Raw genomic sequence first — 55,388 nt, 5'->3', positions numbered from 1 at the left:
AACACGATCGCCGGCGGCGAGTGCGACACCGGGACGCCGGGCAGGAACTCCATGATGGCCTTGTTCAGGGCCTTGTACTTCTCCACCCGGGCCGCCTGGTCGGCGGTGGTGTCGGCGTCCTTGAACTGGTCGAACAGGGCCTTGTTGGTGAAGCCCCACTCGTCCTTCGGCCGGTCGAAGAAGGTGCCGATGAAGTTGTAGGCGTCGCCGTAGTCACCGGTCCAGCCAAGGAAGTGGATGTCGTGCTTGCTGCCGGAGGTGGTGGCGTTGAGGTAGTCCGGGCTCCACTTGAGCGGGATGGCCTGGACGTTGATGCCGACCGCCTTGAGGTCCGCCGAGAGCAGCTCGAAGATGTCCTTCGGGTTCGGCATGTAGGGGCGGGTGACCTCGGTCGGGTAGTGGAACTTCAGGGTCAGGTTCGTCGCGCCGGCCTCGGCCAGCAGCTGCTTGGCCTTCTCCGGGTTGTAGTCGTACTTGACGACGTCGCCGTTCCAGCCCTCGACCGTGTCCGGCATGAAGTTCTCGGCGACCTTGGCGCCCGGGGGCAGCTTCGAGTCGACCAGCGCCTGCCGGTTCAGGGCGTGCGCGATGGCCTGCCGGACCTTGATGTCGGCGAGCTTCGGGTTGCCCTTCTGGTTGATGGCCAGGTAGAGCACGTTGAACGCCGGGCGGGTCAGGACGTTGAAGCCCTCACCCTTCAGCGGCTCGACGTCGGCCGGGCCGACCAGGTCGTAGCCCTGGATGTCGCCGGAGCGCAGCGCCTGCTTGCGCGCGTTCTCATCCGAGATGGTCTTGAAGATGAGGGTCTTCAGCTTGGCCTTGCCGCCGGCGTAGTCCTCGTTGCGCTCCAGGGTCAGCGTCTTGTTGGCGACGTCCCAGGACTTGAACTTGAACGGACCGGTGCCGGTGGGGTGCTCCATCGCGTACGCCGGGTACTTGATGTCCTCGGCGGTGCCGCCCACGTTGCTGGCGTCGTACTTCTCCAGCGCGGTCGGGCTGTGGATGGAGAACGACGGCAGCATCAGCGCGGCCGGGATCTTGCTGGAGACCCGGGTGAAGGCCAGGTCCACGGTGGTGGCGTCCTTGACGGTGCAGGACTTGAAGAGGCTCGGCGGCAGCTCCGCGTCCTCGTTCTTGGCGAAGCCGCCCATGACGTCCTGCCAGTACGCCGTCACGTCGGGGCTCTGCATGAGGCCCTTGGCGTTGTACCAGCGGTCGAAGTTCTTGCAGACCGCCTCGGCGTTGAAGTCGGTGCCGTCGTGGAACTTCACGCCGGAACGCAGCTTGAAGGTCCACGTCGTGCCGGCGGCGTCCGGAGTCCAGGACTCGGCCAGACCGGGGGTGATCTTCGTGCCCCCCTCCTCCGGCGTGACCAGCGTCTCGAAGATGCTGCGTGCGACGCGCAGCGACTCACCGTCGCTGGCGAAGCTCGGGTCGAGCACCTTCGGGTCTCCGGCGACGCCGAAGACGAGGGTGTCCTTCTTGCTACCGCCGGAACTGTCACCGCGGTCGCTCTCGGCGCAGCCTGCTACCGCGAGGGCCGCGACCGCGACGGCCGCGATAGCGACCTTCGGCCTGGATGCACGCATGGTGCTTCTCCTTGGGGGTACGGACAACGTGGTGACAGGGGTCACCGATGGCCGTGACCTTAGCCTTCGTTCGGACCGCCGGGAAACCTTCGTCGAAGCGGTTGGTACCGGATCGTGTCTTAACCGATGCGCCCCGCCCCCGAGGCCGTGCCGGACCGCCATCATAGGGGCGAAATGTCCGGGTTTACCGATGCAAATTTGTTACATCGATCGACGGGCTACTTCGTCCACATGTCAGAACCCACAGTGGACGCGCGGACAGGTACGACCATGGCCGGCACCGGGATCCGGTGCCGGCCACGATCGGCGGATCAGACGGCGCGGCGCCCCTCGAAGGCCCGCCCGAGGGTGATCTCGTCGGCGTACTCCAGGTCGCCTCCGACCGGCAGGCCGCTCGCCAGCCGGGTCACCGCGATGCCCATCGGCTTGACCATCAACGCCAGGTAGGTGGCGGTGGCCTCGCCCTCGGTGTTCGGGTCCGTGGCCAGGATCAGCTCCCGCACCGCACCCCCGCCCAGGCGGGTCATCAGCTCGCGGATGCGCAGGTTGTCGGGCCCGATGCCCTCCAGCGGGTTGATCGCCCCGCCGAGCACGTGGTAGCGGCCCCGGAACTCACCGGTCCGCTCGATCGCGACCACGTCCTTCGGCTCCTCGACCACGCAGAGCACCTCGTCGGTGCGGCGCGGGTCGCGGCAGATCCGGCACTGGTCGGACTCGGCCACGTTGTAACAGCTGGTGCAGAACCGCACCAACTCCTTGACCTTGCGCAGCGCGCCGGCCAGCCGGTTGACGTCGGCCGGGTCGGCCGACAGGACGTGGAAGGCGATCCGCTGCGCGCTCTTCGGGCCGACGCCCGGCAGCCGCCCCAGCTCGTCGATCAGGTCCTGGATGGCACCCTCGTACATCTGCCGCTCAGAAACCGGGCAGGCCGAGGCCGCCCATGCCGCCGGTGACCGGGCCCATCTTCTTCTCGGTCAGCTCCCGGGCCGCCTCGGCGGCGTTGTGCATCGCCGCGACGACCAGGTCCTCCAGGGTCTCCACATCCTCCGGGTCGACCGCCTTGGGGTCGATCTTGATCGCCTTGAGCTCCCCGGTGCCGGCGACGGTCGCGGTCACCAGGCCGCCCCCGGCGGTGCCGGTCAGCTCGGCATCGGCGAGCTCGGCCTGGGCCTTGGCGATCTGCTGCTGCATCTTCTGCGCCTGCTTCAGCATCTGCTGCATGTTCGGCTGTCCACCTGGGCGCACGGATGGCTCCTTCTCGCACTCGTCTGCTCGGCCGCCGCTCAGCCTATCCGCTGTGAGCGGCCTCGCCCCGCCTGGTGCTTCCCCGTCCGGCGGGTCCCGGCGGAAGATCACGGGATCGACCGGAGGGAGACGCGGATGTCCCGGGAAGCCCACCGGGGTGCTCGGCGTTCCCTGCCCGGCCCGTGGCCCTACCGGGCGTCCACCTCGTCGATCTTCTCGGCGCCGAACGCCTCGCGCAGCAGCCGTACCGCCTGCTCCTCGCTGGACTCCCGCGCGGTCCGCTCGTCGAGCACCTCGTCCAGCGGCTCGTCGCCCGGGTCGAAGCCCTCGTAGGTCGGGCTCGCCGGCTGGGCGCCGCCGGGGCGTCCCCCGCCGCCGCGCACCGGCCCGTCGAAGTCCGGGTCGTACGGCGGCTCGCCGGCCCAGTCGGCGTCCGCGGTCTTCCGGGCCGCCTGGGCCGGACGCGGACCGCGTCCCGCCGCAGCCGCCCGCGCCGCCGCGATCGCGCTGCTCACCGGGGGACCGGCGGGCACGGCCTGCTGCGGCGCCGCCGAGGGACCGGCCGGCTTCGGTACGGCCGGCGCGGCGGTCACCAACGCGCTGCCCGTCGGTGCGGTGGTCGTCGCCGCGCCCGCCGCCGAGGTGGCCGTCGACGTGGTGGCCGACGTGCCGCCCGGCCGGGCCGGTTCCGGCCAGTCGTCGGCGCCCCCGGCCGCGCCACCCGGGCGGGCCGGTTCGGGCCAGTCCTCGGCTCCGCCGGCCGCGCCGCCGGGCCGGGCCGCCTCGGGCCAGTCCTCGGCGTCGTCGGCGGACGTGTTGCCGCCCCGCGCCGCACCCGCACCGGACGCCGGACGGGTCGCCCCGCCCTGGCCGCCCGCGCCACCACGAGGCCCACCGGCCACGCCATCGGGCCCGTCGGCCGCACCGCTCGGGCCGCTCGGTCCACTCGGTGCGCCGGACATGCCGCCGCCCGTGCCGTTGCCGGACGGGCCGGCGCCGCCCGGGGCCTGGTGGACGGGGGCAGCCGGCGGCGGGGAGGCCGGGCGGGCCGGAGCGGCGGGACGGGACGGGCCACCGAGCGACGCGCCACCCCGCTCGCCGGCCACCTCGCAGCGGATCTGCCAGCGGCTGCCGAACTCCTCGTACAGCGCCTCGGCCAGCACCGAGGTGTGGTTGCCCATCATCTGCGCGAGCACCGGCGACTTGACGGTCAGCACCAGGGTGTCGCCGTCCACGTCGCGGACCACTGCGTCGCGCATCAGCGCGGCGGCCGGCTTCTTGATCCGGTTGACCTTGGCGACGATGTCCGGCCAGACCCGGCGCACCGCGACGGCGTCCAGCGCGCCCGCCGGAGCCGCGCCGGGGCGGGGCGGCTCCGGGGTGGCCGGGTCGGGCATCACCGCCGAGGGCGGCACCGGACGGCGGGCGGGAGCATCGGCGGGCGGGCCACCGGCGGTCGCACCCACCGGGTCCGCGGCACCCGGGACCGCCTCCGCCGACCGGGAACCGGTGGCAGCCCCGGCTGCGGCGCGGGCGGCGGCAACACCGGACGGAGCGGCGGCAGCCGCCGGCGGGCCGGCGGGCCCCGGGTCGGGCGCGGCGGCAGCCGCGGTCGCGGCGGGAGTGTCGGGGCGTACCGGAGCCGGGGCGGCCGGCGCGGGGCCGGCGGCGGCCGGCGGCGCGTCGGTGCCGGCGAGGGTGAGCCGGCGCTCCACGCGTTCCAGGCGCTGGAGCAGGCCGCCGGTGGTGTCGTCGGCGCCGGGCAGCAGCATCCGGGCGCAGATCAGCTCCAGCAGCAGCCGGGGGGCGGTGGTGCCGCGCATCTCCACCAGGCCGTTGTGCACGATGTCGGCGCAGCGGGACAGGGTGCCCGGGCCGAGCCGCTGGGCCTGGGCGGTCATCCGCTCGATCTGGTCGGTCGGGCCGTCGATCAGGCCCTTGGCGGCGGCATCCGGCACCTGCTGGAGCACGATCAGGTCGCGCAGCCGCTCCAGCAGGTCGGAGGCGAACCGGCGCGGGTCGTGCCCGGCCTCCGCCACCCGGTCGACGGTCGCGTACGCGGCCGCCCCGTCGCCGGCGGCCAGCGCGTCGCACATCTCGTCGATCAGGGCGGCGTCGGTGACACCGAGCAGCGCGGCGGCGCGGGGGTAGGTGACCCCCTCCGGCCCGGCCCCGGCGATGAGCTGGTCGAGCACGGAGAGGCTGTCCCGGGCGCTGCCGCCGCCCGCGCGCACCACCAGCGGGAATACCGCCTGCTCGACCGCCACGCCCTCCGCCTCGCAGAGCTGCTCCAGGTAGGGCCGGAGCGTCTTCGGCGGGATCAGCCGGAACGGGTAGTGGTGGGTCCGCGACTTGATCGTGCCGAGGACCTTCTCCGGCTCGGTGGTCGCGAAGATGAACTTGACGTACTCCGGGGGCTCCTCGACCAGCTTGAGCAGGGCGTTGAAGCCGGCCGACGAGACCATGTGCGCCTCGTCGATGACGTAGATCTTGAAGCGGCTGCGGGCCGGCGCGAAGAACGCCTTCTCGCGCAGCTCGCGGGCGTCGTCGACGCCGCCGTGGCTGGCCGCGTCGATCTCGATGACGTCGATCGACCCGGCGCCGTCGGTGGCCAGCGAGCGGCACGACTCGCACTGCCCGCACGGCTCCGGGGTGGGACCCTGCTCACAGTTGAGGGAGCGGGCCAGGATCCGGGCGCTGGAGGTCTTGCCGCAGCCCCGGGGACCGGATAAGAGGTATGCGTGGTTGAGCCGCCCGCTGCGCAGCGCCTGCGACAGCGGCTCGGTGACGTGCTCCTGCCCGATGATCTCGGCGAAGGTGCGTGGCCGGTACTTGCGGTAGAGCGCCAGTGCCACCCGTCCCGCCTCCTCTCGACCGAGCCATTCTGCGCCGGTCAGCCGCGGGTGACCACCCACCCCGCCGGTGACCTGACCCGCAGGGACGTTACCGGCACCCGGAGACAGAAAGGCCCCCCGTGCACCCGTCAGAGCCCGCTTATCCTTGCTGCCTTCCGGCCCTGGGGAGGTTCACGAGATACACGCCGCACGGGGGGTACCACCAAGCCTACCCGACCGGCGGTCGATCTTCAGGGGGTGGTGGGGTGGCCGACCCGCCGGGGACCTGTATCCTCTTCTGCGGAGGATTCGCCTAGAGGCCTAGGGCGCACGCTTGGAAAGCGTGTTGGGTTCACACCCTCACGAGTTCGAATCTCGTATCCTCCGCTCGCTTGAGCAGCACGATCGCGAGGGCCGGCCCCATCAGGGACCGGCCCTCCGTCGTCTCTACGGTCGCTCTCGTCTCACTTGCCCTGTTCCGGCCCCTCTGGCTGTCCCTCGCCGGACTCCCCCGGCCGGCGCGGCAGGTCGCCCCAGAGCAGCCCGCCGAGCTGCTGCGCGATGTCGCGGCGAACCTGATCCGTCATGTGCTGGTACCGGACGGCCATTGCCGAGTTCGACCAGCCCATGATGCCCATCACGGCGCGGCCGGAGACGCCGAGGACCAGGAGGACGGTGGCGGCAGTGTGCCGGGCATCGTGCAGCCGGCCATCCCGCACTCCGGCGAGCTTAAGCAGCCGCTTCCATTCGTCGTAGTCCGTCGCCTGATGGATCGCCTCTCCGGTTGGCGAGGCGAACACCCACCCTTCATCGCGCCAGAGCTGCGCGGCGGTTTCGCGCTCGGCGTCCTGTTCCTTCCGGTGCTGCCGGAGTAGTTCGATCAGGGCATCCGGCAGGCCGATGGAGCGGCGGCCGGCGCGGGATCTGGGTCTGCTGCTATCGGCCGTTCGTTCACACGATCAGGGCATTGGCCGGGCAAATTCTGCTCGCATTTCCCGTCGCAGCCGTGCCGCCATTTCGGTCGGAGAAGCGTGCGGCGCACGGTGAGCGTTCCGTTGTTCAAATCCACGTCCGGCCATTTCAGGCCGAGCGCTTCGCCCTGGCGCAGCCCGAATGCGAGCGCTACGGCCCATCGGGCGCTGTTCCTCCGCGATGCCGCCGCGCGAAGGATCGCCTGCACCTCGGGGACGATGTACGGCTGCACCTCGGAATCTGGGAGGCGGGGCGGCTTGGCCAGCGCGGCGGGATTCCGGGCGAGGTGCCCACGGCGGACCGCCTCGCCGAGGGCCGTGCGGATGGTCCGGTGCGCCTGGTGGGCAGTGCCGGCCGCGCTGCCGTTGGCCATCATCCGGCCGTACAGCTTCTCCAGGTGCTCTGGCTCCAAGTGGCCGAGGCGGTGGGCGCCCACTCCGGGGATCAGGTGCCGGCGGACGGCGACCCGGTAGCCGTCGAGGGTGTTCGTACGGACCACCGGGCCGGCGATGTTCTCAACCCAATGCGTGAGCCACTTCTCGACGGTCCAGCGCTGCCCCGGCTTCCGTACCGTGCCGTTGTCGCGCTCGCGTTCCAACGCGCGGACTTTGCGGATCACCTCGGCCTCGGTCTTCGCTTGGACGTGCCGCCGGTCCGGCTTGCCGTTGTCCTTAACTCCGACCGTGACGCGGCCGTGCCAGTAGCCGTCACCTCCCTTATAGATACTCGATGCACCGTTTGGCTTTCGCCCCATTGGCCGGCTCCTTTCGTCAGGCGGCGTGGTCGACGGGCGTCGGGTCGGCGAGGAGGTTCCGCACGTACTCGTCAAGGCAGAAGGCGGGCACGCGGCGGAGACGGCCGATCGTGACGGTGCGGATCTGGCCGGCCTTGATGAGGGCGTACATGGTGGTGCGGCCGATGCCGAGACGCTCTGCGGCGTCTTCGATGGTCAGGACGATGCGGTTATCGGCGCTTGTCATGGCCGGGTGTCCTCCCTCGGGTGGCGTCGAGGTAGATGCGCTGGAACATCGGGGATCGGCGGTCGGGGTAGGGCCGGCTGACCTGCTGGATGTACAGCACTTGGGCGATGGCGGCGAGTGCTGCGGCTGTTTCAGCGGGTGTGCCGTGCAGCCTGATTCGCACGGTGAGGGCCTTTCGGTCGGCAGACGTCACTTGTGGAGGAACAGGAAGGCATCGCCATAGAACGGCGTAGAATGGCCCACTGAGAGCCGCGGAGAGCCAAGATTTCGGGCGTCCCGGTGTAGGGCGTAGGGGGCATCCGTCTCAGGGGCTCTCAGCGGGCCGTCTTTGAGTGCCGGTGAGTGAGCGGCGGCGGAGGGCGGCCGGGAAGGGCTGGGAGGCGTTGACACGTTGACAATCGGTCGCCCCGGCCAGGTTTCCGCAGGTAACGTCCGGTGTTGGCCTGTCAACGCCAGGCGTTGACAGGCGTTGACACCCGTTGACATCGAACGGGCCAGCGGCACGGCCTTGGCGGGCGATTGTTCGCCAGGTGAGGTCGTGCTTGGCTCATGACATGACGAAGCGCGGGGTGCTATTTGCTGTCGGCGGGGTGCTTGCTGCCGTCGGAGCGGCGGCAGGTATCGCGGCAGTCCAGGTCAGCGAGGGTGGCATTTACCTCCTCGGCTTCGTGGTCATGATGGCCGGTGGCCTCATAATCGCGAAGGCGAGAAGGCTCGGGCTCCCGGCGAGGCGTAAGTGATCGGTGGGCTGTCAGCGGCTGTCAACGCGGCCCGTTGACACTCTCGTAGGTGTCGTGAGCTGCGGGAACGTCGCTGACCGAGGGCGCTGTCAGCGTGTCAACGCTTCCGGGGTCCTCTGCGACGGCGCGGGGGTGTACTTCGTAGCGGCCGTCCGGCCCGTGGCGGACCCATCCGAGGGCGGCCAGTTCGGCGAGCACCGCCGACACCTCGTCGGACTTGGGTAGCCGCCGGGAGACGCGGCGGTGCAACTCTCGGCGGGTGAACGTAGCCATGCCCTTGGCAGTGAGTACGCCGAGCACGTAGCGGGCGTTCTCCAGTGCGGTGTCGGTGCCGATGGTGGTCAGCGCGGCCCGGTAGTGCGCGGCGAAGAACTCGGCCAGGCGTACGGCGTCGGCCATGCGGTCGGCGTCGATGGGGCGTCGCCAGGCGTCGGCGGGGTGGTGGGCGACGTGCCCTCGCAGCGCGCCGGCTCGCTGGATACATCTCACCCGTGGTAGGCCGCGCCTACGGCCAGCCAGACCGTATGAAGCCCGACCCGCAACCGATCCTGCAAGCTGTTCAAGCCCTCGGGAAGCCACCATCCGCCTGCGTCCTGATCGGCGACTCTCTAACCGATCTCGAGGGAGCGCGGTCGGCGAAAGTGCGAGTGATCGGTTATGCGAACAAGCCATCTGCCAGCCAGGCACTGCCAGGGCCATGTACGAACTTGAGTCGGCAGACTTGGAAAGCGTGTTGGGTTCACACCCTCGCGAGTTCGAATCTCGTATCCTCCGCTCATCTGAGCAGCACGAACGCGAGGGACGGCCCCACCAGGGGCCGTCCCTTCGTCGTACGTGCGGTCGCGGCCGAGAGGGTCGACGACATGCTCTCCTTCTCCGCGCTCGACGGCACCCGGCTGTTTCCGCACGCCTCGGTCGCCGTCCGGCCGGGAGCAGGCCATTTCCCGTGGCACGACGACGCGGACCTGTTCGTGCAGACCGTCTCGGCATTCCTGAGGTGACGGGTGACGCGCCTGACCCTGACTCGGGGCCGGTCGAGAGGTGATCTCCGACGCAGGTCGATCAACCGACAGGGGCCGGAACCATACGCTGGCAGCCGCACTCGACAGCGAGATATCCGGCGGCGGCGACCTGAGGGCGACGACCGGCCCGGGGAAGGCGCGGACACAGATGAACACGATGTTGAACGCCGCCGAGATGCTGGCGGTGCTGGCCGCCGGGGTCGCGGCCGGTGCCATCAACGCGGTGGTGGGCTCGGGCACGCTGGTGACCTTCCCGGTCCTGCTGTCCCTGGGCTATCCACCGGTGGTGGCGAACGTGTCGAACACGGTCGGGCTGGTGCCGGGGGCATTCTCCGGGGCGTACGCCTATCGCCGTGACCTTGCCGGGCACGGCCGGCTGCTGGCGCGGTTGGGCGTCGCGAGCGTGCTCGGGGGGATCACCGGGGGCGTGCTGCTGCTGCGGCTGCCGCCGGGGGCGTTCCGGGCCATCGTGCCGGCGCTGATCGGGCTGGCGCTGGTGCTGGTGGTGGTGCAGCCGCAACTGGCCCGGGCGCTGGCCCGCCGGCGGCAGGGCCCGGAGGGCTCTCCGCCGCCCGCCGACGGGGAGGTCCGGCGGGTCGGGCCGCTCCTGCTCCTCGGCGTGTTCGCCACCGGGGTGTACGGCGGCTATTTCGGCGCCGCCCAGGGTGTGCTGCTGCTGGGGCTGCTCGGGGTGCTGCTCTCCACCGACCTGCGCTGGGTCAACGGGGTCAAGAATGTGCTCGCCGGCCTGGTGAACGGGGTCGCGGCGGTCATCTTCATCGTCCTGGGCACGGTGGCCTGGCAGCCGGCCCTGCTGATCGCCGTGGGTTCCGTGGTGGGTGGCCTGGTCGGCGGCCGGTGGGGGCGCCGGCTGCCGCCGGCGGCGCTGCGCGCCGCGATCGTGGTCGTCGGGCTCGCCGCCCTGGTCAACCTGCTGGCCTGAGCCGGCGCCGCCGGGGTGACCTCGTGGCCACGACCACCGGATCGCCGGCTATCTCGACATCCAACTCCAGGGCCAAGTGGTTAGCGACCCCGCGGACATCGCGGCCATGATGGCTGCGTGGGAGAACGTGCGCGGCGAGGCGCTGACCCACTGGCAGTCTGTCGATCTCTCACGGAAGTGGCGGAGACATGGAGCTGAATGGCGCGCGGTGGCGCAAGAGCAGCCGCAGCAGCGGCAACGGCGGCAACTGCGTCGAGGTCGCCGACAACCTGCCCGGCGTCGTGGCCGTGCGCGACTCGAAGGACCCGGCCGGCCCGGCGCTCGCCTTCCCGCCGGCGGCGTGGCGCGCGTTCGTCAGCCGGATCGCCGAGCGCCCCTGACCGAGCGGCGGTGACCGAGCGGCGGTGACCGAGCGGCGGTGACCGAGCGGCGGTGACCGAGCGGCGGTGACCGAGCGGCGGTGACCCGGGGCGGCGGGAACTCCGCCGCCCCGGTCGACCTGGGGTCACTCCGCCGGCACCGTGGCGGCCTCCAGGGTCGCCAGCGCCCGCCGCAGCGCGCCGGCCCGCCCGGCCGGCGTACGCGCCTTGAGCAGCGGCAGGAAGATCCCGTACCGGTCGCTGCGGCTCAGGGCCTCGAACGCCACGCGGGCACGGTCGCTGCCCGCGAGCGCCGCGACGAGATCTTCGGGCACGGCGGCGCTGCGCTGCGGGGCGTACGCCCTCGCCCACCGGCCGTCGGCCTTCGCGGCGTCGACCTGCGCGCGGCCGGCGGGGCGCATCCGGCCGGCCGCCTCCAGGGCGGCCACGCGGTCGACGTTGACCCGCGACCACGGGCTGCCCGGCCGGCGCGGCGAGTAGCGCTGGAGGAAGTGCGTCGCGTCCAGGCGGCGGCGGTGGCTGTCGATCCAGCCGTGGCAGATGGCGACGTCGCCGGCCTGCGCCGCGCTGATGGCGACCGCGCCCGAGCCCTTGCGGGGAATCGCCAGCCAGGCTTCGGACCGGGTGCCGCCGTGCGCGGCGAGCCACCCGTCCCACTCGTCGGCGTCCGCGAATCGGATGATCTCGACCTCGTCCACGACTGTCAGCCCTGCCCGGCGAGGATCTCGACGTAATGCGGGTTGTACATGACGCCCAGCAGGTTGCCGAACGGGTCGACCACGGTGGCGGTCACGAAGCCGCTGCCACGGTCCTGCGGCGGCTCGTGGGCGGTGGCCCCCAGCGCGAGCAGCCGCGCGAACATGCCGTGCACGTCGTCGACGTGCCAGTACAGGACGACACCGCCCGGCCCGGACGCCGCGCCCGGCGGCCGGTAGCGGCTGTCGATGAGGCCCAGCTCGTCCTGGTGGTCGCCGAGGCGCCATTCCGCGTAGCCGTCGCGCAGAAAGTACGGCTCGAAGCCGATCAGTTCCGTGTACCAGCCCTTGGCCGCCTGCCAGTCCGCCGCCCAGTAGCTGACGTTGGCCATGCCGCGCAGTCTCGGTGTCTCCGTCATGACCTCACGCTAGGACGGGTTGAGGAACAGTAGCTTCCTCAACCTCGGGCAGAATCGGGAAATGCTGGAAACCTCGGTACGGCTCCTGCGGCTCCTCTCGCTCCTCCAGCAGCGGCGCGACTGGTCCGGCGCCGACCTGGCGGCCCGGCTGGCGGTCACCACCCGGACCGTCCGCAACGACGTCGACCGGCTCCGGCAGCTCGGCTACCAGGTGGACTCGACCACCGGCCCGGCCGGCGGCTACCGCCTCGGCGCCGGCACCGCGCTGCCGCCGCTGCTGCTCGACGACGACGAGGCGGTGGCGGTCGCGGTCGGCCTGCGGGCGGCTGCGGCGGGCTCGGTCACCGGCATCGAGGACGTGTCGCTGCGGGCGCTGACCAAGCTCGAACGGACCCTGCCGGCGCGGCTGCGCCCGCGCGTCGACGCCCTGCGCACCACCACGGTCTCGGCGGCCGGCGGCGGGCCGACCGTCGACGCCGACACGCTGACCACCGTCGCGGCGGCGGCACACCGGCACGAACGGCTGCGGTTCGAGTACGCCGGCCACGACGGGAGCGCCAGCGTGCGCGACGTCGAGCCGCACACCCTCGTCTACACGGGCCGCCGCTGGTACCTGCTGGCCTGGGACACGGACCGGCGGGACTGGCGCACGTTCCGCGCCGACCGGCTGCGTCCGCTGCCGCCGGCCGGGCCACGGTTCGTGCCGCGCGAGCCGCCGGGCGGCGACGCGGCGGCGCACGTGCTGCGCGGGGTCCGCTCGCTGGTCTGGCCGTACCAGGCGCGCATCCGCTTCCACGCGCCGGCCGCCGTGGTGGCCGAGCGGAGCACCCCCACCTCCGGCGAGATCATCCCGCTCGACGACGCGACGTGCGAGCTGGTCACCGGCACCGACTCGCTGCACGACCTGGCCACATACCTGAGCAAGTTCGACGTCCCGTTCACGGTCCTGGCTCCCCCCGAACTCCACGACCTCCTCCACACCCTCGCCACCCGCTACCTCGCCGCCCTCCCCTCACCACGGCGCTCGCGCCCGGGCGAAAGCCCGCATTCCACCTGAAACGGGGGCCGAAAGTGCAAGATCGCGGGGGTTGACGTCGCGTTCCCACGGCGGGGGTGGTGGGCGGTAGCGTGCGGGTGTTGGTGGCGGAGGCCTGGGTCCGTCGTACACATGTTCCATCCACAGGCTGTGGACGGCGGAGGGCTCCGATGGGTTACCAGCTCAGCGCGGTCGTCGCGGACGCCGAGCTGCTCCGCGCGCAGACCGCCGACCTCGACCACGCGGTCCTCGGCGAGCTGCGCCAGGACTTCGCGCTGCTGCCGGTCACCCCACAACTGGTCGAGGAGCTGACCGGGGCGCTGCCCGACTTCTCCGTGGCGGAACGGTCGCCGGCGGAGCCGTTCCACCTGGCGCTCTCGGCCGCCCTCGCCGGGGTCCTCGCGGGCTGGTCGCGGTCGGGTCCGGTGGCGTACCTGGAGGCGGAGTTCGCCGGCGGCGCCGGCTACCAGTCGGCGGTGGTGTGGTTCGGCGGCGGGGCGAGCTGGGGGCCGCGCGTCGACCGCCTCTTCGACGGGCCGCGGCCGGAGTGGCCGCTCAACGCCGCGCTCGCCCGGCTCGGCGCGGAGCCCGGCGCGTGGATCGACCTGTTCGCCGAGCTGGGCCTGCACGTCGAGCGGAGCACCGCCGGGTGGCTCGCGCACGGCCGCCGGCAGCTGAGCGCCGACTACTGGGATGAGCTGGCCGAGGAGTGGGAAAGCCGGCAATCTGGGGACGACCAGCAACCTGAGCGCCCCGGCCCCGTTGGGGACTGGGGGATTCTATGAAATTGCGACAATTCGTCTTCATCGCGACGCTGCTGACGGCTGCCTCGATCGCGGGCAGTGGCGCGCGCCCGCAACTGCCCGAAATGGACGGCCGGCCCGCCGGGGCCCTCGACGTGGTCGGCCTGAACGGGCTCCGCAACATCGAGTTCGGCGACACCGAGGACGAGCTGACCCGGCGGGGCATCCTGCGTACCGACGTCGACGCCTGCGGCCCGTCACTCGCCGGGCACGACACGACCAGCCCGATCTTCGTCGACGACCGGCTCGTGCTGCTCTGGCTCGGCGACGCGACGCGCACCCCGGAGGGCGTCACCGCCGGCAGCCCCGTCGACGAGGTCTGGAGCCGCTACCCGTCGGCGCGCGAGCTGGAGGCTCCACACGGGACGCACCGGTTCGCCGGGCTGCTCGCCCGGCGGGGCGACCGCGCGTACCTGTTCCTGCACGACGGGCGCACGGTCCGCAAGATCATCGTCGGGTACGCCGACTGGGCCCAGCGCCTCTTCGAGGAGGGCCACAGCCCCTGCTGAACCGGACGACAGGACGATTGCCCAGCGATCGACGGGCATGGAATCATCGTCCCGCCGCGCAGGACGCACGGCACTTCACGGGGGAGTCGAATTGAGACCATTCCTGCCCACACGCCCGAAGAGTCGTACCGGAAGAAGCCTCTCGCTCCTGACCGCGACGGTCGCCACCCTGGCTGCGACCGTCCTGATCGGACCGGGGAACGCGTGACGCGCGAGCGGGCCGGCCCTCTGGGGTCGGCCCGCTCGCGGCACGTCGACGAACGCGAAACGCCCGGCCGTCCTCGGGACCGGCCGGGCGCTTCCACGATGCGCCACCCGATTCGGGGGACCCTGGCCGCTCTGGCACTCGCCGCAAACGACCCTCTTCGTGCGGGCCTCCTGGGTGGGAACCGAAACCGCCCGCGATCCGCACGGATTGGGCGGTGGAGTGCCGGGTAACCGCCGGGCATGGCGCGGTACACGAAGCCTGAGCTGAGAGAGCAGCTCAAGGAAAAGATCAAGGCTTCCGACAAGGGCGGCAGGCAGGGGCAGTGGTCGGCGCGCAAGTCGCAGCTGCTCACCAAGGAGTACCAGAAGCGCGGCGGCGGCTACGAGGGCCCGAAGGACGAGCGCCAGAAGTCCCTGCAGCGTTGGGGTGGCGAGCACTGGCAGACCAGCAAGGGCGACACCCGAGCGCGCAAGGGCGGCGAGACGAGTCGCTACCTGCCCAAGCGGGCCTGGGAGCAGCTCTCCGACGAGGAGCGGCGCGCGACCGACGCGAAGAAGCGGAAGGCGTCGAAGTCCGGCAAGCAGTATGTCGCCAACACCGAGCCGGCAAAACGGGCGCGCCGCGACGCCACCTCGGTCGGGCGGCTGTCGGAGTTGCCGGTCGCCGAGGCGGCCAAGCTGGTCCGGGGCCTCGACACGGGCCAGCTCAGGGCGGCACTGCGGAGCGAGCGCGACGGCAAGGGCCGCAAGACGCTCATCCAGCGGCTGGAGTCGGAGCTGGACCGGCGCTGACCGGCCACACGCTCGTACCGCTCGGGGACGGAGCAGAGGCGGTACGGCGTCCGGCTCGTCTGCCGCCGGTCCGGGGGTGGCCGGCCGGTTGCGCAGCTCACTGTTGGCGTTTGCCGAGCGGCGTGAGCCCGTCCAGCATGAGCCGGAGGCCCAGCTCGAAGATCCGGTCAAGATCGAGGTCGTAGCCGTCGACGGCGAAGCTCGCCATGAGCCGGGCGAAGGCGGGATACCGGCCGGTGGCGGCGATCACACCCATCGCCGGGCCCTGCTGTCGCATCCACTCGTCCTCGGACAGGCCGGTGGTGGCTTGGGCGTGCGCCTCCCGCTCGAGGTTCACGGCAAGGCCCTGCACGTAGCTGTACAACAGGACCTGCACGTCGAGGGTGGCGACAGCATCGAGGCCGGCGTCCTCCAGCGCGGCGAGGATCTGCTCCCCGTGCGCGAGGAGGCTCGGCAGCGGTAGCGGCCGGGTCAGCGGGCTCAGGTGGGCCAGCCAGGGATGCCGCCGGTGCAGCGCCCACAGCGTCCGCACCGCCCCCTCCACGCGCCCCCGCCAGCTCCCGGTGTCTTTCGCCGTGGCCGGCAGCTCTGCGAACGCCGCGTCGGCCATCAGCATGACGAGGTCTTCCTTACTGGTCACGTACCGGTAGATCGACATCGTCGCCGCGTCGAGCCGGGCCGCGATCCCACGCATCGACAGCGCCTCCAGGCCCTCGGCGTCGGCGATCTCGATCGCAACCTGCACGATCCGCTCACCGCTCAACTCTCGGTCGGATATCGCTGTGCCGCGCGGTGCCGGTGGCGACGCGTTTGCGGCCGAGACCGGCTCGGGCCGGGCGACCACCGTGCCGACCCGTGGCTCCGCCCGGACCAGCCCCTCCTGACGCAGGGTCGTCAACGCCTTTGTCGCGGTCGCGAGCGCGACACCCCACCGGATGGCGAGCTGACGCGTTGACGGCACCCGGTCGCCCGGCCGCAACTCTCCCTCGTCGATGCGGCGCCGGAGGTCGGCGACGATGCGCTGGTACGGCGGTTCGGTCACCGGACCCTCCCTCTGTCCTAGTACAGAGACCGTAGCAGTGCACCCTGATCTAGCACAGAAATGCAGGTCACAGCCTTGCACGCGCCTGGATGTACGTCGTACGTTCAGGTGCGTACGGCGTTACGATCAAGGAGGCGTCATGAAGAGGGTGTTGATCTCGGGTGCGAGCGTCGCCGGCCCGGCGGTGGCGTACTGGCTGCACCGGTACGGCTTCGCAGTCACGATCGTGGAGCGCGCTCCGGCGCTCCGCGCCGGCGGGCAGGCGATCGACATTCGCGGGGTTGCGCTCGACGTCGTCGACCGGATGGGCCTGCTGGCTCCGCTGCGTCAGGTGCGAACCCACGTGCGGGGCATGTCGATGGTGGACGGCGACGGCAACGAGCTGATGCGCTCGACCGAGCACGCCATCAGCAGTGGCCGGCTGGACAGCGACGACATCGAGGTGTTGCGCGAGGACCTCACCACGCTGCTCTACGACCGGACGAACGCCACCGTCGAGTACCTCTTCGGCGACTCGATCGCCACCCTCGAACAGGACGACCGCGGCGTGCGGGTGACGTTCGAGCGTGGGGCGCCCCGCACGTTCGACCTCGTGATCGGCGCCGACGGGCTGCACTCGACCGTGCGCCGGCTGGCGTTCGGGCCGGAGGCGCAGTTCGTTCACCACCTGGGCACCTACCTGTCCGTGTACACCAAGAACTTCCTGGGCTTGGAGGACTGGCAGGTCTGGTTCCGCGAGGGCGACCTCGGCGGCGGCATCTACCCGGCACGGCACAACACCGAGCTGCGGGTGAACCTCGGCTTCATGGCCGGGCCGATCGCGTACGGCCATCGGGACCTCGACGCCCAGCGCCGGCTGTTGGCCGAGCGATTCGCCGGGATGCGCTGGGAGGTACCGAAGCTGCTCGAAGGCATGTGGAAGGCGTCGGACTTCTACTTCGACGCGATGGCGCAGATCAAGCTCGACTCCTGGTCGCGCGGGCGGGTGACGCTGCTCGGCGACGCGGGCTACTGCGCCTCCCCGCTGTCCGGACAGGGCACCAGTCTGGCCCTGGTGGGCGCCTACCTGCTCGCCGCCGAGTTGGCCGCGGCCGAGGGCGACGACGCGGCAGCCCTCGCCCGGTACGAGCGGCGCATGCGCCCGTTCGTCACGATCAACCAGGCGCTGGCGACGGAGAACCCGGGCGGCCCGGCGTCGGAGGAGTCAGTGGACCACGCAAAGCGGGCGATCTCCCTCGACGGGTGACGCGGCCGACCTCGCTCCGTTATTCGAGGTCCGGGCGGTGCAGCGTCAGCGACTGGAACCGGTGGCCGCGGCCGGCGTCGACGGGGTGGAAGTCCACGACGTCGAACCAGGCGGCGGCGAAGCCGAGCAGTTGCTCGTCGGTGCGAAACGAGAAGAAGCGCGGCGGGTTGTGCTCGTCGTCGTCGAGGGGGCCTTCGGCGCTCTCGGTGCCGCCGTACACACCGAGGAAGAACAGCCCGCCGGGACGCAGGATCGCCCGGACCGCAGCCAGGACCGCGGGCAGGTCGTGGTTCGGCACGTGCAGCAGGCAGTTCATCGCGAACACCGCGTCGAACGAGCCGACCGGGAAATCCAGGTGAAGGAAGTCCATGACGTGTGCCTTGATGCCCTTGGCCCGGCAGTGCTCGACCATCACCGGCGAGAGGTCGGTCGCGACGACGGCAAAGCCCTCCTGCTGAAAGTAGGCACTGTCCTGCCCGGTGCCGGCGCCGATCTCCAGCAGCCGCGCGCCCGGCGCCAGTCGGTCCCGAAACGACTGCCGTTCCGCCAGCTTCCACGACTCCTTGGAGAGCGCCTCACGCCAGGCCGCGCGCGCGTCGTACGCGTCACGCAACGGGCCGAGCACCTCGTTGTATCGGACAGCCATGTCGATCATTATCGACGAACGGGACAGTCGGGATGCCCCCGCGACGGCCCCCGGCCCGACAGCGGTGGGCACTGCCCGATGCAGTGTCGGGGTGGCAACCGGCCGACTGGCCGGTCACCACCGACCGAGAAGCGGAACGCCCGGTGCGATCCTCGCGGATCGACCGGGCGTTCTCGCTGTTCACGAGCGGTGGCGGCGGGATTTGAACCCGCGGAGGGCGTAAACCCTCACACGCTTTCGAGGCGTGCTCCTTAGGCCACTCGGACACGCCACCGCCGACGAGGGTACAGGACGGCGGGTCTGGATGCCGAACCGGTATCCCCGCCTCCGGCCTGGCAGGATCCTTGCCATGAGTACGCACATCGGCGCGAAGCCGGGAGAGATCGCCGAACGGGTCCTGATGCCGGGCGACCCGCTGCGGGCCAAGTGGATCGCGGAGACCTACCTCGAGGACGCCAAGTGCTACTCGACGGTCCGGGGCATGCTGGGCTTCACCGGCCGCTGGAACGGCGTCGAGGTCTCCGTCCAGGGCTCCGGCATGGGCATGCCCTCCGCCTCGATCTACGCCCACGAGCTGGTCAACGAGTACGGCGTGAAGAGCCTGATCCGGGTCGGCTCCTGCGGCGCCCTCTCCGAGGACCTGCGGCTGCGCGACGTAATCGCGGCCAACGGCTCGTCCACCGACTCGAACATGAACCGGATGCGCTTCGACGGGCTGATCGACTACGCCCCGGTCGCGGACTTCGGGCTGCTGCGCACGTCGGTCGAGGTGGCCGAGCGGCGCGGCATCACGATGCGGGTCGGCCCGGTCCTGGCAGCGGACGCCTTCTACACCGACCGCCCGGACCTCTACGACACCCTCGCCGACTACGGCGTGCTGGCGGTGGAGATGGAGTCGGCGGCGCTCTACACGATCGCCGCCCGGTTCAAGGCCCGCGCGCTGACCCTGCTGACGGTCAGCGACCACATCAAGACGGGCGAGAAGACCACCTCCGAGGAGCGTGAGCAGACCTTCAGCCAGATGGTCGAGATCGCCCTGGACACGATCGTCGCCTGATCCCGGCCGCCGTCCCGCCGTCTGCTCCGACGGCGGGACGGCGTCGTTCCCGGGCTCCGGAGGCGGCCAGGGCTCCGCCGCGGCCGGACGATCCCGACGTGCGTGCCGTGGGAGCACCGGCTCCTGCGGTCGGGCCCGGCTCGCGTTGACCGCCGGCTCAGCGCGGCGGTCCGGCACCGGGTGGGGTCGACAGCGGTGCCGAGCTGCTGCGCAGATACGTCACCACGGCGACCACCCGGCGGTTGGTGTCGTCGGTGGGCGGCAGGTCCAGCTTGGCCAGGATGTTGCCGACGTGCTTGCCGACGGCGGCTTCGGAGACGACGAGGATTCGGGCGATGGCGGCGTTGGAGTGCCCCTCGGCGACCAGCGCGAGCACCTCACGCTCGCGGGCGGAGAGTTGTGCGACGGGATCGCGGCGGCGGCGCAGCAGCTGCCGCACCACGTCCGGGTCCACGACGGTGCCGCCGTCGACCACCTGGCGGAGCGCGGCGACGAACTCCTCGACGTCGACCACCCGGTCCTTGAGCAGGTAGCCCACCCGGTGCCCGTCGCCGGAGTCCAGCAACTCGGCGGCGTAGTTCTGCTGCACGTACTGGCTGAGCGCGACCACCGCCAGCCCGGGGTGGGCCCGGCGTAGCTCCACGGCGGCGCGTAACCCCTCGTCGGTGAAGCCCGGCGGCATCCGGATGTCGGTCACCACCAGGTCGGGGGCGTGCTCGGCGACGGCGGCCCGCAGCGCGTCCGCGTCGCCGACGGCGGCGGCGACCTCGAACCCGAATCTGGCCATCAGGCCGGCGAGTCCCTCCCGCAACAGCACACCGTCCTCGGCGAGGACCACGCGGATGGGGCGTCGTTCTACCTGCACGGAAGCTCCACGAGGATGAGGGTCGGCCCGCCCGCCGGGCTCGTCAGGTACATCCGTCCACCCACCGCGGAGACCCGGTCCGCCAGGCCGGTCAGGCCGGTGCCGCGTGCCGGGTCTGCCCCGCCCTGCCCGTTGTCGTGGATCTCGACGGCGAGGGTCTGGCCCCGCTGGCTGGCGGTGACGGTCGCCGCCGTGGCCCCGCTGTGCTTGGACACGTTGGCGAGCGCCTCGGCCACCACGAAGTAGGCGGTCGACTCGACGTGGGCGGGTGGTCGCCCTGGCAGGTCGGCGTCGACGGTCACCTCGATCGGCGCCTGGTCGGCCAGTTCGTGCAGCGCCGCCGGCAGCCCGAGGTCGGTCAGCACCTGCGGATGGATGCCGCGGATGAGTTCCCGCAGCTCGGTCATCAGCTGCTTCGCCTGCTCATGGGCGCCCGCCACAGCCTTGCCGGCGGGCGAGTCGGCCGGCAGGTCGAGGCGGGCCAGCCCGAGTTGCAGGGTCAGGCCGACCAGCCGCTGCTGGGCACCGTCGTGCAGGTCGCGCTCGATCCGGCGGCGCTCGGCCTCGAACGCGTCGACGAGGCGGGCCCGCGACCGCGCCACCTCGACCAGTTCGGCGTGAAGCCGGGTGGCCGGCCGGGCGGAGAGCAGCGCCCGGGCCGCCGCCCCGTGGGCGCTCGCGAGCAGCGCCAGCAGGTACGGGACGGCTGGCAGCAACGCGACGCCGGCGAGCGCGTACGGCACCGTGTCGGCGGCGGTGGCGACCTGGCCGAAGCCGAGCGCGAGCGGGCCGCCGGAGACCATCAGCGGGCTGGCGACCCACGCCACGATCAACAGCAGCAGGACCAGCACGACGCCGTACGCGACCGGCACCACGGTCGACAGCAGGGCCGCGTAGCCCAGCGCCCGCCAGGTGGCCGCCTCGGCGTAGCGGCTGCGCAGCCACCACCCCGGGCCGCCGGCGAGCGGTCGCCGGTGCGCCGGTTCGACGGGCCGGGTGTCGACCAGCCGCAGCCGCCAGCGTTCCACCGCCGCCACCGGCAGTGCCACCAGTGGGCCGAACGCCGCCAGCAGCCCGGCTCCCGCCAACGGCAGGAGCGCCAGTTCGGCGGGGGTCGGGGCGTCCCCCGTCGTGGCCTGGTGCAGCAGTACGGCCCAGGGCAGGGCGAGCACGGCCAGGGGTAGCCCTGCCACGAGCACCATCGGCGGGGTGGTCAGCAGGTAGCCCAGTGACCGCCATGGCCACCCGGTGACCACGAATCGGCGCCGGACGACCGCCCTGATCAGCGTCTGCGGCGGCGGGTCGGGCACCGGGCCACCATATCTCTCCCGCGGTCGAGGTATGCCTGGCTCTACCCTGCTTTGGGCGCTTGGCCGTAGTGCTCCGCACCCGCGCCGGGTGGTGAGCTTTGGGCATCCCTTTCCCCGTCTCGGGAGCCCTTCATGCGCCCTGTCCCCACCTTGACCGCCGCCGCCGTCGTGACCGCCGCGGCCGTTACCGGCTGCGCCGACGTGCGAGCGATCAACGAAGCGCGCGACGACCGGCGCGACTTCGCCCTGTCCAGCAAACAGTTGGTGATCGAGAGCGACGGCGCCGAACTACGCCTGGTCGCCGGCACCGGCGCGGCGGTCGAAGTCGAGCGGTCGCTGACCGGCAAGGCCACCCTCCGCGGCAACGCGTCCTGGTCCCTTGACGGCGACAGGCTCCGGCTGCGGGTGACGTGCAGCGGCCTGGTGCCGGACTGCACGGGCCGGCACATCGTTCACGTGCCGGCGGGCGTCGCGGTCCGGGTGACCAACAACGCCGCGGTACGGGTGGTCGGGCTGAGCGCCGACCTGACCGCGACGGTGACCGACGGCTGGCTGCGCGTCGAGAAACCCGCCGGGACCCTGCGTCTCGACGCCGAGTACGACATCGACGTCACCGGGGCGCGCTCCCCCGACGTCATCGCCACGTCCAGCGGCCGGAACGTCGACCTCGTCTTCGCCGCCCCGCCGAACCGGGTGGAAGTCCGCGCCGACGGCTCCGCCAAGGTCGCGCTGCCGGGCGGAGCGGAGACCTACCGCATCGTCGCCACGCCCGGCGGCTCCGCGCTCACCAGCGATCCGGCCAGCAGGCGAACGGTCACCGTCACCGCCGGCGAGGGCTACACCGCTACCGTACGAAAGGTGAGCTGATGTTGGAGCTGAACGACATCACCAAAATCCACAAGGGTCGGAAGCGGGCCGTCGACGGGATCACCATGCGGCTCGGCACCGGCGTGGTGGGCCTGCTCGGCCCCAACGGTGCGGGCAAGTCGTCGTTGATGCGGATAGCCGCCACCGTCACCAGGCCGACGAGCGGGCAACTGCTCTTCCAGGGCGCCGACGTCGTCGCGAAGCCCGAGGTGCTCCGGCGTCAGCTCGGCTACCTGCCGCAGGACTTCGGCGCCTACCCCAACCTGACCGCCCGAGAATTCCTGTCGTACCTGGCGGCCGTCAAGGGGCTCGCGGCCCGCTCCGCCCGCGCACGCATCGACGAACTGCTGGAGACCGTCAACCTGACAGAGGCGGTCAGGCGCCCGCTGGGCAGGTACTCCGGCGGCATGCTGCGCCGGGTCGGCATCGCGCAGGCGCTGCTCGCCGACCCGCGAGTGGTCATCGTCGACGAGCCCACCGCCGGCCTGGACCCGCAGGAGCGGGTGCGCTTCCGCAACCTGCTCAGCGAACTGGCCGCCGACCGGCTGGTGCTGCTCTCCACCCACATCGTGTCCGACATCGAGTCGGTGGCGAACGACATCGCGATCGTGGCTCAGGGTCGGCTGCTGCGCCGCGGCGCACCGGAGCAGTTGCTGCGCACCGTGACGGGGCACGTCTGGGAGACGGTCGTCGGGCCGGACTCGGTCGCCGCGGTGCAGGCCCGGCATCCGGTCAGCCGGATGGTCCGCACCGCGCACGGCGTGCGCGTACGGCTGCTGTCGACCACCGCGCCCGGGCCGGACGCGACGCCGGTGTCACCCGACCTTGAGGACGCCTACCTCGCGGTGGTGGGCGGGATGCCGGAGCTGGCCCGATGAGGCCGGGCATGCTGGGGGCGCTCGCCGTCGCGGACTTCCGCGAGCGCGTACGCCGCCCGGGGTACCTGGTGGTCCTGCTGGCCGCCGTCGGGCTGGGCTACCTGGCGGCGCCCGCGACCGGAACCAACTGGACCATCGTCAACTCGGGGGCGTACCGCGGTGTCTACAACAGCGCCTACCTCGGTACGGTGACCGCGCTGGCCGGAGCGCTGTGGCTCTCCGTCGGCGGCTTCTACGTGATCCGGACAGCGATCGCCCACGACGAGCGGACCGGCGTGGGGCAGTTGCTCGCCGCGACGCCGCTTCGCACCTGCGGATACCTGCTCGGCAAGTTCCTGAGCAACCTGCTGGTGCTGGGCTCGATGGCGGTGACGTTGGCCGGGACGGCGCTGGTGCTGCAGTTGGCGCGGGGCGAGTCCCGGGCCGTCGACCCGGTCGCCCTGCTGTTGCCGTTCGCGCTGTTCACGCTGCCGGTGTTGGCGCTCACCGGAGCCGCCGCGGTGGTGTTCGAGACGACCCCGGTGTTGCGCACCGGCGTCGGGAACCTGGTCTGGTTCTTCCTGTCGATGGCCTCGATCGTCGTCGGGCAGTCGGCGGACGCCCCGCTGGGCGGGTTCGGCGTGCACCTCTTCGCCGACTCCATGCGCGACGAACTGGCGGCCCGCGGCCTGACGGTCACCGAGTTCGCGCTGGGCCTGATGTACCTGGACAGTCCGCCCCGGGCGATCCCCTGGACAGGCGTGGACTTCACCGCCGGCTTCGTCGGCGAACGGTTCGTGCTCGTGCTGGTGGCGGCGGTGGCGGTGATCCTGCCGGCCGTCTGGTTCGGCCGCTTCGACCCGGCCCGCGCGGTCGTCCCCGCCGCGCCCGCGCCGGCCACCGCCGCACCGGTCGAGCCTCCCGCGACGGCGTACCCGGTGGTGTCGTCGCCCCGGACCGCGCCACGGCGCGGGCGTTCCTTCGGCCGCCTACTCGCCGGCGAGTTGCGGATCCTCGTCCGGGGTGTCTCCTGGTGGTGGTGGCTCGGTGTCGCGGTGCTGGTCGTCGCCGGGGCGGCCCTGCCCGCCAGCGCCTCGCGGGCCGCGCTCGTCGCGGCGTGGGTCTGGCCGGTGCTGGTCTGGTCCCGGCTCGGCACCCACGCCCGCGAGCACGGCGTCGAGGCGCTGCTCGGCGCCTACCCGTCCCCCGCCAGCCGGGTGTTGGCGCAGTGGCTCGCCGGTTTCCTGCTCACCGCGCTCGTCGGGCTGGGCCCGGCCGTGCGGATGGCCGCCGTCGGCGACCTGGGGGACTGGCTGGCCGGGGCCGCCTTCATCCCGGCGCTCGCGCTGGCCCTGGGCGTGCTGGCTCGCACCCACCGGCTGTTCCAGGCCACGTATCCGGCGCTCTGGTATGCCGTGGCCAACGGCGTCGCCGGCCTCGACTACATGGGCGCGCTGGCCGGCGGTCCGGCGCCCGTCGGGGTGGGCGCCGTGGCGGCGCTGCTGCTGGTGGTGGCCCTCGCCGCCACCGCCACCCGCGAGGCCCGCCGCTGACGGCGTCGGTGCCGCCCGTCATCCCCGGATGGCGGGCGGCGCTTTCGTGGCCACGATCACACCAGAAACAAATACGAACGCTCGTGCTTTTTGATTAGCCTCTGCCCATGACCGTCGACGGACGCCTCGCGCGGGGCGAGCGGAGCCGCGCCGCCGCGCTGGACGCCGCCGTGGTGCTGGCCACCGAGGTCGGCCTGCACGGGCTCTCCCTCGCTCAGCTCGCCGACACGCTCGGGGTCAGCAAGTCCGGCCTGTTCGCGCACTGGCGCTCCAAGGAGGCGCTCCAGCTCGCCACCGTCGACCGGGCGGTCGAGCAGTGGCAGGAACGCATCGTCGAGCCGGCCCTGGGCGCCCCGAAGGGCGTACGGCGGCTCTGGGCGTTGCACCAGGCCCGGATCGACTTCTACGCCGCCCGGGTACTCCCCGGCGGCTGCTTCTTCGCCAGCACCGACTTCGAGTACAACGCCCGCCCCGGCCCGGTCCGGGACCGGCTCGCCGAGGTGTTCGGCCGCTGGGCCGCGTTCCTCGAACGGCTCGTCCGGGAGGCCGTCGACGCCGGCGAGCTACCCGCCGACACCGACGTCCCGCAGTTGGCGTACGAGATCGACGCGCTCGGGATCACCGCCGCGCTGCGCTCCCGGCTGCTGGACCCCGACACCGCCTACCGGCACGCCCGCCAGGGCCTGCTGAACCGCCTACGGGCGCTGTGCCCCGACCCCACCCTGCTACCGGAAGGCCGCTCATGAGCCACGCCATCGCCGACCAGCCCGCCGTCGAGTTCGGTCACGTCGAGCCCGTCACGGTGCACTTCGACGACCTCGACGCCCTCGGCCTCCTGCACAACGCCCGGTACGCGGTGCTGCTGGAACGGGCCCTGACGGCGTACTGGGCCGCCCGGGGCGTCTCGTTCCAGGGCGCGCAGCGCAGCGCCCCCGACGTGTTCCACGCGGTACGCGAGTTCACCATCACCTACCGCGCCCCGATCACCGGCACCGGACCCGTGGCGGTGCACTTCTGGCTCGAACACTTCGGCACCAGCAGCGCCGAGTACGCCTACCAGTTCCGCTCGACCGACGGCCGCACCGTGCACGCCGAGGGCCGGCGCGCCATCGTCCGGCTCGACCCGGCCACTCTGCGCCCGGCGCCGTGGACCGAGACCGCGCAGGCGGTGGCCGCCACCCTGCTCCGCCCCGCCCCGAGCCCCGCCTGACACGGTTAGGGTGCGTCCGCCGGTCGCGCAGGCGACCACAGACGCACCCGAACCGTCAGGCCAGCGCCTCCGTGGGGGCGAGCCGGGCGGCGCGGACGGCCGGATACAGGCCGGCGCCAGCACCGATCGCCAAAGTCGCCGCCACGCCGCCGACCACCGCCCAGGCCGGCACCACGGTCGGCCACCCCTGGGAGAGCGCGTAGCCGGCGGTGACCAGGATGCCGAGCAGCACCCCGCCCGCCCCGCCCAACGCGGAGAGCAGCAGCGATTCGGCCAGGAACTGGGTGCGAACCTGCCCCCGGGTGGCACCCAGCGAGCGCCGCAGCCCGATCTCGGCGCGCCGCTCCAGCACCGAGATGACCATGGTGTTCGCCACCCCGACACCGCCGACCAGCAACGCCACCGCGCCGAGGCCCAGCAGCAGGCCGTTGAACGCCTCGTCGGTGGCCTCCGCGGCCGCCAGCGCGTCCGACGGCCGGGACACCTCCACCTCGTTCGGCGCCTCCGGGTTCGCGGTCGCGCCGAGCACCGACCGGACCGCCTCCACCGACGCCTCCCGCGACCGGGTGTAGACGGTCGTCGGGTGCCCGTCGAAGCCCAGGTACGTCTCCGCGGCCGGCCAGCCGACCAGCGCCGAGCCGTCCAACTCCGGGGCGAGCGGGGCCGGCGCCAGGATGCCGACCACGGTGAACCACCGGCCGCCGAGGTGCACCTGCACGTCCGGGCCGGCCGCGCCGAGCCCGAGCCGCCGGGCGGCGGCGTCGCCGAGCACCACGGCCGGGTACCGCTCGGTGGCCGCGTTCAGCCAGGTGCCGCTGCGTACCGTCGCGCCGACGGTGTCGACCAGCCCGAGCTGGGCGGCCCGGGTGGCGATGCCGCCCGTCTCGCCCGGCGGGATGCGGTCGGAGCGGTAGACCGGGGTCTCCGGCACCTGCCCGGTGGCGGCCACCGCGGTCACCGGCCCGATCCGGCCGATCATGGCGACCGACTCCACCGGGAGCCGCGCCTGGTCACCGAAGAGCGTGCTGCCCGGGGCCACGGTGAGCAGGTTGGTGCCGAGCCGGTCCAGGGCGCGGTCCAGGTCGGCGCGGGACGACGACGAGATGCCGACCACCGCCACCATCGCCGCGATGCCGATCGCGATGCCCAGGGCGGAGAGGAACGCGCGCAGCGGCCGGGTGCGCAGCCCCACCCCGCCGACCCGGAGCACGTCGGCCGGCCCCAGCCGGGCCGGCACCAGCCGCGGCCGGTTGTCCACCACCGTCAGCCCACGCCGGTCGCGCCGGGTGTCCACCGCCATCAGCGCACCCCCTCGGAGACCAGCGCCGCCGAGTCGGCCACCACCCGGCCGTCCCGCATCCGCACCTGCCGCGGCAGCCCGTCGGCGATCTCCCGGTCGTGCGTGATCACCACGACCGTGGTGCCCGCCACGTGCAACTCGCGCAGCAGCGTCAGCACTCCGGCACCGGCCACCGAGTCGAGGTTGCCGGTCGGCTCGTCGGCGAGCAGCACCGCCGGCTCCCCCACCACCGCCCGGGCCACCGCGACCCGCTGCCGCTCGCCGCCGGAGAGCTCGTGCGGCCGGTGCGTCAGCCGGTGCCCGAGCCCGACCCTGTCGAGCGCGGCCTCCGCGCGCCGCCGCCGCTCCCGCCGGGGTACGCCGGCGTAGAGCAGCCCGTCCGCGACGTTGTCCAGCACAGGCGTGCCGGCGGCGAGGTGGAACTGCTGGAAGACGAAGCCGATCCGGCGGGCCCGCAGCGCGGCCAGCTGGCGGTCCGGCAGGGTCGCCACGTCGTACCCGTCGATCCGGACCCGGCCGGCGGACGGACGGTCCAGCGTGCCGATCAGGTGCAGCATGGTGGACTTGCCCGACCCGGACGGGCCGACGATCGCCAGCAGTTCGCCGTACCGGATCCGCAGCGACACCTCGCGCAGCGCCACGACCCCGCCCGGGTACGTCCGGCTCACCCCGTCCAGCACGACGGCGTCAGCGGTCATGCCGGCATCCCCACGGTCATGCCCTCGGCCACGTCCGGGCCGCTGATCTCGACCCGGCCGGCGGCGAAGAGCCCCGTGGTGACCGCGACGACGCGGCCCCGCCCCGCGTCGACCACCTCCACCCCGTAGCCGCCCTCGGCGAGGGCCAGCAGCGCCGCCACCGGCACGGTGAGCACGTCGGGGCGCTCGGCGGCGGTGAAGGTGACCTCCACCGACGCCTGGTCGTAGCCGGCGAGCTTCGCCGGGTCGGCCACCGACACGGTGACCTCGATCTTCGTCTCGGCCTCGCTGTCCTGGCCCGGCGCGCCGCCGGTGCCGGCGTCGATCACCGTCTGCACGGTCTCGACCTTTCCGTTGACCGGCCCACCGTCGGGCAGCCTGACGGAGACCGCGCCGCCCTTCTTCGCCAGCCGTTGGTCGTCGACGTCCAGCTCCACCGTGACCAACCGGCTGGTGCCGGTGTACGTCAACACCGCCTGGCCCGGCTGGGCCGCGTCCCCGGGCGCCGCCTGCTGGCTCTCCACCCGGACCGCGCCGGACGCGTAGACGATCCGGCCCGGCTCGACCCGGCCGGTCTCGGGCAGCCCCAGCTCCTCCTGCCACTGCCGGACCGCGTCGGCGGTGCTGCCGGTGTACTCGTCGTCGACCGTGAAGCCGTCGTGGCCGAGCGCCCGGAGGTTCCGCTCGAACTGCTCGACGTCCGCCCCCTCCACGCCGGGTTGGAGCACCCGGTACGCGGGCAGCGACCCGTAGAGCAGCACCACCGGGTCGTTGTCCACGGCGTAGAGCCGCCCACCCCGCTTCACCGTCGCACCGGTGTCCGGCACCGCGGTGATCGTCCCGCTCAGTCGGACGGAGGCGGTGCGGGTGGTGCCGTACCCCAACTCGCCGTCGACGGTCTGGGCGTCGGTCAGCGTCTGCCGGGTGACCGTGGCGGTGGCCGGCGGGGCGGTGTCGGCGGCGGCGGTGCTGCGGTCGGTCCCGTCGAAGCCCACCGCGGCGGCGACACCGACGGCGGCCGCGCCCACGACGGCGGCCGCCAGCGCGACCGTCCGGAGCCGGAACCGACGAGCGCTCACCGCGCGGCTCCGGCGGTCTTCGGCGCGTACTGCCGGCACTTCTCCATCGCGGCCTTCATCTGCTGGTCGTCGACTTTCATCGCGTCGAGCCGCAGTTGGATGCCGCCGTCGGTGGAGGGGTCCGGGAACTCGGGCACGCCGTTCTCCCGCATGCAGGCGGCGAGCTTGCGCAGCTGCTCCACCTGCTCCGGGTCGAGCTTCCGCTTCTCCCCGCCGTTCGGCAGGTGCTGCCGGCACTTCTCCATGGCCGCCTGCACCTTTGCCGGGTCGGTCTTCCCGTCGAACCGGAACAGCCGGGCGCCGCCCGGCTCCGGGTCCGGCACCTCCACCCCGTTCTCCCGCATGCACCCGGCGAATTTCAACTGCCGTTCCTCGTCGCTGAGCTGGGCGGCGGCGGAGGCGGGCACCGGTTCGGCACCGCCGCCTCCGCCCGCCGTCGCCACCGCCGGTCCGTCGCCCGACCCGCCGCAGCCGGCGACGGCCAGGGCGACCAGCAGCGGCACCGCGAGTAGTCCTCGTCGCATGACACGCTTCCTCTCCGGGCCCGGCGGACGTCGCCGGGCACCCCCCGTTCGGCCCGGCGCTCCACCGGGCGTCCCGACCAGTCGACGACAGGGGGCGTATCCGGGGCGTAATCGGCGGCGTTAACGGCGGCGTTATCCGGGGCGCGGCACCATTGGCGGGTGAGAGTGCTGGTGGTGGAGGACGAGAGCCTGCTCGCGGAGAGCATCGCCGAGTGGCTGCGCCGGGAGGCGTTCGCGGTCGACGTCGCGTACGACGGCGAAGCGGCGCTGGAGCGGCTCGGCGTCAACGACTACGACGTGGTCGTCCTCGACCGGGACCTGCCGCTGGTGCACGGCGACGAGGTGTGCCGGACGATCGTGGACGGCGGCGGGGAGACGCGGGTGCTGATGCTCACCGCGGCGGCGGCCGTCCGGGAGCGGGTGGCCGGCCTGGCACTCGGCGCCGACGACTACCTGACCAAGCCGTTCGCCCTGGTCGAACTCTCCGCCCGGGTGCACGCGCTGAGCCGGCGGGCCCGCCCCGCCGCACCGCCCACGCTGGTCCGGGCCGGCATCGTGGTCGACCCCGGCCGCCGCGAGGTGCACCGGGACGGCCGGTACGTGCCGCTGTCCCGCAAGGAGTTCGCGGTGCTGGTCGAGCTGCTGCGCGCCGACGGCTCGGTGGTCTCCGCCGAGGAGCTGCTGGAGCGGGCCTGGGACGAGCACATCGACCCGTTCACCAACGTCGTCCGGGTCACCGTGATGAAGCTGCGCCGCAAGCTGGGCGACCCGCCGGTGGTCGAGACCGTGCCCGGTGTGGGATACCGGATCTCGTGAAGCGCCTCTCCCTCCGGGCCCGGCTGACCCTGATCTACGGCAGCCTCTTCCTGGTCGCCGGGTTGGTCCTGCTCGCGGTCACCTACGTACTGGTCGAACAGCGCACGACGCAGCCGGTCGGGATGGCGCTGCGCGACGCCAAGCCGGTCGTCCAGGGGATGGAGCCGAAGATCAACGGCGTCCCGGCCGAGCAGCTGCGGGTGCTGGTCGGCCGGGCCCAGGACGACGCCCGGGACCAGACCCTGTACTCGCTGCTCACCCAGGGCGGTATCGCGCTGGTCCTGGTCTCCGTGGTGGCCATCGCGTTCGGCTGGCTGGTCGCCGGTCGGGCGCTGCAACCGCTGCACCAGATCACCGGGACCGCCCGGCGGATCGCCGGCGCCGACGTGGCCGGACGCGGGCTGCACGAACGCATCTCGCTCTCCGGGCCGCGGGACGAGGTCCGGGAGCTGGCGGACACCTTCGACGAGATGGTGGAGCGGCTCGACCGCTCGTTCGACGGGCAGCGCCGGTTCGTCGCGAACGCCTCACACGAACTGCGCACCCCGCTGGCGCTCAACCGTTCGCTGATCGAGCTGGCCGTCACCCGGCCGGGCGCGTCCGAGGACGTCCGCCGGCTGGGCGAGTTGCTGCTCGCGGTGAACGAGCGGCACGAGCGGCTGATCGACGGTCTGCTCACCCTGGCCGACTCGGAGAACGAACTCACCGCCCGGTCCCGGGTGGACCTGGCCGAGGTGGCCGCGCACGTCGTCGACCAGGCGGTCCGGGCGGGCGCCGGGCCGGTGGTGGACCGGGAGCTGGCGGCGGCGCCGGTCACCGGCGACCCGGTGCTGCTGGAACGGGTCACCACCAACCTGGTGGAGAACGCGCTGCGGCACAACCTGCCGACCGGCGGGTGGGTCGGGATCCGCACCGGCGTGGTGGCGGGGCGGTCGACGCTGACCGTGAGCAACACCGGCCCGGTGGTGCCCGGCTACGAGATGGCGGCCATCTTCGAGCCGTTCCGCCGGCTCTCCGGCGAGCGGATCGGCGGTGGCCGCGGGTTCGGCCTCGGGCTGTCCATCGTCCGGGCGGCGACCCGGGCGCACGGCGGCACGGTGACGGCCCGGCCCCGCGACGGCGGCGGGCTGGACGTCACGGTCGAGCTGCCGCCCGCCTGACTCCCACCCGGGGGCAGACCGGCCTGCCTCAGCGGAAGAAGGCGCGCAGCAGCGCGGCGCTCTCCGACTCCAGGACGCCGCCGTAGACCTCCGGCCGATGGTTGAGCCGACGGTCGCGCAGCACGTCCCAGAGCGAGCCGGCGGCCCCGGTCTTCGGCTCCCACGCGCCGAACACCACGGTGGACACCCGGGCCAGCACGAGCGCGCCCGCGCACATCGTGCACGGCTCCAGGGTGACCACCAGCGTGCAGCCGTCGAGCCGCCAGCGACCCAGCCGCTCCGCCGCCCGGCGCAGCGCCAGCACCTCGGCGTGCGCCGTCGGGTCGCCGGTCAGCTCCCGCTCGTTGCGCCCCGTCGCCAGCTCGGCGCCGTCCGGCCCGTAGAGCACGGCGCCGACGGGGATGTCGTCGGAGGCGTCCTCGCCCGCCCCGCCGGGGGGCTCCGCCGGCCCGGTGACCGCGACCTCCAGCGCCCGGCGCATCCACAGCTCGTGCCGCTGCCGCCGGCCGGCGCCGTCCGGGTCGGCCAGGCCCTCGTGCGCGCCGGGCCCGACCCGGCCGACCGAGCCGGGGGTCGGCTGTCCCGGCCGTACGGTCTCCAGTGCCGGATCGGTGGCGTCGGCCGGCTCCCCGCCGCCGGCCCCCGACCGACCCGGCCCGGCGGCACCGGACGGGTCAGACCTCACGCAGTTCCTCGACCTCGTCGGCGCAGCCGAGCATCAGGCACACCTCGGCGGTCACGTCGGCGGGCATCATGCCCTCCTGCGCGCAGAGGTTGAGCAGCTTCTGCGCGGGGATGCCCAGGTCGGCCAGGATGTCGGCGTCGCCGACCGGGTCGGCCTCGGGGTCGACGGCGGGCTGCTCGCTCTCCTCGTCGCCGGAGGGGGCCGGGCGCGGCTCGTCGGTGTCGTCCATCCCCGTCACCGAGGTCTTGAGGTCTCCCACCAGCAGCGCGCCCAGCCGGGACTCCTCCGCGTACGCCGAGTCGGAGCCGAAGACCCGCAGGTCCTCCCCCTCGTCCAGGCGCAGGATCACCAGGTAGGCGTCGTCCGCCTCGACGAAGAGCAGCGACAGGTCGGCGTCCTGGTCGACGTCGCGCAGCCGGTCGGCGACGTCGTCGACGTCGGTGACGCCCCGCAGGTTCACCTCGGCCGCGGTCCAGCCGCCGCCGTCACGCACGACCGCCGCAGCGAAGTACGACACGGTCCCCCCAAAAGCCTCGGCACGCCGACCCGTTACGCGTGCACGTTAGCCGGTCGGGTCGGCAGGCGACCGGTCAACGCCCCGAAGGGCCGGTCAATCCCGAGGAAACTCTCGTCAGCCGGCGACGCGACGGCGGGTGGCGATGAGTTCCCGCAGCCGCTCGCTCCGCACCCGCTGCGGCCGCTCGCGCTGGCGGACCGCCCGGGCACCCGCCAACTCGGCAAGGAGCTGTTGGCGACGACGGCTGCGCTCGGGATCGAGCCGCGGAGTGGTCCAGGCCATACCGCCGAGAGTGCCGAGTCCGGGCGGCCACGTCAAGACGGGATTCGCTGCGCAGCCGACCCGCGACGCAGCGCAGCCGCGCCCGCCGTCCGGACCCACTCGTGACCGGGGCCTACCAGAGCGGCCAGTCCCCGCTCGACGCCCAGCGCACCGCCACGACGGCGGCGGCGATGCTCCACCCGCCGGCGGTGACGATCGCGACCCCGGTGGCCACCCCCCGGTCGCCGGCGCGGACCAGCAGCAGCGCGGCCAGCCAGGCCAGGCCGCCGGCCGCCACCGTCCACCAGGCGTACTCGGACACGCTGCGGCCGAGCAGGCCGAACAGGAGCAGCCAGACGGTCGCCGCGCCGCCGCCCACGGCGACGCCCACGCCGGTGACCGGGTGCGGCTCGCGGTAGGTGGGGCGCGACGGCGGCCCGGCGGGGAAGAGCCCCGAGGGGGCACGCGGCGCCGGGCGCAGGTCCGGGTCGGGCGGGAAGGCGTACGGTCCGGTCGTCACCTGCGCCTCCCCTCTGCCGTGCGGCTCGTCCCACCGTACCGACTCTGTCAGGATGTCCGGATGCCCTCGCCGACGATCCGACGCCGCCGCGCGCGTCCGGCGTACCCGGTCCTGCTGCTGCTCGTGCCGGTGCTGGCCGCCGGCTGCGCGACGAGCCGGCCCGGAACGGCACCCGGCACCCCCCGCCCGAGCCTGCCGGCCACGGCCGCGCAGCCGTCGCCGTCGGCCGCCGTCCCGACCGGCGCCGCCGCCCCGACCGGCGCGTCGGCGGCGCCGGCCCGCGCCGGGCTGCCGCACGTCTTTCCGGTACGCGCGGCGAACGTCGCCTACCACCCGACCCACTCGGCCTACCCGGGAACGGACATCTTCGCCGACTGCGGCGAGCCCGTGGTGGCGGTGACCGACGGCGTCGTCCTGGAGGTCAGCCGCGTGGACCGGTTCGACAAGCGGGGGCCGCGAGGGCCCTACAACGGCGGGCTGTCGGTCTCGCTGCTCGGCGACGACGGGGTGCGCTACTACGGCTCGCACCTGCGCCGGATCGCCGACGGGATCGACGCCGGCGTGCGGGTGCGGGCGGGGCGGCTGCTCGGCGAGGTCGGCCGGACGGGCAACGCGAACAACGTCTGCCACCTGCACTTCGGCATCTCCCCGCCGTGTACGGGCCGGGACGGCTGGTGGATCCGGCGGGGCGTGGTCTGGCCGGCGCCCTACCTGAACTCGTGGCGGCGCAAGGGCAACCGCGAGCCGGCCGCCGAGGTGGCCGCGTGGCACCGCCGGCACGGCTGCCCGAAGGCGCCGGCGGCGACCGGCTGACCGCGCCGCCGGCCGTCCCCGCGACCGGCGGCGCGGAGGCGTATTTTCCATGGAATGAGCGCCCGGGACCCGATCGCCGATCTCCGCCGGATCGCCTTCCTCCTGGAGCGGGCGAACGAAGCGACCTACCGGGTCCGGGCGTTCCGGTCGGCGGCCACGGCCCTCGCCGCGCTGCCGGCGAGGGAGGTGGCCGAGCGGGCCCGCACCGGCAAGCTCACCGAGCTGTCCGGGGTCGGCGACGTCACCGCCCGCTGCGTCGCCGAGTCGCTCGCCGGCGAGGAGCCGGTCTACCTGCGCCGGCTGGTCGCCACCGAGGGCACCGACCTCGACGCGGCGGCGACCGCGCTGCGCACCGCGCTGCGCGGCGACTGCCACACCCACTCCGACTGGTCCGACGGCGGCTCCCCCATCGAGGAGATGGCGCTCGCCGCGGTCGAGCTGGGCCACGAGTACGTGGTGCTGACCGACCACTCGCCCCGGCTGAAGGTGGCCCGGGGCCTGACCGCGGACCGGCTGCGCCGCCAGCTCGACCACGTGGCGAAGGTCAACGAGGCGCTGCCGGAGGGCTTCCGGATCCTGACCGGCATCGAGGTCGACATCCTCGCCGACGGTTCGCTGGACCAGGACGAGAAGCTGCTGGCCCGCCTCGACGTGGTGGTCGGCTCGGTGCACAGCGGCCTGAACGACGAGCGGGCGAAGATGACCCGGCGGATGCTCGCCGCGATCACGAATCCGCACCTGGACATCCTCGGCCACTGCACCGGGCGGATGGTGTCGTCCCGGCCGGCCGGCGTGCAGGGGCCGGGCGACCGGGCGCACCGGCCGCGTACCCGGTCGGAGAGCGACTTCGACGCGGACGCCGTCTTCGCCGCGTGCGCCGAGCGCGGGGTGGCCGTGGAGATCAACTCTCGGCCGGAGCGACAGGACCCCCCGAAGCGGCTGATCCGCCGGGCCCTGGAGGCCGGCTGCGACTTCGCCATCAACACCGACGCGCACGCCCCGGGGCAGCTCGACTGGCAGCGGTTCGGCTGCGAGCGCGCCGCCCTCTGCGGGGTGCCCGCCGACCGGGTGGTCAACACGTGGGACGCCGACCGGCTGGTCGACTGGGCGCGCGGGCACGCCGCGCGCTGAGCCGTCGCCTCGCCGGCCGCCCGGGCCGGTACGCCCCGCCGAGACCGCGCGGCACCGTGCAGCGGTAGGTGGCCCGCGCAGACCGCGCGGCGACGCCGGCCGGTGCCGTTCAGCGAGGGGTGGCCGGCACGATGGCCGGCGCGGGCGGCGCGGCGGCGTCGGCCGCCGCCCGACGCCGGCCGATCAGGCCCTGCGAGACGGCGACGCCGAGCAGCACGATCAGCGCGCCGACCGGCTGGTGCCAGGTGAGCCGCTCGCCGAGGGCGAGGGCGCCGATCAGCACCGCGAAGACCGGGATCAGGTAGGTCACGGTGGAGGCGGTGCTCGCACCGGCGACCCGGATGTTGCGCATGTTGATGACGAAGGCGAGGCCGGTGCCGAGCGCGCCGAGCGCCAGCACGCTGGCGACCACCTCGACCGAAAGGCCGGTCGGCGCCGGCGGCGCCCCCGCGACGAACGGCGCGACGACCGCGAGCTGGGCCGCCGCCATCAGCAACTGCGCCGCCGAGAGCGAGAGCCCGGAGTGCGTGCTGCCGGCGACGAACTTCTTCTGGTACGGGATGGCGACGCCGTAGCAGGCGGCCGCGCCGAAGCACATCAGCTGCCCGACGAAGTGTGCCCCGCCCACGCCCTGCCAGACGCCGAGCACCACCAGCACGCCGACGAAGCCCAGCGCCAACCCGACCGCGCGGCGGACGGTCAGCCGCTCGGTGCGGAACACCAGCACCGCCAGCGGCAGCACGATCAGCGGGGTGGTCGCGTTCCAGATGCCCGCGAGCATCGACTCGACCCGCTGCTCGCCGTAACCGAAGAGGGTGAACGGCACGGCGACGCCGAACGCGGCGACCACGGCCAGGTGCGCCCAGACCCGGGGTTCGGTGGGCAGCCGGTCACGGAGCACGGCGAGCACCACCAGCAGCGTCACCGCGCCGGCGCCGACCCGGTAGAGGGTGAGGTGCAGCGGATGCAGCTCCTCGACGCCGACCTTGATGAACAGGAAGCTGGAGCCCCAGATCGCCGCCAGCGCGACGAACCCGGGCAGCCAGCTCCGCAGCGCCGCCCGGTCAGGGGTGATATCCGCTGTCACTCCTGACACTCTGCCCCAGCCCTACGACAATGTCCCGCGACTTTCGGACGCCGTGTCGACCACCACAGCGACCGTCCTACCGGTCGGGATCGCGCCGTCGCGACGCTGCCACCGGGTGTCTTCGCCGACGGCGGACCGGCGCGCCGTCACCTGTCCGGACCGACCGCGCGACCGCTGCCCTGAACACCGCAAACACGCTCGACAACTCGGCGGCCGCGTCGCGTAGGGTCGCAGCGTGGGACGAATCGATGACCTCGCGAACCGGTACGTGGCCGACTGGGCGCCGCTGAGCCCGACCGGCGCCACCTACGTCGGCATTGCCGGCTACGACGGCCAGCTCGACGATCTGTCACCGGACGGGTACGCCGCCCGGGCCGGGCTGATCCGACAGACCCTGGCCGACCTGGACGTGACCGAGCCGGAATCAGAGTCGGAACGGACCGCCAAGGAGGCCATGCAGGAGCGGCTCGGCCTCGACCTCGCCCGCTACGAGGCGGGCGAGACGACCAGCGAGGTGAACGTGATCGCCAGCGGCCTGCACGAGGTCCGCATGGTGTTCGACCTGATGCCCACCGAGGGCGACGACGCCAGGGCCAACATCGCCGCCCGGCTGAACGGCTTCGCGGGCGCGCTGGAGGGCTACAAGGCGACGCTGCGCGAGGCGGCCGCCGCCGGCCACGTCAGCTCCCGGGTGCAGTTGGTCGAGGTCGCCAAGCAGTGCGACATCTGGACCGACCCGGACGGCGACAACTTCTTCCACGGGCTGGTCGAGCGGCTGGGCGCCGACGGCAGCCTCGGTGCCGAGTTGCGCCGGGGCGCGGCGGCGGCGACCGCGGCGACCGCCGAGTTCGGGCAGTTCCTCCGCACCGAGCTGGCCCCGCTGGGCCGGGAGAAGCAGGCCGCCGGCCGCGAGCGCTACGAGCTGGCCTCGCAGTACTTCCTGGGCGCCAGGGTCGACCTCGACGAGACGTACGCCTGGGGGTTCGAGGAGCTGGCCCGGCTGGAGGCCGAGATGCGGGCGGTGGCTGCCCGGATCGTCGGCCCCGGCGCGACCATCGACGAGGCGGTCGCGGCGCTGGACGCCGACCCGGCCCGGACCATCCAGGGCAAGGAGGCGTTCCGGGACTGGATGCAGGCGCTCGCCGACAAGGCGATCAGCGACCTGAACGGCACCCACTTCGACATCCCGGAGCAGGTCCGCCGGATCGAGTGCTGCCTCGCCCCGACCAGCGACGGCGCGATCTACTACACCGGCCCGAGCGAGGACTTCTCCCGCCCCGGTCGCATGTGGTGGGCGGTGCCGCAGGGCGTCACGGACTTCTCCACCTGGCGCGAGGTGACCACCGTCTACCACGAGGGCGTGCCGGGTCACCACCTCCAGGTCGCCCAGACCGCGGTCCGCGCCGAGCTGCTCAACCGCTGGCAGCGGCTGCTCTGCTGGGTCTCCGGGCACGGCGAGGGCTGGGCGCTCTACTCGGAGCGGCTGATGGACGACCTGGGCTACCTGGACGACCCGGGCGACAAGCTCGGCATGCTCGACGGGCAGGCGTTCCGGGCGGCCCGGGTGATCGTCGACATCGGCATGCACCTGGAGCTGGAGATCCCGAAGGACAACCCGTTCGACTTCCACCCGGGCGAGCGCTGGACGCCGGAGCTGGGCTGGGAGTTCATGCGGGCGCACTGCCGGGTGCCGGACGAGAACCTGCGCTTCGAGCTGAACCGCTACCTCGGCTGGCCGGGGCAGGCCCCCTCGTACAAGGTGGGCGAGCGGATCTGGCTCCAGGCCCGCGACGAGGCGAAGGCCCGCAAGGGCGCCGACTTCGACCTGAAGGAGTTCCACCGCCAGGCGCTCGACCTGGGCTCGCTCGGGCTCGACCCGCTGCGCCGGGCGCTCGCCCGCCTCTGAGGTGCGGTGCGGGGCCGGAGGGACACCGGCCCCGCATCTCGATGTCGGAGGACCGTCGCCCACCTGCCACGGTGGGCGACGCCCGACGACCTGCTACCGGTCCCCGGCCTCGCCGTCGCCGCCCCGCACGGGCGCCCCGGACGTGACCTCCTGCTGCTCTTCCGACGCGGCGGCGTCGCTGTCGTCGGCGCGGTGCCGCGCGGCGGCGGTGGCCCGCCGGCCCGAGAGCACCAGCCAGAGCCCGACGAGCAGCGCCAGCGCACCGATGACCGCCAGCCCGAGCGGAATGGTCCGACCGATCAACTGCAACTTGTCCCGGTTGTTCCCGGCGGACTCCACGCTGTTGGCGATGGTCTGGTCGGTGTAGACGAAGTCGGCGTCCAGCAGCGCGGTGGCCGTGCCCTGGTCCGGCACCAGCGTCTTCTTCTGCTGCTCCCGCACCTTGACGAAGTTGCCGCTGACCGGCTCGACCCAGGTGGTGCGGGTGTTGCTGTACATCACCTTGCCGCTGGTCGCGCCCGGCGCGAACGCCCCGAGCAGGCCGCTGACCCGGTCGGCCGGCAGGCCCAGGTCGGTCTCCTCGATGACCTGCTGGAACCGGTACGCCTCGATGCCGTCGACCTTCTCGGTGCCGTCGAACCGGATCGGCAGCGCCTTGCGCACGTCACGGTCGAAGTACTCGTAGTCCTTGCGCTCGGTGTGGAACGGGAACTTGTAGACCTGCCCGCCGAAGGTGACCTCGCTCGGCCCCTCCGGCCCGTCGGCCTGGAGGAACTGCTTGTCCCACTCGACCGCGGCAGCGGTCCGCCGGTCCAGCGCCAGCTCCGCGGAGTACTGGCTGATCACCTCACCGGTCTGGGTCCACTTGACCGTGCCGAACGCCCCCCAGACGACCGCCTCGCCCTCCAGGTCGCCGGTCATCTCCGCCTCGGTGACGCCGGCCTGCGGCGCCACCTCGGTGGTGGCCTCCAGCGTGCCGGTCTGGACCGTCGGCGGGGCGTCCTTCTTCAGCTGCAGGAACTTCGCGTTCTCCGCCACCGCGACGCTCGGCTTCAGGCAGCCCTCGGGCTTGCCCTCCGCGTTGCAGAGCGTGAGGTCGTACGGCAGTTTCGTCACCGTAGGTGCCACGAAGAACGCCGCTCCCGCGGCGAGCACGAGACACAAGACGCCTATCCCGAACAGCACGGCGCCTAGGCGAGCCTTCACTGATCCTCCCAACAAAGACAGTCAGCCGGTGTCCGGCGAGGGGGTCCTGTCCCTAAACTTGGCCGCAGGTTACTCCCGGGTTACATATTCACGCGACCCTCTGGACGGTTGATGTCTGCCCCAACCACCGATCAGGGCCTCCGCCGGCTGCCCGCGCTCGACGCCGTACGGGTGATCGGCGCCCTGGCCGTCGTCGGGCACCACGTCGGGTTCGCCACGGGCGCGAACACCAACGACTCGGGGCTGGGCAGCTGGCTGTCCCGGCTCGACGTGGGCGTCGCCGTCTTCTTCGTGCTCTCCGGGTTCCTGCTCTTCCGCCCGTACGCGCACGCGCTGGCGTCCCGGCAGCGGCCCCCGTCCGCCCGGCGCTACCTGTGGCGACGCGCGACCCGGATCCTGCCCGCGTACTGGGTGACCGTGGTGGTCTGCCTGCTGGTGCTGCCGCAGAACCGGCCGGCGCCCGCCGGCGACTGGTGGCGGCACCTGGCGCTGGCCCAGATCTACGAGCCCCGACAGTTGCGGCACGGCCTCAGCCAGACGTGGAGCCTCGCCACCGAGGCGGCCTTCTACCTGCTGCTCCCGCTGCTGGCCACGCTCCTGCTCGGCCGGCGCTGGCGTCCCGGCCGGGCGACCGTCGTCATCGTCGTGGCGGGGCTGGCGGTCACCGCCGGCTGGGTGGCCCTGATGGGGCTCGGCCTGCTCGACCTGGGCCTGCACACCATGTGGCTGCCGTCCTACGCCAGCTGGTTCGGGGCCGGCATGGCGCTGGCCACCGTCCACGTGTCGCTGCGCACCGGCACCGGGCACCGGTGGCGGTGGCTGGACGACCTCGGCACGGCACCGCTGGCGTGCTGGTCGGTCGCACTGGCCGCGCTGGCCGTCGCCACCACGCCGATCGTCGGGCCCCGGGACCTGGCCGAACCCACCACCGCCCAGTTCGGGCTGAAGATGGCGCTGTACGCCGTGGTGGCGGTGATGCTGGTGCTGCCGGTGGCGTTCGGGCCGGACACCCGGACCAAGGCCGTCCTCGGTGGCGTCGTCGGCCGGTGGCTCGGTCGGGTCTCCTACGGGCTGTTCCTCTGGCACCCCTTCGTGCTGGAGGGGGTCTACCTCCTCACCGACCGGCCGAACTTCACCGGCGACACGGGCCAGATCTTCCTGCTCACCGTCGCCGGCGGGCTGGTCCTCGCCGCACTCAGCTACTACGCCGTCGAGCGCCCTTTCCAGCGCTGGAACGGGCCGTGGCCGCGCCGCAGCGGGAGCACGGCCGAGAACCAGAGCACCGTCACGGCCGCGACCGCCGCCAGCTGAGGCGCCGCCGCGGTGTGCCCGCCACGGGTCACCGCGTACCAGCCGGCCAGCGCGAAGCAGCCCACCGGCAGCCAGCGTGCGGCCACCCGGTACAGCCGGTGCAGCCGGCGCCGGTCCGGCGGGTGCAGCTGCGGCTCCAGCACATGACCGGCCAGCACACCGGCCGTCGCCAGCATCGCGACCGCGACCGCTGCCAGGCCACCGAACAGCAGCAGCGCCACCCCACCGAAAGCCAGGGCGAGCAGTCGGTGCCGGCGGCGACGTGCTGGAGCCGCCGGCGGTGGCGGGACACGCCGGCTCGGCAGCGCGGCGGCCACCCCGACCCCACCCAGCAGGATCGCGCCGACGCCCAGCGCCACGGCGTAGCCGTCGTCCGGGGCGAACCGGAGCAGCACCTCGCCGGAGAAACCGGCTGGCACCAGCCAGCCCTGCTGCCAGCCGTCCACCACGAACGGGGTGAGCCGCCTGCCGCCCGCGGTGGCCTCCCACCCCGCGTTGGCGTTCTCCCGCAGGGCCAGCACCCGCTGGCCCGGATACGCGTCCAGGTGCAACGACCGCCGGGTGGCCGCCCAGCCGTCCACCCGGACCGGGGTCTGGGTGGCCTCCGGCGCGCCCGCCGTGCCGGCCGCGCCGCCGTCGGTGGGCCCCGGAACGACGGCGTCGGGGGTGAGGACGAGCCGGGTCGGCGTCGCCAGGCGGCTCGCCGTCGCCACCACCCGCACCTCCCCGCCGGCCAGCGGCAGCGGATCCTCCGCACGCGCACCGCAGAGCACCGCGTCCACCTCGCGCAGCTCCACCAACTCCCGCCGGCTGGCCACCAGCGCCGTCCGGCGCCGGTGGGTCCCGACCTCGACGGTGGGCCCGGTGCCGCAGGGAAGCGTGACGTGCTCCTCCGGGTCGTTGCGCAGCACCGGGCCCTCGGGCAGCACGATCAGCTCGCCCACGCCGACGGGCAGGCTCCGCGACAACCGCCGGTACGGGTCGAAGGTGTTGGCCGGCACGACGTCGGAGATCAGCACGGTGATCTGGTCGGTCTTCAGCGGCCGGTCGAAGACCAGGCTGCCGCCCTCGTCGAAGACGCCGCCGCGCATGCCGCCGTCCCCGATCACGGTCGCCTGCCACGGGCGGGCAGCCGCTGCCGTGGGTGGCAGGGTCACCTTCAGCCCGGCGATCTGGCGCGCCTTGGGCCAGGTCAGGCGCAGCCACGGCTGCCGGTCCGACGCGGCGGCGTACCACGTCGTCGCCGGGTCGCCGTCGACGACCGCGCCCGGCCGGGCCGCGGGGTGGGGAACGCCGATGCTGGAGGCGGCGACCGCCGGGCTGACGCCGCGCGCGGCGGCCGCCTCGCCACCGCCGTCGAGCAACGCGTTCAAGGCGCTCCCCGCTCGTGGGCGTACCCGCAGCGCCACGTCGTAGCCGGCGGCGATCGGCAGGCTCAGCGTCCGGTCGATCCGGTCGCCGTCCTCGGACTCCCTGGCGAGCCCGCCGTCGCAGATCGGCCGGCCCTCGTCGAAGACGCAGGGCGAGGCGCCGGCGGCGGCCGTGAGCACCACGGTCGCCGGGGCGGCACTGGCCGGCGGCGCCGGCACGGCCAGGGTCCGCTCGACCCGCAGGCCGGGGATGGACAACTCGGCGATGCCGACGCCGCCGAAGCCGGCCCGGATGTCGAAGACCTGGTCGACGGAGACCCGGACCCGGCGGGTCGGGTGGCCGGCGGGCACCGTGACCTGAACGCTCTGGCCCGGGTTCTCCACCACCGCCTGCTGGTTGCCCGCGGCGACGGTGATCCGGGTGGGCAGGGAGTCGGCGCCGGTGTCGAAGGTGAGCCGCACATCGCGGACCACCTGCGGCTCGGTCAACTCCACCTCCAGCCACTGCTCGGTGGCCAGGGTGCCCGGCGCCGAGCGCCAGGAGGTGGCGAGGCTGCCGTCGAGCGCCGCGTACGGCTGGTGCGCCGGCCGGCCGCCGACCAACGGCTGGGCGTCCGACCAGGAGCTCGACGCGGTGACCGACTCGATGCCGAGGTAGCGCACGGTGGTCGCCTGGTCCTCGCCCCACGGCGGCAGGTAGTCCCGGGCGGGCGCGCCGAGCCGCGACTCGTCGGCGCCCGTCATGGTCGCCGAGGCGTTGTCGTGCGGTTGGCCGAACGCGACCTCACGTCGACGCAACCCGTCGGTGAGCACCACCGGGCTGCCGACCAGACCCGCCGGCCGGTCCCCGGCCAGCACCGTCGGGGCGTCCGAGAGCCGGCCGGCCGCGGCGACCTGGAGCAGCGACTCCGGCCCGCCCACCACGGTGGTCAGCCCCTCCGTGCCGTACGCGACGACCGGGCTGACCGGCTTCTCGACCTCGTACACCTCCAGGGCCCGGACCTTCACGTCCAGCCCGTGGTCGACGAAGTTGCCGGGCAGCTGGCCGCCGCCGACCTCCGGCCCGAAGGCGCGCACCGCACGGATGCCGGGTGAGCGTTGCAGCGCCTGCCGGACCACCACCGGCTGGGTGGCCCCGGAACGCCCGTAGTCGAGATCGGAGCGGAGCAGCAGGTACCGCACGCCCGAGCGGGCGAGCAGGTCGGCCAGCCCGGCGGAGCCCTCGCCGTTGGCCAGCGCGGCCTCGACGGTGTCGAGCAGGCGGATCGTGCCCGGCGGGGTGAGCGGCACGGAGCTGCGCACCGCCCAGCCGCTCCCCAGCAGGGGCTGGGTGACCTCGTCGCTCGGGCTGCCCCAGAGGTAGCGGGGGAAACGGGCGCCGGGCACCACCAGCACCCGGTCCATGCCGAGGTTGCGGTCCAGCCAGGACGCCGCCTGGTGCCAGTAGCCGGGCACCTCGCGGAAGCTGCCCTGGGCGGGCAGCCCGGCGGCCAGGGCGGGCGCGGCCACCCCGGCGACCGCGACGAGGGCGGTGCCGGTGACCAGGGTGGCACGCAGCCGCACCGGCTGGAGCAGGCGGGGCAGGCCGGGGTTCAGGTCGGGCCGGTCGGCCGCCCGGGCCGCCCGCGCCACCAGCCCGAGCAGGTGGGCCAGGCCGAGGATGAGCGGCAGGCGGAGCACCACGTCGAACTTGTGCACGTTGCGCAACGGTGCGCCGGCCGCGTCGAGGAAGTCCCGCTGCGTCTGCGCGCCCAGCCCGTCGACCGCGCCGACGTGACCGAGCCCGACCAGGGCCAGCCCGACCAGCAGGCCGGTAATCAGGAGACGCCGGTGTGGCATGCCCCGCCGGGCCAGGCCGACCAGGCCGAGTCCGGCGACCACCAGGGTCGCGACGACCAGCGGTTGCTCGGTGGCCAGCCGCCAGCCGGCAGACCAGGGCGGCCCGTACGCGCCGTTGAGGTACGCGTGCCAGTGCGAGGCGCCACGCAGCACGGTGGTCGTGTCGGTGGGTGCGGTGGTAACCGGCGCCGTCTCGATGTAGTCGAGGAACGGCGGACTGTACCGGCCCAGCAGGAGCAGGGGCACCAGCCACCAGGCGGTCGCCGCGCCCACCGCCAGGCCCCAGGCGACCAACGCCGTGACCCGCAGCCGGAACGGGTGCAGGCCGACCAGCAGGAGGCCGGCCAGCGGCACGACGGCCAGTACCGCCGTCGCGTTGACGCCCCCGGCACACGCCACCACCAGCGCGGACCGGGTGACCGCGCGGCGCACCGACCCACCTCGGGCCAGCCCCACCAGGGGCACCAGCACCCAGGGGGCGAGGGCGCTCGGCCACGCCTCCACCGAGATCGGGCCAAGCTCGGTGACCAGCCGGGGGGAGAGCGCGAAGGCGACCCCGGCGACCAGCCGGGCCCCCGGCGTGCCGATGTGCAGCCGCTCGGCCAGCCGGACCACGCCGGTGCAGGCCACCGTCATGAGCAGCGCCCACCAGAGCCGCTGCACCACCCAGGCCGGGATGGCGAGCAGCTTGCCGAGGAGGAAGAACGGGCCCATCGGCCAGAGGTAGCCGTACGCCTGATTCTGGAGCTGGCCGAAGGTCCCGTCCGGGTCCCAGACGTGCAGCGCGCGACTCAACCATCCGGCCGGATCGACCGCCAGGTCCACTTTGGTATCGATGACGATCATGCCCGGATCCTGGAGGAACGCCAGGGCCGACAAACCGAGACAGACCGCGACCAAGCGAAGACGCCACACCCTTCTCGATGTGTCGTCCGGCCGATCAGTCAGCTCCGGACGGGCCGGCGCCTGCTGCATGTCGCCTCCGATGGGGCATTGCGGGGGGCGTGACGAAGCCCATAGTGTGACGCGACGCGAAGACTACTCGGCAGTAGGAGTAAGTGTGGAAGCACCGCCTGCCGCCAACCGGCACGTACTTTTCCTCAACTGGCGTGACATCCGGAACCCCGAGGGCGGCGGCTCGGAGGTGTACGTCGAGCGGATCGCCGGGGAACTCGTACGCCGGGGCCACCGCGCCACGCTGCTGTGCGCCACGCACTCCGCCGGTCCCGCCGAGGAGGTCACCGCCGACGGGGTGCGGGTGCTGCGTCGCGGCGGCCGGCACACCGTCTACCTGCGTGCCGCGTTGGTGTACCTGGCCGGAGCGCTGGGCCTCGGGCCGCTGGCCCGGCGCCGGGGTGGCCGGCCGGACGTGATCGTGGACGTGGGCAACGGCCTGCCCTTCCTCTCCGCCCTGTACGCCCTCTGTCCGGTGATCGCGCTGGTGCACCACGTGCACCGGGAGCAGTGGCCCGTGGTGCTGGGCCGCTGGCTGGCCCGCTTCGGCTGGTGGGTGGAGTCCTGGCTGGCCCCGCGCGTCTACCGCCGGTGCCGGTATGTGACGGTCTCCGAGGCCACCCGCCGGGAGCTGGCCAGCCTCGGCATCGACCTCGCCCGCATCGCCGTCGTGCACAACGGCACGCCGGACATGCCCGTCGGGCCGGTGCCGCGCACCCCGCACCCGTCCCTGGTGGTGCTCGGCCGGCTGGTGCCGCACAAGCAGGTCGAACTGGCCCTGCACGCGGTCGCCGGGCTCGCCGGCGAGCTGCCTGGCCTCACCCTCGTGGTCGCCGGCCAGGGCTGGTGGGAGCCGCACCTGCGCCGGCTCGCCGGCGAACTGGGCATCACCGACCGAGTCCGGTTCACCGGGTTCGTCAGCGACGCGGAGAAGGGGGAACTGCTGGCCAGCGCGTGGGTCGCGCTCACTCCCTCACTGAAGGAGGGCTGGGGGCTGACCATCGTGGAGGCCGGGGCGGTGGGCACGCCGACGATCGCGTTCCGCGGCGCCGGCGGGGTCGAGGAGGCGCTCGTCGACGGCGAGACCGGCCTGCTCGCGGACGACGTCGACGACTTCGTCGCCAAGGTGCGGGTGCTGCTCACCGACGACGCCCTGCGTACCGCGATGGGCGCGGCGGCGCGGGCGCACGCGGCCCGCTTCACCTGGCCGGTCTCGGGCGAAAAATTCGCGGCCCTCGTGGCGAGGGCCGCGAACGTTCGGGCGGTGGTGCCGGCGGAGCAGATGGAGCCGGTGGAGCCTTCCTACCTCGCGCCGTAGACCAGCGGCTTGTTGGCGCCGCCGCTGCCGCCGTCCGAGCTGGTCCGCGCGGACTGCTCGGCCTTGGCGGCCTCGGACGACGAGGTGCCGGTGAGGGTCGTGGCCAGCGCCACCGACCCGAAGACGCCGAGAGCGACCGCGATCACTCCGGCGAGAACCAACGAGAGAGCACTGCGCATGGTGCTGACTTCCTCCTCGTGAGCTGCGTGCGCGGGACGTTACCACCAAGTAGCGACGGTGGGGAGGGCCGCGAGGACGATCGATACCGGCCGGTGGGGGCGCTCCGGTCAGCCGCCCGCCATCGGGTTCTCGTACAGGGTCAGGTCCGTGCCGGCGTACACCTCGCGGAGCCCGACCAGCATCGCCGGGTCCACGCGGTGGCCGCCGACCACCCGTTGCACCACCACCCAGCGCACACCGGTGGCCGTCACCGGAGCACCGGTGGCGAGCACCCGCCGCACCTGCGCCGCCCGCGGATTCTCCCCGCTCACCTCGCTCGGGCCGACCCAGAGCGTGTCGTCGACGAGGACGTCGGCGTCGACGTAGCGGGGCAGCGGGTCGAGCACAGTCCGACCACCGTTCCACGGATACGCCCGGTAAGCCCCGAACGGCAGCGAGAGCACCTCGCCCGGCCGGCCGTCGAGGCGGGCGGCGACGGCGTTCCAGTCCGCCGGATAGGCCACCGGTCGCAGCCGGCCGGCCGCGCCGAACGCCAGGTCCGGCAGCACCACTACGGGCAGGACCAGCGCCCCGGCGAGCAACGCGCCCGCGCCCACCCGACCGGCCCGACCCGTCGCCTCGGCCAGCCGCTCCACGCCGAGCGCGAACCCGACAGCGACCAGCAGGGCGTACGGGACGAGGAACTTCTGCCCGTCGCGCAGCACCCCGGCCCCGGGCACCGTGGCCACCGACCACTCCAGCAGCCCACCCAGAACGGGCAGCACGCCCAGAGCGGCGAGCAGGAAACCGCCGGCCGCCAGCCCGGCGAGCCGGTGCGCGAGCCCGCCCGCCCACCGGCGGCTCAACGTCCGGTAGCCGAGGACCGCCACGGCCAGCACGACGGCGGTGGCAACCGGCGCCAGCGGGGACGAGCGGCTCTCCGGCGTCGTCTGCGCGTTCCAGATCCCGCCGGTGCCGGCCAGCGCGCCGAGCGCGCCGCTCCAGTTCTCCGCCCGCGCCGCGAACGCCGCCACCCCGTCGGGGTCGGTCCGGGCATCCGCCCGGGTCAGGGCCGCCGCCACCAACCAGGGCGCGTTCAGCAGCAGCACGAGTCCCACCGCGGCTGCCCCGACCCGGCCCCCGGCCCGCCGCGGCACCAGCACGACGGTGCTGGCCAGGGCGATGAGGCCGCCGGTCGGGGTCACCGCCGCGGGCACGGCGGCCAGCACCAGCAGCGGCAGCGCCCGCCGCCCACCGGCCCGCAACCGGATCACCGCCGACACCAGCCAGGGCAGCGACGCGTACGCCAGCAGCAGGCCCCAGTGCCCGATCAGCAGCCGTTCCGCCAGGTATGGCGTCCACACGTACCCGACGGCGGCCACCAGCCGGGTGACCGGGTGCCGCGCCGGCACCAGCAGCCCGGCGCCGACGGTGGCGAGCAGCAGCACCGCGACCAGCACCAGCCGCTGCACCAGCCAACCGGGCACCACCTGACTGGCCAGCGACACCAGGGCGTCCAACGGCACCGCCCGGGGCAGCGAGTCGGACGGGACGACGAGTTCCGCGCGCCACGGCTGGTGCGGCACGAAGACCATGTCGTAACTGAGCACGTATCCGGGCGCCACCAGCGGAGCCAGCACCAGCAGGGTGACGGCCAGCCCGAGCCCGGCGAGCATCGACCTCTCCCGCAGGGTTGACCTCCTCACTACGCTGACCGGGCGTGGCACCGGCGTGGCGCCACTGTACGTGCGCCCGCCGCACGGCCGGGAGTGCCGGCGACCCGGGGCGGTGATGGGGACGGATCAGGACAGGGGCGGCCGGGCGACCGGTCTCGGCGCCGCAGGGGTGGCGGTGACGCTGGCCGGCGTCCTCGTCAACGGGCTGGCCTACGTGGTGCCCGTCCTCGGCGCCCGAAACCTCGACCCGGCGGAGCTGAGCGCGCTGGCCACCCTCCTCGCGCTGGGCGCGATAGGCGGTGTGGCCGGCACCGGGCTGCAGATCGCGGTCGCCGTGCACCGGGCCCGCCACGGCCGCGCCGCCACCACCCGACCGACCCTGCTCACGCTTGTCGTCACCGCCGCGCTGCTCGCCGTGACGCTGCCGGTGGCCGCCGTGCAGCTCCGGCTGGCCGCCCCGGCGGTGCTGCTGCTCGGCGTGCTCACCGTGGCGGTCGTCGCGGCCGGCCGCTGGCTCGGCGAGTTGCAGGGCGACCAGCGTTTCCTGCGGCTCGCCGGCGGCATGGCGCTGCTCGGCGCCGGCCGCTACGGGGGCATGGTGGCGGGGCTCTCGCTCGGCGGCGGGCTCACCGGGTCGCTGCTGGCCGGGGCGGTCACCTCGGTCCTGGTACTCGCCCTGCTGGTACGCCTCAACCGGGGCGCCGGCATCGACCCGAAGGCACCCTCCCTCGCCACCCGGACCGTGCTCACCGCCAGCGGCGCCACGCTGGCGATGCTGGTCGTCTCGTACGTGGACCTGCTGCTCGCCCGCCGCTTCCTACCGCCGGACGTCTCCGGCACCTACGCCGTCGGCACCGTACTGACCAAGGGCGCCCTCTGGGCGCCGCAGGTGGTGACCGTGATCGCGCTGCCCCGCCTGGCGAAGGGTGACCGCCGCGCCCTGGTCACCGCGCTGGCCCTGGTCGCCGGCGCCGGGGCGGTGCTGGTGCTGGGCTCGGCGCTGGCCGGCGAGCTCGCCTTCCGCCTGGCCGGCGGCCCGGCGTACGCCGGGTCCGGCCGCTACGCCCCGCTCTTCGCCGCCACCGGCGCCCTGTACGCGGTGGTCTTCATCCTGGTGAACGCCCGGGTCGCGGCATCGGCCCGGTGGCCCGCCGCTCCACTGTGGCTGTCGACGGTGGTGTACGTGGCCGCGGTCGCGACCGTCGTGCCACGGACCATCGCCGGGATCGCCGGGGCGGCCCTGGTGACGGCGGCGGTCACCGCCGTGGCGACCGGGCTGCTGACAATGGCTCACGAACGCGGCGACAGGTCGAAACCCACCCGGACGGCCACTACCCACCCACCGGAAGCACATGTCACAGTGCGGGACGGATAACCAGGAGACGGGGGGTTCTGGTGAGCGTCCGCATGACCACGACCGGATCCCGCCGACGGAGAGACCGTCCGCACATCCGCTGGCTGCTCGTGCTGTACGCCGCCGCGCTGGTGGTCACCCTGACCGCCGGCGTTCCGGGCCGTGCGCGGGCCGAGGGCGGCATGTCGGCCGAGCGGCTCACCGCCCTCTTCGACCGCTACGGCGACACCTCGGGCAGGTGGAACGGCGCCGACCGGACGGCCTCCGTCCGACTCCCCGACGGCCGGCTGCTCTGGCTCTTCTCCGACACCTTCCTCGGCCCGGTCAATCCGGACGGCTCCCGGCCCGACACCGCGTCGTTCATCAACAACTCGGTGGTCGTGCAGCAGGGCGACGAGCTGCGCGAGACCGTGCACGGCGGCACCGCCGAGGAGCCCGCTTCGCTGGTGCCACCACCGGCCGCCGACCAGTTCCACTGGGTCGGCGACGCCCAGGTCGTCGGCCAGGGCCTCCAGATGCTGGTCAACCGCTACCGCCGGACCGGCGCCGGCCCGCTGGACCACGTCCTGCTGGGCACGTCGCTGGCCACCTTCGCGTTACCCGGCCTGGTTCCCACCGCCGTCCGGCCGCTGCCGCTGGGGCACCGGATCTCCTGGGGCTCCGCGCTGCTCCGCGACGGCGGGCACACCTGGATCTACGGGACCGAGGCGAGCGGCGAGACCAAGTTCGCGCACGTGGCCCGGGTCGCCGGGGACGATCTCACGGGCCCGTGGGAGTTCTGGACGGGCAACGGCTGGGCGCCCGAGGTGGACCGGTCCACCCGCGTCCTCAGCGGCGTCGGCACGTCGTACGGGGTGCAGCGGGTCGGGGACCGGTACGTGCTCGTGACCCACGAGAACAACCTCGTGTTCAGCGGCGACCTCGTGGCCTACTCCGCCGCCGGGCCGACGGGGCCGTTCGACGGGCCGGACTACCTGCACAGCGCTGCGGAGACCGACGCCGGGCACCTCGTCTACGACGCCGACCTGCACCCCGACCTGGCCCGTCCGGGAAAGCTGCTGATCTCGTACAACGTCAACAACGTCGACGACGCGGTGACGTACGCCGACGCCGGCGTCTACCGGCCGCGTTTCGTCGAGGTCGACTGGCCCCGCCCCCGGCCGGACCGGGCCGACGTGCCGCCAGCTCCGGCCGCGCTCACCGCCGACGCGCGGGGCGCGGGCAACGCCGAGCTGCGCTGGCGCCCCGTCAGGGCCGATGACGACCCGCGTTACCTGGTCCACCGCCGAGACGTGACCGCCGGCCAGACCCACTTCGTCCGCATCGGCGAGCCGACCGCCGAGCCCCGCTTCTCCGCCGACTTCCTCGTCAACGGGCACGAGTACGAGTTCCGGGTGACCACACTCGGGCGGCGGGGCGAAGGCCCGCCGTCGTCGGTGGCGCGGATGACCGCCACCGTGCCGCCACCTGCGCCGCCCGGCGGGCTGCGGGCGACGGCCGGGCGGACCGGGGACGTCGCGGTGCGCTGGGACCCGCTGCCGTTCGTCCAACTGTTCCGGCTGTACCAGCGCGACGTCACATCGGGCCAGCGGGCACCGGCCCTGGTCGGCACGTTCACCGGCACCAGCGCGACCGTCGACTCGCTGTGGCACGCGCGGATGTACGAGTTCACCGTCGTCGCGGTCGGCGGCGGCGGGGACAGCCAACCCTCCGCGCCGGTCCGGGCCACCGCGTTCGTCACCCCGCCGGCCGCGCCGGCCCGGCCGACCGCCAGCCCCCAACCGGACGGCGACATCCGGCTCAACTGGGCCGGCCTCGGACCTGGCGTCTCCTACCGCGTCTACCGACGGGACGTGACGGCGGGCGAAACCCGCCTCGGCTCGCCGTCGCTGGACACCAGGGCGAACCACCTCGCCCGGTACCTCCGACACGACCACGAGTACGAGTTCGCGGTCAGCGCCGTCAACAGCGGCGGTGAGGGGCCCCTCTCCCCGCCGGTACGGGCCCGGGCGCGGTTCACCGCACCGGAGGCGGTGCCGACCGCCCTGCGGGTGACGAAGATCGGGCCGGGTCAGGTGGAGCTGGCCTGGCGCTCGACCAACCCCGGCGGATGGCACCGCGTCTACCGACGGGACCTCACCGCCCGGGAGCGGGACTTCACCGAGGAGAAGGTGGCCGTGCAGGGCACCGAGGCCACCATCCACCAGCTGCGCAACGGCCACGAGTACGAGTTCGCGGTCGCCGCCGCCAACCAGGCCGGTCCGGGTCGGCTGAGCAGGCCGGTCCGGGCCACGCCGCGGCTGCCCACGCCGAGCGGGCTGGCGGTGACGGCGAGCGGCAACGGCGAGGCGCGGCTGAGCTGGCGTCAGGCCGGCCCTGGCCTCGCCTACCGCGTCCAGGTCCGGGATGTCACGTCCGGCACGAGCTGGCGGACGGATCCGTACCCCGTGGCCGGAACCGACTTCACCGCCGTACTACTGACCCGGGGCCACCGCTACGAGTTCCGGGTCGCGGCCACCGACGGCGTCGACACGGGCCCGCCGTCCGCGCCCGTCGCCGTGCTCGTGGAGTGAGTCAGGCTCCGGCGGCGAGCCAGGATCGGAGCAGATGGTGGTCGATCGAGTCGACCCGGCCGAGCGGCGACCCGGCGGCCACCCGCTCGCGCAGCTCGTCCCGGGTGAACCAGCGCGCCTCCAGCAGTTCCACGCCGTCCATCCGCACCTCCTCGGACGCGGCGGTGGCCCGGAAGCCGACCATCAGTCCCGCCGGGAACGGCCACGCCTGCGACCCCACGTACGTCAGGTCGGTCACCGTCACCCCGGCCTCCTCGGCCATCTCCCGCCGGACGGCGTCCTCCAGGCTCTCGCCCACCTCCACGAAACCGGCGAGCGTCGAGTACGCCCCCTCCCGCGCACCCGCGTGCCGGGCCAGCAGGCAGCGGTCCGGTGCTCCGGGCGCCTCGACCAGCACGATGACCGCCGGTTCGATCCGGGGAAAGAGAAGCCGGCCGCAGTCCACCCGGGTGCAGGACCGGACGTGTCCCCCGCCCCGGGCGACCGTCGACGCCCCACAGGCGCCGCAGAAGCGCTGCTGCCGGTGCCAGTGCAGCAGCCCCCGCGCGTACGCCTGGACGGCCGCCTCGGCCGGACCGAGCCGGCCGACCAACGCACGGACGTCCACGGCGGCGCCCGCCCCGGCCGCCTCGACGGCGGCGGCCTCGGACAGGCCGGAAAGGTCCACCGCGAAGACGGCCGACGTGTCCTCGCCCATGCCCAGGAAGGCGGTCTCGTCGGCGAGGGCGAGCACCCCGGCCGCCAGGTCGCCGGTCAACCGCACCGGCACGTCCTCCGCGACCAGGCAGCGGTCCCGCCAGAACGGCAGGACGACGCTGCCCGGGTCGGCCATCAGCGCCGCGATCCGCTCCGGGTCGGCGCGCAACTCCCCCGCCCGGTCCAGCCAACCGCCGCCGTACGCCAGGACCGCCTCGTCCGCTCGCATGCCCCTACCGTGCCATGACCGCCGCGCCCCGCGCCCGGGCGGCCCCCCGCCGACACGCCGCGCGACACGCGCTGCCGCAACGGGAGGGGCGCAGACTGCCGCCGTGCCGGGCCGCCGGTTACCGTAGGTGTCTTCCGGGCGGGGCGAGCGCTCCCCCCAGTGTGGTATGCCCCGATCGAGGTGACCGTGACGCTGTACGGCGAGAAGAACCCACCCGCCGACGACCGGCCCACCGTGCAGGTCACCGCGGTGACCTGGCCGGGTGACGAGCCGGAACCCGTCGTGCCCGCCGGCCGACCGGGCGGGGGGTCCCGGTCCCGCCGGGTCCGCCTGCTGCTCGCCGCCGGTGTCGCCACGGCGGTGCTGGCCTCCGTGGCGGGGGTGGGCGCCTACGCCTACGCCGGTGACGTGCCCCGCGGGACGACCGTGCTCGGGGCGGAGCTCGGCGGCCGGAGCCGCGCGGACGCCGCCCGGGAACTGCGGGCGGCACTGGACCGCCGAGCCGCCGAGCTCGCGGCCCCCCTGTCGGTACGCGTCGGCGAGCAGACCGCCGAGATCGTCCCGGCCGAGGTCGGCCTCGCGGTCGACGTCGACGCCACCGTGGCGGCGGCGGCCGAGGCGGACGCGCACGCGGTCGACCGGCTCGTCGGGTCCCGCGCGGTCCAGCCGGTGGTGACCGTGGACGTCGCCCGGCTCGACGCCGCCCTGAAGAAGGTGGTCGGCGACCAGGGCCGGAAGATGACGATGCCGGCGATCACCTGGAAGGGCACCACGCCGAAGGCGGTGCACCCGAAGCCGAGCCTCGCGCTGGATCCGGAGCGCTCCGCGCAGGTGGTGCGGGAGGGCTGGCTGAGCCGCCAGCCGGTGACCGTGCCGCTGGTCGAGACGCACCCGGCGACCACCGCCGAGGAGGTGGACCGGCTGGTCGCCGAGCTGGCGGAGCCGGCCGTCGCCGCGCCCGTCACGCTCACCACCGACAAGGGTTCCGTGCAGATCCCGCCGAAGGCGATCGCGAGGAGCCTGCGGTTCACCGCCGACAAGGCCGGCAAGCTGACCCCGCAGGTCGACGTGAAGCGGCTGCGCGCCGCGCTCGGCGACGACCTAACGACGATCGAGGTGCCGCCGAAGGACGCCCGGATGACCATCTCCGGGGGCAAGCCGAAGGTCGTCGACGGCAAGCCGGGGCAGCAGCTCGACAGCGCCGCCCTCGGCCGCGACCTGCTGGCCGTCCTGCCGAAGGCGGAGGACCGCAAGGTGACCGGCGAGCTGAAGCCGGCCGAGCCGGAGCTGACCGCGGAGAAGCTGGCCGGGCTCGGCATCAAGGAGCGGGTGTCCACGTTCACCACCCGGTTCACCGGTGGGCTCTCCTCGCCGCGCAGCCAGAACATCATCACGATCGCCAAGGACGTGGACGGCACGGTCGTACTACCCGGCGAGACGTTCTCGCTCAACGGGCACACCGGTGAGCGCGGCTACGCCCAGGGCTACCGGGACGCCCCGGTCATCCTGAACGGCAAGCTGGTGCCGGGCGTGGGCGGTGGCACCTCGCAGTTCACCACCACGCTGTTCAACGCGACCTACTACGCGGGCCTCGAGGACGTCGAGCACAAGCCGCACTCGTACTGGTTCAGCCGGTACCCGGCGGTCATCGAGTCGACCATCTTCTGGCCGGACCTGGACTTCAAGTTCCGCAACAACACCGAGTACGGCGTCCTGATCGACACCTCGTACACGTCCAGTTCCATCACGGTGTCCGTCTGGAGCACCAAGATCTGGGACAGCGTGAAGACGGAGTACAGCCCGCGGCGCAACATCACCCAGCCGAAGACCGTCTATCTGGAGCCGGGCCCCACCTGCATCCCCGCCAGCGGCAGCCAGGGCTTCACCCAGGACGCCTTCCGGGTCATCAAGAAGGACGGCAAGGTCGTCAAGCGGGAGAAGTTCACCTGGCGCTACGACGCCGAGCCGCGCTTCATCTGCGCCCGCGAGCCGTCCTGACGTCCGTCCCACTCCCGCACGTCGCTGCCCCGCCTGCCCCGCCGGCGGGGCAGCTCCTTTCCGGCGTACGCACACCCGCGCGGCCTCTGTTTCTCACCAGGCGGGGATCTCCGCTGGGTGCGTGACTCCTTCGCTTTGATCGGCCGGGCGTGGCGTGGGCCTGCCTCAGTTCGCGTCGCGTTGGTGTGGCGCCCGAGGCGGGTGGGGTGGGGCGCTGCCTGGGGCGTTTGTTGCGGTGTCGGGTGGGTGCTGCCTGGGGGCGCTTGTTGCGGTGTCGGTGGGTGGGGGTGGGGCCTGGCCGGGCCCCCCCCCGGCGGGGGGGGGGTGTATCACCCCCCCGCGCCCCCCCCCCCCCCCCCCCCCCGGGGAAAAAAACCCCCCCCCCAAAC

General features: G+C 73.5%; 53 protein-coding genes, 2 tRNA genes, 1 other RNA gene and 2 pseudogenes (1 of these 58 cut by a window edge). 28 read left to right on the top strand and 30 right to left on the bottom strand.

Features of this window, described 5'->3' with window-relative positions; translation table 11 throughout:
* The 5 genes from ACGF5C_RS20915 to ffs all read right to left on the bottom strand — a co-directional run.
* Window positions 1-1,589: the 5' portion of an ABC transporter substrate-binding protein gene (locus ACGF5C_RS20915; protein WP_393303909.1), read on the bottom strand. It extends 76 nt beyond the left edge of the window; only the first 1,589 of its 1,665 coding nucleotides appear in the window; it begins with the start codon at window positions 1,587-1,589; the stop codon falls past the left edge of the window.
* Between the two features lie 311 nt (window positions 1,590-1,900).
* Complete coding sequence (gene recR, locus ACGF5C_RS20910) at window positions 1,901-2,494, bottom strand: recombination mediator RecR (protein WP_350683348.1); 594 nt, start codon at window positions 2,492-2,494, stop codon at window positions 1,901-1,903.
* A 7-nt stretch (window positions 2,495-2,501) separates the two neighbouring features.
* A complete protein-coding gene (locus tag ACGF5C_RS20905) occupies window positions 2,502-2,810 on the bottom strand; it encodes a YbaB/EbfC family nucleoid-associated protein (RefSeq protein WP_393304069.1) in 309 nt (102 codons plus the stop codon).
* A gap of 212 nt (window positions 2,811-3,022) precedes the next feature.
* A complete protein-coding gene (locus tag ACGF5C_RS20900) occupies window positions 3,023-5,689 on the bottom strand; it encodes a DNA polymerase III subunit gamma and tau (protein ID WP_393303907.1) in 2,667 nt (888 codons plus the stop codon).
* A 108-nt stretch (window positions 5,690-5,797) separates the two neighbouring features.
* An RNA gene (gene ffs, locus ACGF5C_RS20895) (signal recognition particle sRNA small type) lies at window positions 5,798-5,888 on the bottom strand.
* Between the two features lie 82 nt (window positions 5,889-5,970).
* Between ffs and ACGF5C_RS20890 the strand changes: the two genes are divergently transcribed.
* Window positions 5,971-6,055 (top strand) — tRNA-Ser (locus ACGF5C_RS20890).
* A gap of 77 nt (window positions 6,056-6,132) precedes the next feature.
* Here the strand turns inward: ACGF5C_RS20890 and ACGF5C_RS20885 are convergent.
* From ACGF5C_RS20885 to ACGF5C_RS20875, 3 genes are read right to left on the bottom strand one after another with little or no spacing between them, the layout of a single operon-like run.
* Entirely contained in the window at window positions 6,133-6,549 is a 417-nt protein-coding gene (locus ACGF5C_RS20885) for a tyrosine-type recombinase/integrase (protein WP_393304067.1), read from the bottom strand.
* Entirely contained in the window at window positions 6,549-7,394 is an 846-nt protein-coding gene (locus tag ACGF5C_RS20880) for a tyrosine-type recombinase/integrase (protein WP_393303905.1), read from the bottom strand. The genes ACGF5C_RS20885 and ACGF5C_RS20880 overlap by 1 nt, the downstream gene beginning before the upstream one ends.
* Window positions 7,395-7,410: 16 nt before the next feature.
* Window positions 7,411-7,620 carry a helix-turn-helix domain-containing protein gene (locus ACGF5C_RS20875; protein ID WP_393303903.1) on the bottom strand — a complete coding sequence of 70 codons (210 nt, stop codon included), beginning with the start codon at window positions 7,618-7,620 and terminating at the stop codon, window positions 7,411-7,413.
* 554 nt (window positions 7,621-8,174) lie between these two features.
* Between ACGF5C_RS20875 and ACGF5C_RS20870 the strand changes: the two genes are divergently transcribed.
* Complete coding sequence (locus tag ACGF5C_RS20870) at window positions 8,175-8,360, top strand: hypothetical protein (RefSeq protein ID WP_393303901.1); 186 nt, start codon at window positions 8,175-8,177, stop codon at window positions 8,358-8,360.
* 21 nt (window positions 8,361-8,381) lie between these two features.
* On the opposite strand, the gene ACGF5C_RS20865 is transcribed toward ACGF5C_RS20870, so the two are convergent.
* Complete coding sequence (locus ACGF5C_RS20865; RefSeq protein WP_393304083.1) at window positions 8,382-8,849, bottom strand: hypothetical protein; 468 nt, start codon at window positions 8,847-8,849, stop codon at window positions 8,382-8,384.
* Here ACGF5C_RS20865 and ACGF5C_RS20860 point away from each other — a divergent pair.
* The 5 genes and pseudogenes from ACGF5C_RS20860 to ACGF5C_RS20840 form a co-directional block, all read left to right on the top strand.
* Window positions 8,816-9,034 (top strand): annotated as a pseudogene (locus ACGF5C_RS20860) (HAD family hydrolase); the annotation flags it as partial. The gene ACGF5C_RS20865 and the pseudogene ACGF5C_RS20860 sit on opposite strands and share 34 nt — an antisense overlap.
* Window positions 9,035-9,223: 189 nt before the next feature.
* Complete coding sequence (locus ACGF5C_RS20855; protein ID WP_393304081.1) at window positions 9,224-9,361, top strand: alpha/beta fold hydrolase; 138 nt, start codon at window positions 9,224-9,226, stop codon at window positions 9,359-9,361.
* Between the two features lie 169 nt (window positions 9,362-9,530).
* Window positions 9,531-10,325: a sulfite exporter TauE/SafE family protein gene (locus ACGF5C_RS20850; RefSeq protein WP_393303899.1), complete on the top strand. Its 795-nt coding sequence runs from the start codon at window positions 9,531-9,533 to the stop codon at window positions 10,323-10,325.
* 25 nt (window positions 10,326-10,350) lie between these two features.
* Window positions 10,351-10,523, top strand: a pseudogene (locus ACGF5C_RS20845) (XRE family transcriptional regulator); the annotation flags it as partial.
* On the top strand, window positions 10,514-10,705 hold the full coding sequence (locus ACGF5C_RS20840) for a DUF397 domain-containing protein (RefSeq protein WP_357456327.1): 192 nt from the start codon (window positions 10,514-10,516) through the stop codon (window positions 10,703-10,705). The pseudogene ACGF5C_RS20845 and the gene ACGF5C_RS20840, both read left to right, overlap by 10 nt.
* A gap of 125 nt (window positions 10,706-10,830) precedes the next feature.
* Here the strand turns inward: ACGF5C_RS20840 and ACGF5C_RS20835 are convergent, their stop codons facing one another.
* Together ACGF5C_RS20835 and ACGF5C_RS20830 are read right to left on the bottom strand one after the other, a co-directional pair.
* The gene (locus tag ACGF5C_RS20835; protein ID WP_393303897.1) at window positions 10,831-11,403 is read right to left on the bottom strand and encodes a YdeI family protein; all 573 of its coding nucleotides are present in this window, start codon (window positions 11,401-11,403) and stop codon (window positions 10,831-10,833) included.
* Between the two features lie 5 nt (window positions 11,404-11,408).
* On the bottom strand, window positions 11,409-11,819 hold the full coding sequence (locus ACGF5C_RS20830; protein WP_350709574.1) for a VOC family protein: 411 nt from the start codon (window positions 11,817-11,819) through the stop codon (window positions 11,409-11,411).
* Window positions 11,820-11,880: 61 nt separating this feature from the next.
* Here ACGF5C_RS20830 and ACGF5C_RS20825 point away from each other — a divergent pair, with 61 nt between their 5' ends.
* The 4 genes from ACGF5C_RS20825 to ACGF5C_RS20810 all read left to right on the top strand — a co-directional run bounded on the left by ACGF5C_RS20825 (window position 11,881) and on the right by ACGF5C_RS20810 (window position 15,166).
* On the top strand, window positions 11,881-12,876 hold the full coding sequence (locus ACGF5C_RS20825) for a helix-turn-helix transcriptional regulator (RefSeq protein ID WP_393303895.1): 996 nt from the start codon (window positions 11,881-11,883) through the stop codon (window positions 12,874-12,876).
* Window positions 12,877-13,025: 149 nt separating this feature from the next.
* Complete coding sequence (locus ACGF5C_RS20820; RefSeq protein WP_393303893.1) at window positions 13,026-13,640, top strand: hypothetical protein; 615 nt, start codon at window positions 13,026-13,028, stop codon at window positions 13,638-13,640.
* 32 nt (window positions 13,641-13,672) lie between these two features.
* Window positions 13,673-14,167, top strand: coding sequence for a hypothetical protein (locus ACGF5C_RS20815; RefSeq protein ID WP_393304065.1), 495 nt, complete (start codon window positions 13,673-13,675; stop codon window positions 14,165-14,167).
* Between the two features lie 447 nt (window positions 14,168-14,614).
* Window positions 14,615-15,166, top strand: coding sequence for a hypothetical protein (locus tag ACGF5C_RS20810; RefSeq protein WP_393303891.1), 552 nt, complete (start codon window positions 14,615-14,617; stop codon window positions 15,164-15,166).
* A gap of 97 nt (window positions 15,167-15,263) precedes the next feature.
* Here ACGF5C_RS20810 and ACGF5C_RS20805 read toward each other — a convergent pair whose 3' ends face one another.
* The gene (locus ACGF5C_RS20805; RefSeq protein ID WP_393303889.1) at window positions 15,264-16,208 is read right to left on the bottom strand and encodes a TetR/AcrR family transcriptional regulator C-terminal domain-containing protein; all 945 of its coding nucleotides are present in this window, start codon (window positions 16,206-16,208) and stop codon (window positions 15,264-15,266) included.
* 139 nt (window positions 16,209-16,347) lie between these two features.
* Between ACGF5C_RS20805 and ACGF5C_RS20800 the strand changes: the two genes are divergently transcribed.
* On the top strand, window positions 16,348-17,454 hold the full coding sequence (locus ACGF5C_RS20800) for an FAD-dependent monooxygenase (protein ID WP_393303887.1): 1,107 nt from the start codon (window positions 16,348-16,350) through the stop codon (window positions 17,452-17,454).
* Window positions 17,455-17,473: 19 nt separating this feature from the next.
* On the opposite strand, the gene ACGF5C_RS20795 is transcribed toward ACGF5C_RS20800, so the two are convergent.
* Entirely contained in the window at window positions 17,474-18,109 is a 636-nt protein-coding gene (locus ACGF5C_RS20795; RefSeq protein ID WP_393303885.1) for a class I SAM-dependent methyltransferase, read from the bottom strand.
* A 178-nt stretch (window positions 18,110-18,287) separates the two neighbouring features.
* Window positions 18,288-18,374, bottom strand: a tRNA-Ser gene (locus ACGF5C_RS20790).
* 75 nt (window positions 18,375-18,449) lie between these two features.
* Between ACGF5C_RS20790 and deoD the strand changes: the two genes are divergently transcribed.
* Window positions 18,450-19,157 (top strand): purine-nucleoside phosphorylase, encoded by a 708-nt coding sequence (gene deoD / locus ACGF5C_RS20785; RefSeq protein WP_393303883.1) that lies wholly within the window; start codon window positions 18,450-18,452, stop codon window positions 19,155-19,157.
* 157 nt (window positions 19,158-19,314) lie between these two features.
* Here the strand turns inward: deoD and ACGF5C_RS20780 are convergent, their stop codons facing one another.
* Window positions 19,315-20,001: a response regulator gene (locus ACGF5C_RS20780; protein ID WP_393268589.1), complete on the bottom strand. Its 687-nt coding sequence runs from the start codon at window positions 19,999-20,001 to the stop codon at window positions 19,315-19,317.
* 11 nt (window positions 20,002-20,012) lie between these two features.
* A complete protein-coding gene (locus ACGF5C_RS20775; RefSeq protein WP_393303881.1) occupies window positions 20,013-21,332 on the bottom strand; it encodes a sensor histidine kinase in 1,320 nt (439 codons plus the stop codon).
* A 132-nt stretch (window positions 21,333-21,464) separates the two neighbouring features.
* Here ACGF5C_RS20775 and ACGF5C_RS20770 point away from each other — a divergent pair, with 132 nt between their 5' ends.
* From ACGF5C_RS20770 to ACGF5C_RS20750, 5 genes are all read left to right on the top strand, one after another.
* Window positions 21,465-22,199, top strand: a complete 735-nt coding sequence (locus ACGF5C_RS20770; RefSeq protein WP_393303879.1) for a hypothetical protein — start codon at window positions 21,465-21,467, stop codon at window positions 22,197-22,199.
* Window positions 22,199-23,077, top strand: coding sequence for an ABC transporter ATP-binding protein (locus ACGF5C_RS20765; protein ID WP_393303877.1), 879 nt, complete (start codon window positions 22,199-22,201; stop codon window positions 23,075-23,077). The genes ACGF5C_RS20770 and ACGF5C_RS20765 overlap by 1 nt, the downstream gene beginning before the upstream one ends.
* Window positions 23,074-24,609 (top strand): hypothetical protein, encoded by a 1,536-nt coding sequence (locus tag ACGF5C_RS20760; protein WP_393303875.1) that lies wholly within the window; start codon window positions 23,074-23,076, stop codon window positions 24,607-24,609. The genes ACGF5C_RS20765 and ACGF5C_RS20760 overlap by 4 nt, the downstream gene beginning before the upstream one ends.
* A gap of 107 nt (window positions 24,610-24,716) precedes the next feature.
* Complete coding sequence (locus ACGF5C_RS20755) at window positions 24,717-25,355, top strand: TetR/AcrR family transcriptional regulator (protein WP_393303873.1); 639 nt, start codon at window positions 24,717-24,719, stop codon at window positions 25,353-25,355.
* On the top strand, window positions 25,352-25,819 hold the full coding sequence (locus tag ACGF5C_RS20750) for an acyl-CoA thioesterase (RefSeq protein WP_393303871.1): 468 nt from the start codon (window positions 25,352-25,354) through the stop codon (window positions 25,817-25,819). Before ACGF5C_RS20755 ends, ACGF5C_RS20750 begins: the two co-directional genes overlap by 4 nt.
* Before the next feature lie 55 nt (window positions 25,820-25,874).
* On the opposite strand, the gene ACGF5C_RS20745 is transcribed toward ACGF5C_RS20750, so the two are convergent.
* From ACGF5C_RS20745 to ACGF5C_RS20730, 4 genes are read right to left on the bottom strand one after another with little or no spacing between them, the layout of a single operon-like run.
* Entirely contained in the window at window positions 25,875-27,119 is a 1,245-nt protein-coding gene (locus ACGF5C_RS20745; RefSeq protein ID WP_393303869.1) for an ABC transporter permease, read from the bottom strand.
* Entirely contained in the window at window positions 27,119-27,817 is a 699-nt protein-coding gene (locus ACGF5C_RS20740) for an ABC transporter ATP-binding protein (protein WP_393303867.1), read from the bottom strand. Before ACGF5C_RS20740 ends, ACGF5C_RS20745 begins: the two co-directional genes overlap by 1 nt.
* Complete coding sequence (locus tag ACGF5C_RS20735; protein WP_393303865.1) at window positions 27,814-28,896, bottom strand: efflux RND transporter periplasmic adaptor subunit; 1,083 nt, start codon at window positions 28,894-28,896, stop codon at window positions 27,814-27,816. Before ACGF5C_RS20735 ends, ACGF5C_RS20740 begins: the two co-directional genes overlap by 4 nt.
* On the bottom strand, window positions 28,893-29,420 hold the full coding sequence (locus tag ACGF5C_RS20730) for a hypothetical protein (protein WP_393303863.1): 528 nt from the start codon (window positions 29,418-29,420) through the stop codon (window positions 28,893-28,895). Before ACGF5C_RS20730 ends, ACGF5C_RS20735 begins: the two co-directional genes overlap by 4 nt.
* Window positions 29,421-29,579: 159 nt before the next feature.
* Here ACGF5C_RS20730 and ACGF5C_RS20725 point away from each other — a divergent pair, with 159 nt between their 5' ends.
* Entirely contained in the window at window positions 29,580-30,236 is a 657-nt protein-coding gene (locus ACGF5C_RS20725; protein ID WP_393303861.1) for a response regulator transcription factor, read from the top strand.
* On the top strand, window positions 30,233-31,396 hold the full coding sequence (locus tag ACGF5C_RS20720; RefSeq protein WP_393303859.1) for a sensor histidine kinase: 1,164 nt from the start codon (window positions 30,233-30,235) through the stop codon (window positions 31,394-31,396). Before ACGF5C_RS20725 ends, ACGF5C_RS20720 begins: the two co-directional genes overlap by 4 nt.
* Window positions 31,397-31,424: 28 nt before the next feature.
* On the opposite strand, the gene ACGF5C_RS20715 is transcribed toward ACGF5C_RS20720, so the two are convergent.
* The 4 genes from ACGF5C_RS20715 to ACGF5C_RS20700 all read right to left on the bottom strand — a co-directional run bounded on the left by ACGF5C_RS20715 (window position 31,425) and on the right by ACGF5C_RS20700 (window position 33,379).
* Entirely contained in the window at window positions 31,425-31,877 is a 453-nt protein-coding gene (locus ACGF5C_RS20715) for a nucleoside deaminase (RefSeq protein ID WP_357696155.1), read from the bottom strand.
* Window positions 31,878-32,070: 193 nt separating this feature from the next.
* Window positions 32,071-32,598, bottom strand: a complete 528-nt coding sequence (locus tag ACGF5C_RS20710) for a tRNA adenosine deaminase-associated protein (RefSeq protein ID WP_393303857.1) — start codon at window positions 32,596-32,598, stop codon at window positions 32,071-32,073.
* A 114-nt stretch (window positions 32,599-32,712) separates the two neighbouring features.
* Window positions 32,713-32,880, bottom strand: a complete 168-nt coding sequence (locus ACGF5C_RS20705) for a hypothetical protein (RefSeq protein ID WP_350709602.1) — start codon at window positions 32,878-32,880, stop codon at window positions 32,713-32,715.
* Between the two features lie 112 nt (window positions 32,881-32,992).
* Entirely contained in the window at window positions 32,993-33,379 is a 387-nt protein-coding gene (locus ACGF5C_RS20700) for a hypothetical protein (RefSeq protein WP_393268567.1), read from the bottom strand.
* A 60-nt stretch (window positions 33,380-33,439) separates the two neighbouring features.
* Between ACGF5C_RS20700 and ACGF5C_RS20695 the strand changes: the two genes are divergently transcribed.
* Both ACGF5C_RS20695 and ACGF5C_RS20690 read left to right on the top strand, forming a co-directional pair.
* Window positions 33,440-34,192, top strand: coding sequence for a M23 family metallopeptidase (locus ACGF5C_RS20695; RefSeq protein ID WP_393303855.1), 753 nt, complete (start codon window positions 33,440-33,442; stop codon window positions 34,190-34,192).
* 54 nt (window positions 34,193-34,246) lie between these two features.
* Window positions 34,247-35,323, top strand: coding sequence for a PHP domain-containing protein (locus ACGF5C_RS20690; RefSeq protein WP_393303853.1), 1,077 nt, complete (start codon window positions 34,247-34,249; stop codon window positions 35,321-35,323).
* A gap of 109 nt (window positions 35,324-35,432) precedes the next feature.
* Here ACGF5C_RS20690 and ACGF5C_RS20685 read toward each other — a convergent pair whose 3' ends face one another.
* The gene (locus ACGF5C_RS20685) at window positions 35,433-36,410 is read right to left on the bottom strand and encodes a DMT family transporter (RefSeq protein ID WP_393303851.1); all 978 of its coding nucleotides are present in this window, start codon (window positions 36,408-36,410) and stop codon (window positions 35,433-35,435) included.
* Window positions 36,411-36,645: 235 nt separating this feature from the next.
* Here ACGF5C_RS20685 and ACGF5C_RS20680 point away from each other — a divergent pair, with 235 nt between their 5' ends.
* Entirely contained in the window at window positions 36,646-38,316 is a 1,671-nt protein-coding gene (locus ACGF5C_RS20680) for a DUF885 domain-containing protein (RefSeq protein WP_393303849.1), read from the top strand.
* A 93-nt stretch (window positions 38,317-38,409) separates the two neighbouring features.
* Here ACGF5C_RS20680 and ACGF5C_RS20675 read toward each other — a convergent pair whose 3' ends face one another.
* Window positions 38,410-39,501, bottom strand: a complete 1,092-nt coding sequence (locus ACGF5C_RS20675; RefSeq protein ID WP_393304063.1) for a DUF3068 domain-containing protein — start codon at window positions 39,499-39,501, stop codon at window positions 38,410-38,412.
* Window positions 39,502-39,633: 132 nt separating this feature from the next.
* On the opposite strand from ACGF5C_RS20675, the gene ACGF5C_RS20670 reads away from it, so the two are divergent.
* The gene (locus ACGF5C_RS20670; RefSeq protein ID WP_393303847.1) at window positions 39,634-40,833 is read left to right on the top strand and encodes an acyltransferase family protein; all 1,200 of its coding nucleotides are present in this window, start codon (window positions 39,634-39,636) and stop codon (window positions 40,831-40,833) included.
* On the opposite strand, the gene ACGF5C_RS20665 is transcribed toward ACGF5C_RS20670, so the two are convergent.
* Window positions 40,725-45,017: an alpha-(1->3)-arabinofuranosyltransferase family protein gene (locus tag ACGF5C_RS20665; protein ID WP_393303845.1), complete on the bottom strand. Its 4,293-nt coding sequence runs from the start codon at window positions 45,015-45,017 to the stop codon at window positions 40,725-40,727. The genes ACGF5C_RS20670 and ACGF5C_RS20665 overlap by 109 nt on opposite strands.
* Before the next feature lie 85 nt (window positions 45,018-45,102).
* Between ACGF5C_RS20665 and ACGF5C_RS20660 the strand changes: the two genes are divergently transcribed.
* Complete coding sequence (locus ACGF5C_RS20660) at window positions 45,103-46,314, top strand: glycosyltransferase family 4 protein (RefSeq protein WP_393303843.1); 1,212 nt, start codon at window positions 45,103-45,105, stop codon at window positions 46,312-46,314.
* Here ACGF5C_RS20660 and ACGF5C_RS20655 read toward each other — a convergent pair.
* Together ACGF5C_RS20655 and ACGF5C_RS20650 are read right to left on the bottom strand one after the other, a co-directional pair.
* Window positions 46,299-46,493, bottom strand: a complete 195-nt coding sequence (locus ACGF5C_RS20655) for a hypothetical protein (protein ID WP_350709619.1) — start codon at window positions 46,491-46,493, stop codon at window positions 46,299-46,301. The two genes, ACGF5C_RS20660 and ACGF5C_RS20655, sit on opposite strands and share 16 nt — an antisense overlap.
* A 108-nt stretch (window positions 46,494-46,601) precedes the next feature.
* Window positions 46,602-48,149 carry a hypothetical protein gene (locus tag ACGF5C_RS20650; protein WP_393303841.1) on the bottom strand — a complete coding sequence of 516 codons (1,548 nt, stop codon included), beginning with the start codon at window positions 48,147-48,149 and terminating at the stop codon, window positions 46,602-46,604.
* Window positions 48,150-48,264: 115 nt separating this feature from the next.
* Here ACGF5C_RS20650 and ACGF5C_RS20645 point away from each other — a divergent pair, with 115 nt between their 5' ends.
* Entirely contained in the window at window positions 48,265-49,524 is a 1,260-nt protein-coding gene (locus tag ACGF5C_RS20645) for a polysaccharide biosynthesis protein (RefSeq protein WP_393303839.1), read from the top strand.
* A gap of 32 nt (window positions 49,525-49,556) precedes the next feature.
* The gene (locus tag ACGF5C_RS20640; protein ID WP_393303838.1) at window positions 49,557-52,076 is read left to right on the top strand and encodes a fibronectin type III domain-containing protein; all 2,520 of its coding nucleotides are present in this window, start codon (window positions 49,557-49,559) and stop codon (window positions 52,074-52,076) included.
* Window position 52,077: 1 nt separating this feature from the next.
* Here the strand turns inward: ACGF5C_RS20640 and nudC are convergent, their stop codons facing one another.
* A complete protein-coding gene (gene nudC / locus ACGF5C_RS20635) occupies window positions 52,078-53,001 on the bottom strand; it encodes an NAD(+) diphosphatase (RefSeq protein ID WP_393303836.1) in 924 nt (307 codons plus the stop codon).
* A 180-nt stretch (window positions 53,002-53,181) separates the two neighbouring features.
* Between nudC and ACGF5C_RS20630 the strand changes: the two genes are divergently transcribed.
* Window positions 53,182-54,999: a VanW family protein gene (locus tag ACGF5C_RS20630; RefSeq protein WP_393303834.1), complete on the top strand. Its 1,818-nt coding sequence runs from the start codon at window positions 53,182-53,184 to the stop codon at window positions 54,997-54,999.
* Window positions 55,000-55,388 lie beyond the last annotated feature (389 nt).

The organism is Micromonospora sp. NPDC047620, from assembly GCF_043205005.1.
GTDB lineage: Bacteria > Actinomycetota > Actinomycetes > Mycobacteriales > Micromonosporaceae > Micromonospora.
Note: the sequence above shows the minus strand (reverse complement) of the source record. Positions and strands in the feature narration are given on the sequence as shown.

Bases quoted from the DNA above. Each gene is read 5' to 3' on its own strand.
- recR (WP_350683348.1), bottom strand. From the start codon at position 2,494: ATGTACGAGGGTGCCATCCAGGACCTGATCGACGAGCTGGGGCGGCTG.
- ACGF5C_RS20905 (WP_393304069.1), bottom strand. From the start codon at position 2,810: ATGCAGCAGATGCTGAAGCAGGCGCAGAAGATGCAGCAGCAGATCGCC.
- ACGF5C_RS20880 (WP_393303905.1), bottom strand. From the start codon at position 7,394: ATGGGGCGAAAGCCAAACGGTGCATCGAGTATCTATAAGGGAGGTGAC.
- ACGF5C_RS20875 (WP_393303903.1), bottom strand. From the start codon at position 7,620: ATGACAAGCGCCGATAACCGCATCGTCCTGACCATCGAAGACGCCGCA.
- ACGF5C_RS20870 (WP_393303901.1), top strand. From the start codon at position 8,175: ATGACGAAGCGCGGGGTGCTATTTGCTGTCGGCGGGGTGCTTGCTGCC.
- ACGF5C_RS20855 (WP_393304081.1), top strand. From the start codon at position 9,224: ATGCTCTCCTTCTCCGCGCTCGACGGCACCCGGCTGTTTCCGCACGCC.
- ACGF5C_RS20850 (WP_393303899.1), top strand. From the start codon at position 9,531: ATGAACACGATGTTGAACGCCGCCGAGATGCTGGCGGTGCTGGCCGCC.
- ACGF5C_RS20840 (WP_357456327.1), top strand. From the start codon at position 10,514: ATGGAGCTGAATGGCGCGCGGTGGCGCAAGAGCAGCCGCAGCAGCGGC.
- ACGF5C_RS20830 (WP_350709574.1), bottom strand. From the start codon at position 11,819: ATGACGGAGACACCGAGACTGCGCGGCATGGCCAACGTCAGCTACTGG.
- ACGF5C_RS20825 (WP_393303895.1), top strand. From the start codon at position 11,881: ATGCTGGAAACCTCGGTACGGCTCCTGCGGCTCCTCTCGCTCCTCCAG.
- ACGF5C_RS20820 (WP_393303893.1), top strand. From the start codon at position 13,026: ATGGGTTACCAGCTCAGCGCGGTCGTCGCGGACGCCGAGCTGCTCCGC.
- ACGF5C_RS20810 (WP_393303891.1), top strand. From the start codon at position 14,615: ATGGCGCGGTACACGAAGCCTGAGCTGAGAGAGCAGCTCAAGGAAAAG.
- ACGF5C_RS20800 (WP_393303887.1), top strand. From the start codon at position 16,348: ATGAAGAGGGTGTTGATCTCGGGTGCGAGCGTCGCCGGCCCGGCGGTG.
- ACGF5C_RS20795 (WP_393303885.1), bottom strand. From the start codon at position 18,109: ATGATCGACATGGCTGTCCGATACAACGAGGTGCTCGGCCCGTTGCGT.
- deoD (WP_393303883.1), top strand. From the start codon at position 18,450: ATGAGTACGCACATCGGCGCGAAGCCGGGAGAGATCGCCGAACGGGTC.
- ACGF5C_RS20770 (WP_393303879.1), top strand. From the start codon at position 21,465: ATGCGCCCTGTCCCCACCTTGACCGCCGCCGCCGTCGTGACCGCCGCG.
- ACGF5C_RS20765 (WP_393303877.1), top strand. From the start codon at position 22,199: ATGTTGGAGCTGAACGACATCACCAAAATCCACAAGGGTCGGAAGCGG.
- ACGF5C_RS20760 (WP_393303875.1), top strand. From the start codon at position 23,074: ATGAGGCCGGGCATGCTGGGGGCGCTCGCCGTCGCGGACTTCCGCGAG.
- ACGF5C_RS20755 (WP_393303873.1), top strand. From the start codon at position 24,717: ATGACCGTCGACGGACGCCTCGCGCGGGGCGAGCGGAGCCGCGCCGCC.
- ACGF5C_RS20750 (WP_393303871.1), top strand. From the start codon at position 25,352: ATGAGCCACGCCATCGCCGACCAGCCCGCCGTCGAGTTCGGTCACGTC.
- ACGF5C_RS20745 (WP_393303869.1), bottom strand. From the start codon at position 27,119: ATGGCGGTGGACACCCGGCGCGACCGGCGTGGGCTGACGGTGGTGGAC.
- ACGF5C_RS20740 (WP_393303867.1), bottom strand. From the start codon at position 27,817: ATGACCGCTGACGCCGTCGTGCTGGACGGGGTGAGCCGGACGTACCCG.
- ACGF5C_RS20730 (WP_393303863.1), bottom strand. From the start codon at position 29,420: ATGCGACGAGGACTACTCGCGGTGCCGCTGCTGGTCGCCCTGGCCGTC.
- ACGF5C_RS20715 (WP_357696155.1), bottom strand. From the start codon at position 31,877: ATGCGCCGGGCGCTGGAGGTCGCGGTCACCGGGCCGGCGGAGCCCCCC.
- ACGF5C_RS20705 (WP_350709602.1), bottom strand. From the start codon at position 32,880: ATGGCCTGGACCACTCCGCGGCTCGATCCCGAGCGCAGCCGTCGTCGC.
- ACGF5C_RS20695 (WP_393303855.1), top strand. From the start codon at position 33,440: ATGCCCTCGCCGACGATCCGACGCCGCCGCGCGCGTCCGGCGTACCCG.
- ACGF5C_RS20690 (WP_393303853.1), top strand. From the start codon at position 34,247: ATGAGCGCCCGGGACCCGATCGCCGATCTCCGCCGGATCGCCTTCCTC.
- ACGF5C_RS20670 (WP_393303847.1), top strand. From the start codon at position 39,634: ATGTCTGCCCCAACCACCGATCAGGGCCTCCGCCGGCTGCCCGCGCTC.
- ACGF5C_RS20665 (WP_393303845.1), bottom strand. From the start codon at position 45,017: ATGCAGCAGGCGCCGGCCCGTCCGGAGCTGACTGATCGGCCGGACGAC.
- ACGF5C_RS20655 (WP_350709619.1), bottom strand. From the start codon at position 46,493: ATGCGCAGTGCTCTCTCGTTGGTTCTCGCCGGAGTGATCGCGGTCGCT.
- ACGF5C_RS20650 (WP_393303841.1), bottom strand. From the start codon at position 48,149: ATGCTCGCCGGGCTCGGGCTGGCCGTCACCCTGCTGGTGCTGGCTCCG.
- ACGF5C_RS20645 (WP_393303839.1), top strand. From the start codon at position 48,265: ATGGGGACGGATCAGGACAGGGGCGGCCGGGCGACCGGTCTCGGCGCC.
- ACGF5C_RS20640 (WP_393303838.1), top strand. From the start codon at position 49,557: ATGACCACGACCGGATCCCGCCGACGGAGAGACCGTCCGCACATCCGC.
- nudC (WP_393303836.1), bottom strand. From the start codon at position 53,001: ATGCGAGCGGACGAGGCGGTCCTGGCGTACGGCGGCGGTTGGCTGGAC.